The following is a 57671-nucleotide window of genomic DNA, read 5'->3' on the forward strand; positions in this document are numbered from 1 at the left end:
TATGGGTAAACTGATAAGTGGAGAAATCTATATCTCTATTGAAAGAGTTCTTGACAATTCAAATGATTTTGACACCACTTTTTTAAATGAATTGAACAGGGTAATTATTCATGGTATACTTCATTTTTGCGGGTATAAGGACAAGGACCGAGAGGCTCAACGACTTATGAGAGCAAAAGAAGATGAAGCGTTATTGAGATTAATCGATTAGCATAACTAAATTGTTTGGTTCCAACAAATTATTGTAATTTTGCCAACTTTTAATAAAGTTCAAATATTGAATGTTCCACGTGGAACAAAATTTATTATATGTTTTTAGAAGAATATGATGTAATTGTAGTAGGTGCTGGCCACGCGGGCTCCGAAGCGGCTGCGGCTGCGGCTAATCTAGGCTCTAAAACCTTACTGGCTACAATGAATCTTCAAAATATTGCCCAAATGTCTTGCAACCCAGCTATGGGCGGCATCGCAAAAGGTCAGATTGTGCGGGAAATAGATGCATTGGGTGGTTATAGTGGGATTGTCTCCGACAAAACCGCAATTCAGTTTAAGATGTTGAATGTTTCAAAAGGCCCCGCGATGTGGAGTCCTAGAGTCCAGAGTGACCGTATGCGTTTTGCCGAGTTCTGGAGGCTTAAACTTGAAAGCACTAAAAACCTGGATTTTTATCAAGAGATGATTTCTGGAATTTTAGTTGAAAATAATTGCATTAAAGGAGTCAAAACTTCTTTAGGTCTGGAAATTAAAGGCAAGAGCGTTGTTCTTACCAATGGAACTTTTTTGAATGGTTTAATTCATATAGGTGAAAAGCAATTTGGAGGTGGTAGAGCTGGCGAGAGAGCTTCGACAGGCATTACTCAGGATTTGGCAAATTTGGGATTTGAAGCAGGCCGAATGAAGACTGGCACCCCGCCACGTGTTGACGGTAGGTCTTTGGACTTTTCAAAAATGATAGAACAGCCTGGTGATGAAAAGCCACAAAAATTCTCTTTTTCAGATGAAACACAGCCGCTAAAATTTCAGCGTCCATGTCATATGAGTTACACGAGTTCTGACGTGCACGAAGCTTTGAAAGAAGGATTTGATAGATCCCCGATGTTTAACGGTGCCATTGAAAGCCTTGGCCCAAGATATTGCCCGTCCATTGAGGATAAAATCAATCGTTTTGCGGATAAGGATAGGCATCAATTGTTTGTTGAGCCAGAGGGGTGGAACACGGTTGAGTATTACATAAATGGTTTCTCTACATCTTTACCTGAAGATGTACAATTCAATGCACTCCGTAAAGTAACTGGATTTGAAAATGTAAAATTTTTTAGACCGGGTTATGCAATAGAATATGATTATTTTCCCCCTACACAATTGAAACATACACTTGAGACAAAGTTAGTGAGTGGTTTATACTTTGCAGGTCAAATCAATGGAACAACAGGTTATGAAGAGGCTGCATCGCAAGGGTTGATGGCTGGAATTAATGCACATCTAAAAGTTCAAGAGAAAGAGCCGTTCATCCTAAAAAGAAATGAAGCATACATTGGAGTTTTAATTGATGATTTAATTACAAAAGGTACGGAAGAACCTTATAGAATGTTTACCTCTCGAGCAGAATATAGAACTCTTCTAAGGCAAGACAATGCAGATTTTCGTTTAACCCCCCTTTCCCACAAAATTGGTTTGGCTTCCGATGAAAGATTGAAACGAATGGAAGCTAAACAGAATAAATCTAACGCTTTTATTGAATTTTTCAAAGAAAATAGTGTAACCCCGGAAATACTAAACCCAATTCTGGAATCTAAAAATTCAGCAATAGTTTCTCAAAGTGATAAAATGTTCAAGCCTTTTTCTAGACCTAACATCACTATGAGGGATATGCGGAAAATTGATGAGGTTGAAAAATATATAAAGGAAAATGATCTGGATATAGAAATGATTCAACAAGCGGAAATTCAAATAAAATATTCTGGATATATTGAAAAGGAAAAAAATAATGCAGACAAATTAAATAGGCTTGAGGGCTTAAAAATACCTGATGAATTTGATTATTCAAAATTGAAATCTTTGTCATTTGAAGCTCGAGAAAAATTATCTACAATAAAGCCAACAACGGTATCGCAAGCATCACGTATTAGTGGTGTTTCTCCAAACGATATTTCTGTCCTGCTAGTTTATATGGGTAGATAAACTAATGTTTCACGTGGAACATAAATTAAATTTCCAAATTCTTGAGCAAAAAATATATCTACATATCGACACGCGACTATTTAGTTTCAAAGGAAAAATTTGATTTGGAATTCGATCGGGATTTAGATATGTTAATAACCATTCCAAAGCCACATGTCGATCAACTTTCAAAATATTACGAAAGTGATGAATATATTTCCCACACTGATAATAATTCAGGATTAATTAATAAATTATATCAGTATGTGAAATCTATTTCAATCCGTCAAAAGGTAAATCTAATTAATTTAGAAAATAAGGGTGCTGGTAATTTGCTCGACATAGGTGCGGGGACTGGAGATTTCTTATATGGAGCAGAAGAAAAGGGTTGGAAGATTCATGGTGTTGAACCTAACAAGCGCGCATCTGATGTCGCTAGACAGAAGGGGATTAATTTAGAAAATTCTTTAGATAAATTCAATAATCAAACATTTGATGTAATTACACTTTGGCACGTATTGGAACATTTACCAAATTTAGATGATTCAATAAATAGAATTAATGGTCTATTAAAGAAAGATGGAACATTAATTATTGCTGTTCCAAATTACAAAAGTTTCGATGCCAAGTACTACAAAGAATATTGGGCAGCCTACGATGTTCCGCGCCATTTTTGGCATTTTTCTAAAAAATCAATTGAAAAGATTTTTTGCAACGAATATAAATTGAAAAAAATTAAACCTATGTATTTTGATTCATTTTACGTGAGCCTAATATCTGAAAAATACAAATCTGGATTAAAGTTTTCAATTAAGGCAATTTTCATAGGACTTCTCTCAAATATACGCGGAATATTTACTAGAGAATATTCTTCTCACATTTACATTCTTAAAAAACTATAATTTCTCAATTTTAAGACATTAGAAGCATTATTGTCTTAAAATGGACTATTGTACGAAAATTTTGAAATTATTCATTCAATCCTTTTTAAACAGCTAATTTTAAATAGCTAAAAACTATACAATCCTCTTTCGACATAGGGAATTTCTATATAATTTCTTTTTTGTGAATTAGTCTCGTTAGTTGGATTGACATATCAGAAAAAATAACTTTAGCATTTCCATTTCGCTCAATGTAATATGATGCATTTTCTAGTCTTTCTATAATATCAAAAATATTATTTTGATGAACAAATGGAGCAAATTTCTGTAGTGAAAAAGATTTATCATTGGCCTCAAAATATTTTAAGGATTCCGCTCCATAATTTGTGATTAGGGCTTGCCTAAAGATTTCGATGCAGTAAAAAAGAAATTTTTTTTGTGTTTCCCTTCCGTATCCCGCTAGCATTTCGCTCCACTCCAATAATTGATTTATAGAGCTTTTGTTGCCTTTCGCTTTAAAAGCTGTACGTACCCAATTAATGAACCATTCCTCAAAAACCTTATCTTCTCCAGAATTTTCAAGCAATTGAAGAGATTTATTATAATCCCCATGGGATCTTCTGGCAATTTGCATAGCAGTACTGAAATCAATATCATTATTTTTAACTAATTGATTAGCAATATCTTCGGCAGTTAATAAAGGTAGCTGTAATTTTTGGCAGCGTGATTTAATGGTGGTAAGAATTTGACCCTCATTTTCTGTTAAAAGCAATAAAACAGTTTTGTCCGTGGGTTCCTCAATAATTTTTAAAATTTTATTGGAGCATTCTGCATTCATATTTTCTGCCATCCATATTATCAATACTTTGTAGCCGCCTTCATAAGATTTTAATGCGATTTTTTTCCCGATAGACTCAGCTTCATATTTGCTGATATTTCCCTGTTTTTTTTCGATACCAATAGCCTGCAACCACTCAAAAAGAGATGCGTATGGGTTATTTAAAACAAACTCACGCCACGCTTCAGAATAGTGGTCTGAAACCGCATTCTTTTTAATGTCCTCACTCGTATTTACGGGATAAACAAAGTGAAGATCTGGATGGGTTAATTTGGAAACTTTATTCTTGCAGGCCTCATATTCCGGACTTTCCTTTTCATATTGCCAGCACAAAATGCTTTGCGCGTATGCAATTGCCGTAGGCAATAATCCACTACCATTTATTCCGCAAAAAAGCTGTGCGTGAGGAATTCGGCCATTTTTTACAGTTTGTTGTAAATGCGATTTTATATGATGATTTCCTATTATTTCTGAAAAATCCATTCGCAAAGCTAAATAATTTTATGCTGGAATTTTTTCAAAATAGATCGCTTGCAAAAATTTTCTCTTTCAAGATTTATCTATTCAAAAAACTATATTTGTAACCTATTAAATAAGCTATGAAAACTATAAACGACTTCAATTTTAAAGATAAAAAAGCACTGATTCGCGTTGATTTCAATGTCCCGTTGGATGAAAACTTAAACGTTACAGATGATACAAGAATCAGGGCAGCCAAGCCTACGATTTTAAAAATCCTTGAAGATGGCGGCAGTTGCATTTTGATGTCTCATTTAGGAAGACCAAAATCCCAAGAAGCCAAGTTTTCCCTAAAACATGTAGTAAAGCCACTTTCAGAAATATTGGGTATTCAAGTAAAATTTGTGGATGACTGCATTGGTCCCAAGGTTGATGAAGCAGCAGAAAAACTGGAATCTGGCGAAATTCTTCTTTTGGAAAATCTGCGTTTTTACGATCAAGAGATAGATGGCGATGTAGATTTTGCAAAGAAACTTTCAAAGCTGGGAGATATTTATGTAAATGACGCATTTGGTACCGCACATCGTGCCCACGCTTCCACAGCAATTATAGCAGAACTCTTTCCCGAAAATAAATGTTCGGGCTTGTTGCTAGCTTCAGAGATTGAAAATGTAAATAAAGTTTTGGAGAGCAATGAAAAGCCGGTAACAGCAATTATTGGTGGCGCTAAGGTCTCTTCTAAAATTACCATCATTGAAAACATTTTGGGTAAAATTGACAATTTGATTATTGGTGGAGGTATGGCTTTTACGTTTGTAAAAGCCCAAGGTGGAAAAATTGGAGGTTCCCTAGTTGAAGATGATAAATTGGACCTGGCACTGGATATTCTAAAGGTTGCAAAAGAAAAAAATGTAAAGGTCCATTTGCCTGTTGATTGTGTTATAGCCGATAGTTTTTCAGAGATGGCAAATACCAAATCATCGGCAATTGACGATATTCCAGATGGTTGGATGGGTCTTGATACAGGCCCTAAAACAAATGAGTTGTTTTCAGAAGTGATTAGGAATTCAAAAACCATACTTTGGAATGGTCCGGTAGGGGTTTTTGAAATGAAAAAATTCGCAGAGGGAACAAAAATTTTAGGCAAGAATATAGTTGAATCTACAAAAAATGGGGCTTTCTCATTAGTTGGAGGTGGTGATTCAGTAGCAGCGGCACAGCAATTCGGCATTACAGATAAAGTAAGTTACGTTTCCACAGGTGGTGGTGCCATGCTGGAAATGTTGGAAGGTAAAGTACTGCCGGGTATCAAAGCACTGGAAAATTAGAATTAACAATCAGCAGATTAGGGCCTTAAAAGTTAAAAATTTGGTCAATTTCCCACATTCGTTATATTTGACAAAATTTTATGAAAAAGATAACGTTACATTTCTTTACGTTATTCAAATTTTTGGCGTAGTGATTGTAGCATTTTGATAAAAAAAATTCACTTAAAGCAATAAATAGCTGATGAAATTAAAAAATCTCCCCCTCCTGCTGTTGTTGGCCTTCAGTATAACTTTTGCTCAACAGGGCAAAAAATCTTCAGACAAATTAAATACGAAGAAGATTCAAGTAGTAGATTCTATAAAAGTTACCAAAATATCCAAAGAATTGCCTAAAACAACGGTAGCCACTTCGGTCAAAGATACCACGATTTTCGATTTGAAAGATTTGGCTTTCGCGAGAAAAAAAGATAGCCTCTGGTTGAAGGAAATGTACAAATCTGACCTATTCGAGGATATTTACAACAGCGTAGCGAATCAAAACTACGAAATGGTGGATTATGATGAATTACCCACCGAAGTTTTAAAACAAAGACTTAAAGAGCTTGATGCGCGAACACCTTTTAAGGTTGAATACAATGAATCTTTGGAAAGTGTCATTAAGCAATATTTGAAAAATAGAAGAGGAACCCTGGAGCGTTTAATGGGGTTGAGTGAATACTATTTTCCAATGTTTGAGCAGGAATTAGATAAAAACAATCTTCCACTAGAGTTGAAATACTTGGCAGTAATTGAATCTGCCCTAAACCCACGAGCTCAATCTCGTGTAGGTGCTACAGGTTTGTGGCAATTTATGTTTACAACCGGTAAAATGTTTGGACTGGACGTAAGCTCTTACGTTGATGAAAGATCGGATCCAATTATGGCTACTGAAGCTGCCTGCAAATATCTTAAAAGCTTAAATAATAGTTTTAATGATTGGGATCTTGCCCTAGCGGCGTATAATTCTGGACCAGGTAACGTTTCTAAAGCAATTAGAAGATCCGGCGGAAAAACCAATTATTGGAATCTACGCAACTATTTACCGCGTGAAACTGCAGGGTATGTTCCCGCATTTTTGGCAACTATGTATATTTTTGAATATGCCAATGAGCACGGGTTTAAAAAGGGACGGACAACGATACCTTACGTTGCAACTGATACTATTCGTGTAAAACAACAAATTACTTTGGATCAAGTTTCTAAACTTACCAATGTGGATAAGGAAGAACTTGAATTTTTAAATCCATCATATAAATTGGGAATAATTCCTGTTGTAAAGAATGAAAATTACATGCTTCGCTTACCCTTGAAAGCTGCTGGAATGTTCGTAAATAATGAAGATGCCATCTATACTTTTGCTGAAGAGGCATTGGAAGAATCGAAGGAGGAAGCCCCAGAACTTTTTGATCAGCCTGAAAAAATCCGGCATAAGGTTCGGAGAGGTGAATATTTGGGCAGAATTGCTGAACATTACGGCGTGGGCATAAGCCAGATTAAGAATTGGAACGGTATGAGAAACAATAATGTTCAAGCTGGTCAAAACTTAATTATTTATCCGGCCAAGAGCTCCAAAGATATTGCCAGTGCAGCACCTGTTTCAGCAAAATCGGCATCAGAGAAGACTTATACTGTGAAGAATGGAGATTCGTTATGGAGCATTTCCCAAAAATTTCCGGGAGTTTCAGTAGAAAATATCCAAAAATGGAACGATATTAGTGGCACTAATCTCAAAGCAGGAACTAAACTGAAAATATACAAAGGATAGTTCCCGAAAACATCCTTTTAATGAAATCACTCTGCATTTTATTATTGTCATTTTTTATACTGACCTCGTGTAATAATAATGGCGAAAAAGACAATTCTTTACTACCAAAATCTGTAGGAAACATCAATGTTCTGCAAGTAATTACCCCTAATGAGCTTTGGAACGGTCAAGTAGGAGAAGCTATTAGGGAAAATTTTGCCGCGCCTACAGATGGGCTTCCGAGGGAGGAGCCTCTGTTTTCAATAAACCAAATGACTCCCGAAGGTTTCACGAGTTTTGCTAGAAGTAGTCGCCTTTTTTTATATGCCACCGTAGGAAGTAAGGATAATATTTCCATAGGCAATGACGAGTACGCAAAACCACAGGCAGGTGCTATAATTACTGCAACTTCAGAAGAAAAGCTTATAGCGTTTATCAATGAAAATGCGCAAAAAATTATCGAAAATTACCATAAAACAGAATTGGCCGAAAGACAGCGCAGAAGTTCAGTTTCACTAATGAAATCAGATTCGTTGGAAAATGTGATGGGAGTTTCACTCAAAATACCCTCTGCATACAGAATTGCAACTGCCACAGATGAATTCTTTTGGCTCAGAAAAGATTTGAAGGATGGTACTACAAACATTCTTGTTTACATGGCACCACTAAATCTAATTACTTCAGACAGTACAGCGATTGGCGAAATAATTAAAATTAGGGATTCCATCGGCAGCAAGCTTTTACCCGTGGAGGACGATGGTCAGTTTGTGACTGAAGAAGCCTACGCGCCCTATATTTTTACCACACAAATTGATGGAAAATTTGCGTATGAAACCAAAGGCACGTGGGAAGTAAAGAATGCGTGGATGGCCGGTCCGTTTTTAAATTATGCGGTTAGGGATGAGAAAAACAACAGGTATCTTATTCTAGAAGGATTTACCTACGCTCCATCAGTAGAACAGCGCGACCTTCAATTTGAATTGGAATCAATTTTGAAATCAGCTAAAATCAAATAGAATACAAATTCAGTAATAGTAAAAGCCCATTCAATAAAATTTGAATGGGCCTTTTTTAATTTTTTAAAGAGAAAATTCTATTTGTTCTCGTCAATTTTTTTTTCTGATGGAGGTGTAGATGTAGCGTTTGTAGCATTCTCATCTTTTGAAGCATCCTTAAATTCCTTTAATCCACTTCCCAATCCACGCATCAATTCCGGTATTTTCTTTCCACCAAAAAGCAAAAGAACCACAATTACTATTAAGGCAATTTGCCAAGGCCCAATGGCTAAAGGAATAAATAAAGCATTCATAGTTTCTATATTTTAATTCGAACAAAGGTAAAAAGAAAATAGTCAAATAGACCCATTTCAACAAAAGTTTAGCTTTTCCAGCCTACGTTTCTTTTATATTTGTACAAAGTAATTTTTGAAAATGGAAAAGAGGGAACGTAGATCCAAAAAAATTAAAAGGAAACTCCTTCATAAATACCGGATGGTAATACTGAATGAGGAAACGTTTGAGGAACGTTTTTCATTTAAGTTGAACAGGCTTAATGTGTTTGTTTTCAGTACTCTTTTTGCCCTGTTTCTTATACTTGCAACCACTTTCATTATTGCCTTTACACCACTGCGGGAATATATCCCCGGGTATTCATCTACCACACTCAAACGGAAAGCAACCCAGTTGGCCTATGAAACAGACTCGCTACAGCAGATTATCAACGTAAATGAACAATACCTCGCTTCCATTAAAAAAGTATTGACTGGAGACGTAAAAACAGTAGAATTCAATAAAGATTCCATTATTGAAGCCGCCAAGGTAGATCCCACTATCTTAGTTCGTACTTCTCCACGTGATTCCATATTACGGGAAGCAGTAGCAAAAGAAGATAAATACAATCCATTATTGGCGAATAGAAATCAACAATACGCGCTTTTTTCACCAGTAAAAGGAACTATTACCGAAAAATATGATTCAAAAGCAAAACATTATGCTGTGGATGTTGTGACAGTGAAAGACGCTCCCGTTAAAGCGGTGGCGGACGGAACGGTGATTTTTGCGGAATGGACCTCAGAAACCGGAAATGTTATCATTTTGAAACACAATAATAATTTAATATCAGCCTATAAGCACAACGCAAAGTTGACGAAGCAACAAGGTGAAATTGTAAAGGCTGGTGAAGTAATAGCGATTGTAGGCAATACCGGAGAATTCACCACTGGGCCGCATTTGCATTTTGAATTGTGGCGTGATGGCTATCCCATTGACCCCACTACTTTTATAGATTTTGATTAAAAATAAATGTCATTAAAATCCATTTCAGCAAAGCTTTTCGCAAAAATTGTTTCCGTCCAAATTAAAAAATGGGCGGCCAATCCTATTGAAACACAGCGCAAAGTTTTCTCGAAATTAATTGCTGAGGCCTCAAATACGGTGTTCGGAAAAGATCATAATTTTGATAGAATAAAATCTTTTGAAGATTTTGCGAGTCAGGTTCCAATAAGGGATTATGAAGAATTAAAACCCTATGTAGAACGGGCTGTTTTGGGTGAAACGGATATTCTCTGGCCTGGAAAGCCTCTCTATTTCGCAAAAACATCCGGAACTACTTCTGGGGCTAAATATATTCCATTGACAAAACAATCGCTGCCGCACCACATCCGTGCGGCGCGTAACGCAATTCTTTGCTATATAAATGAAACAGGAAAATCAGATTTTGTTGATGGAAAAATGATCTTTTTGCAGGGTAGTCCAGAAATGAATACCAAAAATGGAATAAAAACGGGCCGGCTTTCGGGTATTGTGGCGCATTATGTGCCCGCATACCTCCAAAAAAATAGATTGCCCAGTTGGGAAACCAACTGTATAGAAGATTGGGAAACCAAGGTGGATGCCATCGTTGAGGAAACAAAGAATGAAAACATGACCGTTATCAGCGGTATTCCATCCTGGGTGCAAATGTATTTTGAAAAGCTGCAAAAAAATACCGGGAAAAAAGTAGGCGACCTGTTTAAAAACTTCAATCTTTTCATTTATGGAGGTGTAAATTTTGAACCGTACCGCGCCAAGTTTGAAAATTTGATAGGAAGAAAAGTGGACAGCATCGAGCTGTTTCCGGCGAGCGAAGGCTTTTTTGCATTTCAGGATAAACAGCATGAAAAAGGAATGTTGTTGTTACTGAGTTCTGGAATTTTCTATGAATTTGTTGAAGCTTCAACTTTCTTTGATAAAAATCCCGTTCGCCTTACGATAGGCCAAGTAAAATTGAAAACAAATTATGTGATGATTGTTTCAACAGATGCTGGACTTTGGGGCTATAACGTGGGCGATACCGTTCAGTTTACATCGCTGAAACCGTATCGCGTTATAGTTTCTGGAAGGATCAAACATTTTATTTCAGCCTTTGGCGAGCACGTAATTGGAAAGGAAGTTGAACAGGCAATGAAGGAAGCCATTTCAAAATTTCACTTTACTATATCAGAATTTACGGTAGCACCCCAAACCGATACTCAAAATGGCGAATTACCTTACCACGAGTGGCTCATCGAATTTGAAAAGGCTCCGAAAAATCTGGCTGAAGTTGCCAAATATCTTGACGAAAATATGAGGAATCAAAATTCATATTATTTCGATTTAATTAAAGGGAAGGTGCTTCAACCCTTAAAAATTTTCAGTTTAAATAAAGATAGTTTTCAGCGCTATATGAAATCCCAAGGCAAATTGGGCGGCCAAAATAAAGTGCCCAGACTCTCCAACGACCGGAAAATTGCTGATGATTTGGTAAAACTTCAGCCTACAAATTAATAGTACCTTTGTTTTATGAATAAATTGAAATCGCACACACGCACGCGGGCGCAGGAAAGTACGCAAGCAATTGAAAGATTGTACATTACCATGCGCCATCTTTTTAACAGGGGTTTTTACAAGCCTATGGGTATTTCTGGAGAATCCCTGCGCGAATCCCTGCTCACGCTAAGGCCAGAAATATATGGTTCCATAAAGGAAGATAAAATAGAATTGCAGGGCCTACTTTACGTAATGGACCGCTTGCCGTACGGAATCGAAGAATGTAGATTTATAAACCTTACCAGCGATGAAGGCTACAAAAACTCACATTTTGAACCTATTATTCCGCTAAAGCGAAGGAGAAATTGCTATAGGATTGATGAAGAGCAAATGAATATTGAGATTACTCGTGGCCGTTCAGAAATATATGATATTTTGACGCATTTGACCTTTCTCTTCATTGAATCCCACAAAATTATGAGGCAGGTGGTCATTGATGAAAGTGGTGGAGTAATTCGCGACTGGAAAAAACTGGAGCAAGCAGTTCTCAAAAAAGGAAAACTTACAAAGGAAGAAAGGGAAGTAACATTAACCCACACCGCTAATTTTTTGGGCCGCACTTTTGAGGAAGTCAATAGCATCTACCCATTTTTTAGCAATAAAAAGAATGAAGATAGGTTTTTGAGCATCATCTATTTTCTCGGAAAAATTGCAATCGAGGAAGTTGTTGAGGAAAATCAGCGAATCATAACCTTCAGTCCCGTATTGCGGGAGCGTCTGGGCCACCACATCCACGGTGAACGCTGGGCTTACCGTATAAAGCAGACGCTTCAGCAAAATAATTTATTGGAGCGGCCTATTCATATTATCAGCGCGAATATGCACAGCGTGATGAATTCGCTGTATGCCCCAAAGGCATTGGCTTCAGAATTTTCAAAAAAGAAACCGGTTGAGGTATTTGAAGCATTAAGCAATCCCTTGAATGGTAAACTTCGTGATAAAGTAATTAAAACCGCACTGGAAAGCGGTATGGTTTTCATTCCCGATGAAAGCGGGACAAATATTGACGTCCAGATTATTGACACATCAAAAGTTGAAAATGATGCCTATATAAATTGGCCGGCGGAAATAGAAACTGATAAAAAACCAATTTTGATTGTCATGGATTATGCCTTTGGCGAACAGGCTTATGAAACGATGGATGAACTTTTGAAACCGTATACTGATGAAAAGAATCAGCGTTTTTTTATGAATATTGCTTCAGTTTCCATTATGGGGAAGGCGGGCATTCTTGAAGGCGGTAAAGGTGATATTATGATTCCGTCTGCCCACGTTTTTGAAGGTACGGCCGACAATTATCCTTTTAAAAATAAATTGAAAAAATCCCATTTTCAGGATGATAATATTAAGGTTTGTACGGGGTCTATGATTACCGTTTTGGGAACTTCACTTCAAAACCGTGATGTGCTAAAATTTTTCCACAACAGCACATGGAACGTAATTGGACTTGAAATGGAAGGTGCCCATTATCAAAAAGCGATTCAGGCTGCCTCAAAAATTAGAAGAAGTATTAGCCCAAAGGTCAAGGTGAGGTATGCATATTATGCTTCGGATAATCCTTTGGAAACAGGGAGCACATTGGCGAGCGGTGGCTTGGGTACGAGCGGTGTAAAACCTACATATTTAATAACGGAAAAAATGTTAAAACAGATTTTAGAGATTCCTAAAAATTAATTTTGAAGCACTATAATTATCTAAGGTTTAAAAATTTAATTTCGATTTACGAAATTTTTGTTGCTTACACAGAATGAGAAAAATATTTTATCTAAAAAATTGTTTTCATTGTAGGAGTTAAAGAACGCAACCATTTTCGGCAATTTTCATCTGCCCTACACACATTTGAATTCAATATAAAATTGAATTTGTGTTAAAAAAGAAATAAATAATTCAAAACTTGTAAAAACCAACCATTACCGTACTTTTGCCCAAAGTTTGGAATCGCATATTTGAGTTATAAATCAACAATTGATTGCTCTAAAGTTTTTAAAATTTAGCATATGGCGCAACAGAATTCAGAAGAAATAGATTTAGGGTATTTACTGAAAAAGTCAGGAGATTTTTTCAAAAGTTTGCTCCGCGCATTTTTCAAGGTGGTTGACTTTTTTGTAAAATTCTACATTTTTATTATAGCATTGATTATTGTAGGGTTTATTTATGGATACTACAAAGACAGTAATGCAGTAAAATCATATAATAATGAGCTCATTGTAATCCCAAATTTTGAGAGTGTAGATTATTTATATGATAAGGTTGAGGCAATAAATACTAAAATCTCTATGGGCGATAGTATTTATCTTAAGCGAATTTTAGATACCAATTTCAGAAAGTTGGGAAGTATTAAAATTGAGCCTATTGTTGATATCTATAATTTCGTTTCCAAATCTAGAGAAAACATTGATATCTTCCGGATAATTGCGGAAAAACAAGATTTCGCAGAATATGTTGACGATATGTCGAACAGTAGATATTATAAATATCATAAACTTAGTGTTTCTACAGTCGGAAAAACAAGTTCTGAAACCATTATAAACAAGCTGCTTTTTTATATTAATGAAAATGAACATTTAAAAAACTATAAAAAAATCTATCAAGAAACAAAGGATTTTGAAATTCAAGAACACTATGAAATGATTAATCAAATTGATTCTATTTTTAAAAATGATGATAGTAAGATTAATTCAGCTTCATCCATAGAGGTTGTAACCAATAATGATCAACACTTTTTGATCGAAAAAAAAGAAGAAATACTTGAAAAAATCGTAAATCTTAAAGTGGAACAATTGGATTATACTGAACCTGTCAAATTGGTTAACGCAGATTATAATCTCAAAAAGGAACGATTTTTAAATATCTCAAACAAAGTAAAATATCCATTCCTGCTTGTTTTCTTTTTCTCTCTAATTTTCTTTGTTATTTACGTTTTCAAAAAAATGCGTACTTATTCAAAAAAAAATTAAAATCTTCTAAAATTGACGAAAAACCTCATAGTTTTCGGCACCCGTCCCGAAGCCATTAAAATGGCGCCTCTGGTCAAGGAATTTTTAAAAAACGAAAATTTCGAAACGAAAGTCTGCGTTACCGCACAACATAGGGAAATGCTGGATCAAGTTTTGGATTTCTTCGAAATCATTCCAGATTTTGACCTTAATTTGATGCAGCCAAACCAAAATCTGTACACGCTTACCGCGACTATTATTGAGAATATGAAACCTGTGTTAGAAGAATACAAACCAGATTTTGTATACGTGCACGGCGACACCACCACATCAATGGCCGTAGGCATTGCAGCCTTTTACAGTGGTGCTAAAATATGTCATGTTGAAGCTGGACTTAGAACCTTTGATAGGCAATATCCTTTCCCCGAGGAATTCAACAGGCAACTTACCGGAAAGATTGCAGATTACCATTTTTCGCCAACCACCCTTTCAGAGAAAAATCTTTTGGCAGAAAACACCCAAAAAAAGAATATTTTGGTAACTGGCAACACGGTTATTGACGCGCTTCTTTACGGAATTGAAAAAGTAAATGCCGAAAATTTCAACGATTCAGAAATAGAAGAATTAAAGAAGATTTTAGATTTTCAGAAAAAAATAATCCTCGTCACGGGCCATCGCAGGGAGAATCACGGCGAAGGACTTGTAAATATTTGCAACGCGTTAAAAACCATCGCCAAGCAAAATACAGATACCCAAATTATTTATCCAGTTCATTTAAACCCAAATGTTTTGGGCCCGGTGCACAAACTTCTTTCTGGGATTGACAATGTTTTGTTAGCAGAACCTCTTGCCTATCCCGCTTTTATTTGGTTAATGGAAAAATCATATCTCATCATTACAGATAGTGGTGGGATTCAAGAAGAAGCGCCAAGTTTGGGGAAACCAGTTCTTGTTACGCGTGATACTACGGAACGTCCCGAGGCTGTTGAGGAGGGCACGGTTATTTTGGTGGGAACACATTCAGAAAAAATTATTGACCACGCAACAAAGCTTTTAAAAGATTCAGAATATTACAATTCCATGAGCATGCTTCACAATCCCTATGGCGATGGCAAAGCAACAAAGCGAATTGTAAACTTTATAAATAATTTATAAAATGGAACGAAAACCCACAGTAGTAATGATGGGGCTCGGTTATATAGGCCTGCCTACCGCTGCGCTCATTGCGAGCCGGGGAATTCAGGTAACCGGAGTAGATATACACCAGCACGTTGTTGATACTATAAACCAAGGAAAAATTCACATTGTGGAACCAGATTTGGATGGTCTTGTACACCACGTTGTGAAAGAAGGTTTTTTAAAAGCGGCTACAAAGCCAGTTACCGCAGATGTGTATTTAATAGCCGTGCCTACGCCCTTTAAAGGAAATCACGTTCCAGACCTATCGTATGTGGAAGCTGCGGTCAAAAATTTGATTCCTACTTTGGAAAAAGGCGCATTGGTTATTCTGGAATCCACAAGTCCGGTAGGTACAACTCAAAAAGTACAGGAAATCATTTTTGAGGCGCGCCCAGATTTAAAGGGTGATCTATTTATAGCCTATTGTCCAGAGCGCGTTTTGCCGGGTAATGTTATATATGAACTGGAACAGAACGACCGCGCCATTGGTGGTATAGATGATGTTTCCACCGAAAAGGCCGTTTGGTTTTACAAACATTTTGTAAAAGGCGAATTGCACAAAACAAATTCACAGACCGCTGAAATGTGCAAATTGGTTGAAAATTCATCACGTGATGTGCAGATTGCCTTTGCAAATGAACTTTCTATGATTTGCGACAAGGCCAATATAGATGTTTGGGAACTTATCCGTCTGGCAAATAAACATCCGCGTGTAAACATTCTCCAGCCGGGGACTGGCGTTGGCGGGCACTGCATTGCAGTGGATCCGTGGTTTATAGTTTCAGAATTTCCAGATGAAGCAAAAATAATCCGCGCTGCCCGCGAAATAAACAATTACAAGACCGAGTGGGCCATAGAAAAGGTAAAGAATGCTGCGCTTCAGTTTAAGATTGATAATGGAAAAGACGCAACCATAGCATGTATGGGCTTGGCATTCAAACCAAATATTGATGATTTGAGGGAATCTCCCGCGCTCCACGTAGCTGAGCAATTGGAAAAAGAAAATTTCAATGTTCTTTTTGTTGAGCCCAATTTAAGCACGCATCAAAAATATAATTTGACCTCAATAAAAGAAGCAAGGGAAAAAGCGGATATCATCGTTTTCCTGGTTGCGCATAAGGAATTCAAAAATTTGCAACTGGAAGCTATTAAGGTTATGGATTTTTGTGGGGTGGGGAAATAAATTCTTTAGATTTTTTAATGAATTAAATCTAATCTAAAATTAAAATCAGGATGACATTTTATAAATCTACATTATTTAAAAATATGTCATCCTTGGTACTTATCCAAATAGCCAACTTTGTAATTCCCTTGTTAATTGTGCCATATATTAGCAGAATTATAGGTATTGAAAACTATGGGAAGTTAGAATATGCAAGAACCTTGGTTTTATATTTTACTGTTTTAATTGATTACGGATTCAATTTAACAGCAACAAGGCAAATTTCAATACACAGAGAAGATAAAAGGAAAATAAACCAAATTGTAACAAACGTTTACATTTCAAAATTTATTCTGTTTTTATTATCAATCCTAATATTTTGCATCTTACTTTATTTCGATGAGGATTTAAACAAGATGTCAATTCTACTTTCTGTAACATTTCTTATAAATTTTGGGTTTTTTCTTTTTCCACTTTGGTTTTTTCAAGGCTTGGAGAAATTGGCCACTATAGCTTATATCAATTTAGCCATCAAACTTATTGTTGTAAGTGGTGTTATTTTTCTAATTAATGAGAGCAAAGATTTTTGGTTTTATAATTTATTTTTATCATTGGCACAAATAATCATTGGTCTTGTTTCAATATATATTCTATTTACAAAATATAATTATAGATTTTATAAAACTAACATTAAGCAGGTTAAGGCACAGTTTAAAGATGGGTTTAATGTTTTTTTGACAACAATTCTTGTAATGTTTTTTGTGAGTTACGCGTTTATACTACTTCAAAAATATGGCTCCGATTTGGAAATAGGGGCATATTCTACCGCCAATAAACTTGTGATGACAGTACAAGTGCTGGTTTTAATGCCATTTAGCCAAGCCTTTTTTCCATTTATAGCAAAAGCCGCTAATGAAAATTTAAATAAATTTAAAAAACACATTTTTAAAGCTTCAAAATATATATTTTTCATCACATTTATCATCGGGATTGTAACTTTTGTATTCGCCGAATTAATCATAAAAATAATCTTTGGGGCAGAATATCTTTATGCTACAGATACATTAAAGATTTTGGCATTTTTGCCAACATTCACCGTACTCACCAATTTGTTTAGCTATCAGGGATTGTTAAGCTTAAATAAGGACGGTCTTTTCCTTAAAATACATATTTTTTTCACAATTATAATATTCATTCTTAGTTATTTACTCGTACCGGTTTATGGACTGGAAGGAGTAGCTTTTCTTAGAATTTTTTCAGAAATAATATTAATGTCAGTTTCCTTACTGTATTTAATAAAAACTATAAAAAAGCGTGAAAATGCCTATTGATATATCTATAATTATTCCTGTTTACAATACGCAGGAATATATAATGCGCTGCATTAATAGTGTTTTAAAACAAGACCTGAAAAATATTGAAATAATTATTGTTGATGATGCGTCAACAGACACATCATATGAAACAATTTTAAAAATTCAAAGAACTGATAATAGAATAAAATTATTAAGATTAAAGGAAAATCGAGGGCAAGCATTTGCCAGAAATTTGGCACTGTCAAAAGCAGTAGGAGATTATATTTTATTTTTGGATAGTGACGATTTTTTAGAAGAGAATGTTCTAAAAAAACTTTATGATATTTCCAAGAAATATGATTTGGATATTCTTGAGGCAAGATATAATAAAATAACAGATAATAAAAGTGAAATTAAACCATCATACATTAAAGAATCGATGCATGATGTTCTTTCGGGTGAAGAATATGTGGCGAAATCTGGAGATATAGCTGTAGTTGTGTGGAATAAACTTTGGAAAAGATCTTTTCTGAATAGCAATAAAATTCAGTTTGAAGATAGGAAGTTTGAGGACGTAGATTTTGTGGTCCGCGCTCTTTTAATTTCACAAAGAGTAAAAAGCGAAAAGATCGTAATTTACAATTACATCGTTAGGAATAATTCCACAATGACATCGGGAATCACTTTGAAAAAAACCCAAGGCTATGTTTCTTTAATGATAACGCTCGACAAGCTTATACATAAAACCCAAAGTGTTAGTATGAAAAAGGCAATACACAAAATTTTGATATACACCTTTTTAAGCGCACCAGATTATTTTCATAAAAAAATGAAAAATGAGGAACTGGTTGAATACAAAAAATATAAAACTATTTATAAAAAAAACCGCCTAAGCATACTTGGTAATGAATATACAAATCTTCCCCTAAAAATTTTGGTGTCCATAAATCCTTTACTTGCCAATATGCTCTATAAAAAAATTAAAAAGATATAATGGATTTCAAAAAAAAAAACAAAATATATAAAATAGGTAATCTATTGCCTTATTTTGTTTTAATTATGTTATCATTTATTTCTTGCCAAAATTATACTCTTGAAAAATCATTGGAAAATGGACTTTCAGATTACAGAAAAACGCGTTACATAAATGAAAAAATGCTAGATGGGTATTTTATAAAAAAAATTGCTTTTTTTAAAAAAGATTCCTTGAATTATAGATTTATTTTTCAACTTAGTGATGATGCTGAAAAAAGCGTTATTGAAAAATATGGGCTGGGATTGGTTTATTTTGCCGACAAAAAAACATTAAAAGACACTAATGGGTATATCATTCATCAAATGAAACCAAACCTAAAAAATTACGGCAAGCATAAATACATTATTGAAACAGTATTGCCACCAGCCCAATACTTGGATAGTATCCACATCTATCTTTCTGGAAGAAACAATTATACTGGGGTTATTGGTAATATGGTCTATATCAAAAATATAGATTTAAGATAAAATAATAAATTATATGGATTTCAGATATAAAAATCTCAGGCTTATAATATTTATTTGTCTATCATTTCTTTCTTGTAAAAAAAATGAGGCCGAACCAGAATTAGACAATACCGCCATAATCCCATCAAAAGATTCAATACCCGAATTAAACAATAAATTCACCCAAGTAACTAATCTCGAAAAACTTGATCTTGAAGCGGACTATAAAATTGAAATAAAAAAAGAACAAACAAAATTTTTCTTTGAGAGTGATAATATTGAAATGATCAAAAAGGTGCAGTTGGATGAAAATGGAGTGGTTTCTCAACCCGATGGAAGTTATTTTCCAACGGCGATTGCCCAAATGGGAATGCGCGCTATTAACAAGTATCACAATACAGGTTCTGAAGAAGCAAAGCAAATTTTGTTAAACCAGGCAAAATGGGCAAAAGATAATTTTGAAGATCACGGTAATTATGGCTTTTGGGTTTTTACCCAACCACAGCCAGCTTACCATATCAATAAACCGTGGACTTCTGCAATGGGTCAGGGAGAAATGTTGAGTCTTTGTCTTGCAGGATATGAAATTACAAAAGATAAGGTATATTTAGAAATAATAGAAAAAGGACTTAAAGGCTTTTTAATTCCCATAGAAAAGGGCGGTTTTCTTAGGAATTGGGATACCGACGAGGCTTGGTTTGAGGAATATGCTACACCAAGACCTTCACGCGTACTCAATGGGGCTGTTTTTGGACTTGCCGGTGTATATCAAGTTTACGAAGCATCTGGGAGTCAGCTAGCATTACAAATATTCAATGCTGGGGTCAGGACTATAAAGAACCATCTGCATAGCTATGATGCAGGTTATACTTCCCGCTATAACCTTGCAGACTGGAAAAATGAGGTTGTAAAAGAATACTATCACGAAATACACATTTTACAATTGTTGTGGCTCTATAAAATAACCCAAGATCCCATTTTTAAAAATTATGCAAAAATCTTTTTAGAAAATGATAAAGGAGATTTTTTCCCCAAAATGAATGGATATAGATTAAAGTCTAAAATTGATACTATTATTTCAAGTAACTGTATTGATTGTGAACAACACGGACCTAATAATTTGACTGATGAGTTATGGGCGTATGGAAATTTTTGGAGTTCCTATCAAAACTCAGAACTTATAATTGATTTTGGAGATGTAAAAGAAGAGTTTTATGCCATTTCCCTTTTCCATGTAAATAAAGTGAGTTCGGAAATAGATTTCGATTTATATGCTCTCAATGAAAATACAGAAAAATGGGATTTGAAACAGCGCTTTTTAACGAAGGAAATTAAGGACAGAGTTGCTGGATATAACATTACATCAAACTATGAAACGTTTATTGAGCATTACAAAATTTTTGAAAGTATAAAAACTTCAAAAATTAAATTGGTTTTTCATACAGATTCAGCACACGTTATCGCACTTAGGGAAATTAATTTTTTGTATGATAGGGAAAAGGATATTGAATATATTTTAGAAACAGTAGATAAAAAACTGTTAAGTATTTACGAATAGAGTTTTATATTGCTTTTAAATAAAATTAAATTTTGTGAAATAAACAAAAGATGTATAAAAGATAGCAGTAAATTATGTTTACAATAAAACATCTCGACAGTTTAATAATAATTTTAATGTTTGGGCTTATTCCCGTTGATACCCTGCATGGATTTGTTCTTCAAAAGGGCATCGTTTTACCTATAAGCATTGGGCAGTTCTATAAACTAATTGTAATTTTAATTTTGATTTTCCGGTTTTTATTAAGGCCAAAAGCGCTATTCGTTTCTGTTTTTTTCTTTGCATTGCTCATTTTGCCCACGTTGTATCAAATCATTAAACAAAGTGATGTATCTTTTTTTTTTACAGATGTTATAAAAATTTCAAAATACCTTACACCGCTATTTGCATTTTTGTTTTTTGTGGATTATTTAAAAAGGGAAGGGCAGAGAGGTATAGACATTGCTTTAAAGCTTGTTAAGTTTTCCTACATTGTGCTAATTGGTAATGTTTTCCTTAAATATGTAGGATTGGGATACCCAATGTATGAATATGGAAATATAGGCAGCAAAGGCTACATATATGCTGGAAATGAAATTTCAGCACTTTTGGTAATTTTAAGTGCAATCATAGCTTTTGAGTTATGGAGGAAAGGAGAAAAGCTAAAGTATTTTTTATTTTGGGCACTTACTTTTTTTGCCGGTTTGACAATTGGCTCAAAAACTGGATCTTTTGGAGTTCTGTTAATTTTTCTATTAATTCCGTTGAAAAGACCTTCATTTAAATTGAATTTCAAAAGGGTTTTTTTCTTCGTAATATCCTTGTTTGCGCTAATTCCCGCAGCAATATATTTTGCTTGGGTTTTTATAAGAGATACAGATTTATTTATAAGGTTACAGTATTTTTATGGTAAGAAAGATTTTTTAACATTCTTACTTTCAAACCGGAATGTATTTTTTAAACACGCATATGATAATTACTTACAGCATTATAACTTTATTGAAAAAATAATTGGTATTGGGCAAGCCAATTATGAGCTTTTAAATAATGGTGAAATTGTGGAAATTGATATGGCGGATATCCTATTTTCTTTGGGAATAATGGGATTAATTTATTTAGCTCTGGTAAATACATATTTAGTAATACAGGCCATTCGCTTTTCCAAAAATAATAGATTTATATATTCAAAATTCGTTTTGTTAATGATATTAGCTCTATTCGGAATATCTGCTACTGCAGGACACGTTTATAGTTCTGGAATGATAGCTGTTTTTATGGGACTTCTTTTTTCATTAATGTATTTTAAAAAATCTGAAAACTTAGGAATTGAAAATATTATGAAATGAAAATATTTTTAATCTCAAATATGTTTCCTTCACAAAAAGATCCACTTTTTGGGGTTTTTGTGAAAAACTTTAAAACCCATTTAGAAGGAAGAGATGTGGTATTTTCCGCAGTTTCTGTTATAAATGGAAAACGATCAAACAAGGTCAGAAAGTTAATTTCCTATTCCAAATATTATCTTTCCATATCAAAAAATTATTTAATCAAAGAGTTCGATTTGCTTTATGTTCATTTTTTAAGTCACAACGCTCCCATACTCACGCTACTACTGTTTTTCTTTGGGAAGAAAAAACCCTTGGTAGTAAATGTTCATGGGGACGATATTATAAAATCGAAAGGAAAAAAAATAGATAAACTTAATAAATTTGTATTGAAAAAAACAGATTTGATTGTAGTTCCGTCTTCATATTTTCAAAATATAATGCTGTCAAACTACCCATTTTTAAATGCTCAAAAAATTTTTACATCACCCTCAGGCGGTATTGACGGCAACAAATTCTATAACATTCCTAGACCTGAAAATACAGTACCTATATTTGGAATGATTTCCCGAATAGATGCTGGAAAAGGCTGGGACGATTTTTTAAAAGCCTTACACATTTTAAAACTAAAAGGCATAAACTTCAAGGCTATAATTGCTGGGCAGGGACTCGAGGAGAACAAAATGCAGCAACTAATAGCTGATTTAGACCTAACAGATAATGTTAATTTTCTCGGGCTGGTAAAACAAGATCAATTGGTCAATCTTTACAACCAAATGGACATAATGGTTTTTCCAACAAGAAGAGAGGCAGAAAGTCTTGGATTAGTTGGTTTAGAAGCAATGAGCTGTAAAACTCCAGTTATAGGGAGCAATATTGCAGGACTTAAAACCTATATTGATAACACTAAAAATGGATTGTTATTTGAGCCTGGAAATACGCAAGAACTGGCAAAAAGTATAGAAAAGTATTTGAATTTTTCAAAAGAAGAGAAAAACGAATTGCGGGAAGCAGCATTTAAAACCGCACAAAAATATGAGGCAAACTACGTAATAGCGCAGTTAAATGCTAAATTAGAGCAATTATGTACCAAAAACTGAAACTCGCAATTTATTACACCATTTTTTACAATCTGCCACATTCCAGATTTTTGTCATTTTCAAATACTTTAAGGGTTTGGTACGTTTCAAAGGTGCTAAAATTAATGCCTTACAGCAAACTAAGTAAGATTGAGCACAATGTTTACCTTTCAACCGGAAAGAATATAAAAATGGGGCACAATTGCAGGATTAATGAAAATGTTTTTATTCAAGGAGCATATATTGGCAATAATGTTCTTATTGCGCCAAATGTTTCCATTTTAAGCGTTTCCCATAACCACGAAAATATAGAGATTCCTATTGTTGATCAAGGCGATACGCTACCCAATCCGCCTACTATAAAGGACAATGTTTGGCTGGGCAGAAACGTTGTGGTAATGCCGGGAATTGTTATAGGCGAAGGCGCGATTGTGGGAGCAGGAGCCGTTGTTACCAAAAATGTTGACCCCTATATCATAGTTGGGGGCGTTCCCGCAAAATTTATAAAAAACAGAAAATAATAGTCATTGGAAAATATTATGAATGCCAAAATAATGAAGTTTCTTAACGCAACAGCTTTTTTGATGGCATTTTTTCTTCCTTTAAAAATTGAGGCAAGCAATTTTTTTTTAATACTATTCTTCCTTGGGTCGGCATATTATCTATTTATCAAGAAACAATGGGTTTTGAGGGATCCAAAAACATTATTGTTTACAACCCTGCCAATTTTTTTGCTCAATTGCATTGGCCTATTCTATTCATCGCCCGCTTTTGAAGGCACAAAAATACTTGGCCGGAATATAGCTTTTTTACTCTGCCCTTTGCTGCTTTTTTTTTATGCTGCCCCCACTTTAAAGGGTTTCAAAAAAAATCTTTTCAATGGATTGGTTGTTGGTTGTGTAACCTCTTTGGTAATCCTTTTAACCAACAATTTCCTCAATTATTTTGCTACACGGCCACTGTTGAGGTTTGATGATGAAATTTTCAATTACTATTATACATATTATTATTTCACACATTTATTTGAAATTCACCCAACGTATTTGGGCGCTTACGTAGTTTTGGCAATTGGGATTTTATTCGAAAAAATTTTCAGTCCGCAAAAAAGAAAGCTCCTGTTTTTTTTGGGAGTTTTGATACTTTCAATAGGAATTGTTTTTATCAATTCCCGGATAATCTTTCTTTTATATACGTCTCTTTTAACTTTCTTTATTTTGAAAGCGATACTTCTTTTTTATAGAAGAAAAAAAATGCGCTACTTAATTATGACTATTGGAGCTTGTGTAATAATTTCAGTTTTCACCGTTTTTGCGCTTTCCAATACATTTATTATATCAAGAATTACCGATGAATTAAGTTGGGAACTTACGGACCAAGTAGGTACCGCTTATAATGAAAAGGTTGATTCAGATTCCCGAATAGCCAGATGGAAGTCAGGCTTGGAAGCTTTTAATGAAAAACCTGTTTTCGGTTATGGAACCCATTCAGAAAAGGACCTTCTTGCGCGTTATTATAAAAAAAACGGATTGCTTACGGCTTTAAAAAACCGTTACGACTCTCACAACATTTATCTGTCTTTTGCACTGGAATTTGGGATGTTTGGCTTGTTGATATTGCTTTTCTATCTGTTTTCAAATTTATTTTTTGCGTTAAAAAGCAAAAATTTTATTTATTTCCTATTGTTTTCGATGGTTGTGACCATATGTTGTTTTGAAAGCTATTTAAAAAACAACGCCGCAATAACATTTGTGGCAATGTTTGGTACGGTTCTATTTTTTTTAAATTTTGAGGCATTTTTAAATAAACCCCAAGATGAATCTCGCTAAAACAAAAAAAATTATCCAGCAGTATTTGACAGCCTTATTGCTATTAGTGTTTTTCGTTTCAGAAGCGTTCAGCAAATACTTTATTTATTTTGATGGTGGCAAATCGGATATTCCAAGAATGATTAAAACAGCTGTTTTTGTTTTTTTGGGTGTGGCGCTTTTAAAAAACACTAAAATTATACTGTACACAGTTGTGCTTTTTGTTTCCTTTTCAATTGGGCAATTTTTTTTGAACAATGGATTTCAAACTGAGATTTTAGTATCCTTCAGCAAATACTTGTTCCCAGTTTTTCTTTTTGCCTATTTCAGCAAATACAGCGTTTCCAGGGCCGGAGTTCAGTTTCTTTTCAAAACATTTGAGCACATACTAGTTTTTAATGGTATTCTAATATTTTTAGGGCTTTTGTTTGAAATATATTTTTTCAAATCATACGTGGGCGCAAGGTTTGGCTATAACGGCATATTTATTAATACCTCCACCAGCTCCTATATTTATGCCATTGCCATATTTTATTTTTTACTGAAATACAAAGACCAGTTTTTAAAAAACTGGAAGTCATTGCTTATCATCATTTGCAGTTTACTTACGGGTACTAAAATTTTATACCTATTCATTCTCGGGGCTTTGATAATGTATGTTTATTCATTTTTAAAAATTAGCAAACAACAAAGAAATGTCCTTTTTACATTCATCGGGATTATTGCAGTATCGCTTCTCTATTTTTTCTTTTTTCATTGGGGAAAATTCAATGATATTAGAACTGAAAAAGGCATTGTTTCTTCAATACTTTCTTTCCGTGATGAATTACTTATTAACAATACAATCCCTTTCATAACAAACAATTGGCAATGGCCAAACTATTTGTTCGGTGGAATTTCAGATTTGGCAACACGCTCCCAATTGGGCTTTATAGATATTTTTTTATTTTGGGGTATTCTTGGTGGTTTGCTTTATCTATTTGTTTATTGTAAAGCTTTCATCCCCAAATCAATGGTTAAAAATGGATACATAATTGTTATTGTCCTCGGAGTTATGGTATTTTTGGCCGGAAATTTTTTCGAAAATGCTTCCGTGGCAATCTATCTCCTCATTTTAAAAGAAATTTTGACAGAACGCCCGCCGTATTGCAATAATATCCAACTGAATGAACAGAATCAAAATCCTTAACACCACCATAGACAATCTCTCCATGGCCGAGACCCTTGCGCTGGTAGAGGAAAAGATTTCTAAGAAGGAACAATTGCACCACGTTGTGGTTAATGCCGGGAAAGTGGTCTCCATGCAGAAGGATATGCAGCTTAGGGAAAGCGTGAACCAAAGCCACATCATAAATGCAGATGGGCAGGCCGTAGTTTGGGCATCAAAATTTCTGAAACAACCCCTAAAGGAACGGGTTGCAGGCATCGACCTAATGGCAAATCTTGTGGAAATGGCTCATAGGCACAAAAACAAAATATTTCTTTTTGGCGCTACGGAAGATGTTGTTAAGTCTGTTGCCGAAAAGTATGCATCCCATTACTCACCAGAACTTATCGCAGGGTACAGAAACGGCTATTTTTCAGCTTCCGATGAAGAGGAAATAGCAAAACAAATTGCCAATAGCGGAACGCAGATGCTTTTCGTAGCCATTTCTTCCCCTATAAAAGAGAATTTTCTTTACCGCCATCGCGATATTCTCAAAAACGTAAACCTTATTATGGGTGTTGGCGGTAGTTTTGATGTTGTTGCGGGAAAAACAAAACGCGCTCCAAAATGGATGCAAGATGCTGGACTGGAGTGGTTTTACCGTTTTCTTCAGGAACCACGGCGCATGTGGAAGCGTTATCTGGTTGGGAATTCCAAATTCGTCTGGCTCGTGCTCAGGGAGCGTTTCAGAAAAAAATAAGCTGACTACATAAACTTAGGATTCACCTACACATACTCCCCAGATAAAGTATAGATGATGTATGGATAATGTATGGGTTCTCTGTAATTAGGTTGCGGTATTAATTTTTTATTAGTGATATAGTTTTTATCTTCCCCTAAAATTTAAAGCGCACCATTATTTATGAGGATTCTTTTGGCAGCCATTTATCCGTATGCGTTTTTATTGCTCTATTTCATTATTCCGTTTGACGATCACGGACGCATTTTTCCAAACATTCTTTTGGCGTTATTGGTAGTTGCCTTTCCATTTATAGTTAAGAAAAACGATTTCAAAAAGTTAAAATCTTGGTCCGTAGCCATTCTTTTTCTTCTTTGTGCCTATCTATTGATTAATTCCACGCTTGCGGGTAGAATAGATTCAGATTTTAAAATCATCAGTAAGGTCCTGCTTTCCTTCGGTTTGGTCATTCTCTACATTCCCATTGCAGATGTCAGGAAACTAAACAGCGCCATTATATTTTCATCCTTGGTTGCCATTATCTATTCCGTTTACAATTTTGTTTTGATCACGCACGAAACGGGTAGTTTCGCGCTGGGTGAATCGCCACAGGTGGTGGAGTCATTGTTGGTTGATAGGTTGTATTTGGGCTTGCTGAGCACCTTCAGTATATTGATTTCTTTTCTGGCAATTAAGAAAAAATTTCACCCCAACAACAATTATTATTTGGCGAACATTATAATCAATCTGGTTTTTATAATTCTTATCGCATCAAAAATTTCTATCATAGTATTAACTGTTTTATTTTTGATTCGCCAATTTTACGGAAAGAAAAAAGTCTGGAAAATGGTCGCAGCATCCTTAGCCCTCGCAGCCCTAGTGGGTTTTTTTGGGGTTATGAAATATGAAAAACAAGCTTTCAATAAATTGAAACCCGGTGAAGGAGCCCCTAATTTCATAGAAAATTCCATAACCTGGGAAATAAGAACGGTAGTATGGCAATGCGCCGAAGAAATAATCAGAAACGAAGGCTTTACCTTAACAGGTGCAGGTTTTTACGAAACAAAAGACAAACTGGTAAGCTGTTATGACACCCAAATCATTGATAAAGCAACCGAACAAAAGTTCATCAGCCAGCGCTACAATACGCACAGCCAATTCATAGATTTTTATCTTAGCGCCGGTTTCATCGCATTTTTTCTATTTGTTTTATTCATTATTCTGAATTTCATTCAAGTACATAACTACTTTTTGCCCACTGCAATGCTCGCCATTTTGGTTATGTATTGTTCGGTGGAAAATGTTTTTCAAAGGCAAATTGGGGCATATTATATGGGTTTCATTTTAATTGTACTTGCCACAAGCATAACAGCGGGGACAAACAACGAAATAAAAAAAAGCTAAAAGAAAATTGCAAATTGTACTTTTGCCCAATTAAATTAAATCTGAAACACTTTTTGTAAAGACTCTAAGTGAAGCAAAACAACAAATGAAAATAGCAGTAATAGGAACAGGTTACGTAGGTCTCGTTACCGGTACGTGCCTCGCCGAAACGGGAAACGAAGTTATTTGCGTGGACATTGACGCCGCAAAGGTTGAAAAAATGCGCAATGGCGAAGTGCCCATCTACGAACCGCACCTCGATGTTCTTTTTGAACGCAATATAAATGCCAAGCGGCTCTCCTTTACCACATCTTTGGAAGAGGGATTGAACCACGGTGAAATTATTTTTCTTGCGCTTCCCACGCCGGAAGATGAAGATGGATCCGCAGATCTTTCCTATGTTTTAAATGTTTCTGAAGAAATCGGGAAACTCATAAAAGAGTACAAAGTGATTGTTGACAAAAGCACAGTGCCCGTGGGTACTGCTGAAAAAGTGCAGCAAATAATCGCAAAAAATGCGCAATGCGATTTTGATGTGGTATCAAATCCAGAATTTCTTCGTGAAGGTTTCGCTGTGGACGATTTTCTGAAACCCGAAAGGATTGTAATCGGCTCCAGCAGTGAACGCGCCACGGCATTGATGAAAAAACTTTACAACCCATTTGTGCGTTCCGGAAATCCCATAATTATTATGGACGAAAAATCTGCCGAGCTTACCAAATATGCGGCAAATTCATTTCTCGCCACCAAAATTACTTTTATGAACGAGATTGCCAATTATTGTGAAAAAGTGGGTGCAGATGTAGACATGGTTCGCGCCGGGATGGGTACGGATAGCCGCATTGGCAAGCGCTTTCTCTTTCCGGGTATCGGTTACGGTGGGTCTTGTTTTCCAAAAGATGTAAAAGCGCTTCAGAAGGCAGGAAAAAATGAAGGGTATGATTTTAAGATTTTGAATAGTGTAATCGAAATAAACGCTGCCCAAAAAACCGTTTTGCTTCCCAAGATTGAATCCTATTTTGAAAATAATTTAAAGGGAAAAACAATCGCAGTTTGGGGGTTGGCCTTCAAACCCGAAACGGACGATATTCGCGAAGCACCATCCATAGATTTAATGGAAGCCTTGCTTGAAAAAGGAGCGACACTTCAAGTTTTTGATCCTGAAGCGATGCCAAATATTGAAAAACGTTTTGGAGATAAATTGAAATATTCCAAATCTATGTACGATGCCGTTGAAAATGCCGACGCGCTATTAATCTGTACCGAATGGAGCATTTTCAGAACGCCGGACTTCAAAAAGTTGAAAGATTCATTAAGTAGGCAAGTTATTTTTGACGGAAGAAATCTATATAATACCACCGATATTGAAGCAGAAGGATTTTCCTATTTTTCCATAGGAAGACGGGATGTGAAATTATGAGAAAAACAGTCTTAATAACGGGTGCCGCAGGGTTTTTGGGATCGCATTTGTGCGATAAATTTATTAGTGAGGAGTATCGCGTTATTGCTATGGATAACCTAATAACCGGCGACCTTAAAAATATTTCACACCTCTTTCAGTTAGAGAATTTTGAATTCTACCATCACGATGTCACAAAGTTCGTGCATGTGCCGGGCAATGTGGATTACATTCTACATTTCGCATCGCCCGCAAGCCCTATCGATTATTTGAAAATCCCAATCCAAACCTTAAAAGTAGGGTCTTTGGGTACACATAACCTCTTGGGATTGGCAAAAGAAAAAAACGCTCGTATTTTAATTGCCTCTACTTCTGAAGTTTACGGAGATCCATTAATACATCCACAAAATGAGGAATACTATGGGAACGTAAATACCATAGGCCCGCGTGGAGTGTATGATGAAGCCAAACGTTTTCAGGAATCAATAACAATGGCGTATCACCGTTTTCACGGTCTGGAAACTCGTATCGCTCGTATTTTCAATACGTATGGGCCAAGAATGCGCCTGAATGATGGACGTGTAATACCGGCATTTATTGGGCAAGCGCTTCGTGGGGAAAATTTGACCGTTTTTGGTGACGGCTCGCAAACGCGTTCATTTTGTTATGTGGACGATGAGGTTGAAGGCATTTATCGGCTTTTACTGAGTGATTACGCGTTGCCCATGAACATAGGCAATCCTGAGGAAATTACCATTTTGGATTTTGCCAATGAAATAATAAAACTTACGGGAACAGAGCAGAAAATAGTTTTTGAACCCCTACCGCAAGATGATCCGCTACAGCGGGAGCCAGATATCACCAAGGCGAAACAGATACTGGAATGGGAACCAAAAGTTTCCAGAAGAGAAGGGATGCAGAAAACATTTGAATATTTTAAAAATCTTTCAAAAGAAGAACTCTTTAAAAGTGAGCATAAGGATTTTTCAAAACATAATAGAGGATAATGTTTAAAAGTGGAAGATACTCGGGATTATTGCGGCCTATTTCTTACGGAATAGACCTTTTCCTTATTCATTTTCTGGCATTTAAGTTTTTTGGCTTTGGATTTCCCTTTTTCAATTTTGTGGTTTTTGTTACCATCGCGTGGATTTTAACTTCCTTGCGGAGTGGTTTTTATGAAATTTATCGTTTTACACATATTACAAGAATAATAACGCTTTCTGCTAGGCAGGGAACCATTTTTATATTGGTCGTTTTTGCCTTCTTTGGTTTCTACAAAGAGTTTGCGATACTCAATAAAACAGTTTTTTATTACTCGATTACGGTTATGCTCTGTATAACCGTTATAAAACTGACTATTTTTCTTCTTCTGAAAAAATACCGACTTATTTTGGGCGGGAATGTGCGTAAGGTAGTAATAATTGGTTTGAACCAAAAAACCGATCAGCTGAGAAAATTTTTCAATAACAATCCGGTTTACGGATACAAACTTTATAAAACATTTGATCTTCGCGGGAGTGATAAAACAACGCTGGACGAATGTTTTGATTACATTGTACAGGAAGGCATTGATGAGATTTATTCATCCGTTGCTGAGCTCAATAATAAAGAATTATTAAAGTTGGTGGATTTTGTGGATAATAACCTTAAAATCCTCAAATTCTTACCGGACAATAAAGAAATTTATAGCAAAAGATTGGATTTTACCTATTATGGCGTCCTTCCCATATTGTCAATGCGCAAAATTCCAATGGATGAGCCGTTCAATAAATTCATAAAACGAAGTTTTGATATTCTATTGTCCGTAATTGTAATTGTAGGCATACTTTCTTGGCTCACGCCGTTATTAGGACTAATTATCAAATTGGAATCGAAAGGTCCAGTTTTCTTCAAACAAAAAAGAAATGGTTTGGATTATAAAGAATTTTATTGTTATAAATTCAGATCCATGAAACCTAATCCCAGTGCACATATTTATCAAGCTACCAAAGGAGACGAACGTATAACGCGCGTAGGTAGAATTATTAGAAAAACCAGTATGGACGAGCTTCCACAATTTATAAATGTGCTTAAGGGAGATATGTCTGTGGTGGGCCCACGGCCACACATGGTAAGCCATACGCATATGTACGCGGAACGCATCGACAAGTTTATGGTGCGGCACTTTATAAAACCTGGGATTACAGGCTTGGCACAAGTAAGTGGTTTTCGTGGTGAGGTGGAAACAGATAATGACATCATTAATCGAGTAAAGTTTGATATTTTTTATCTTGAAAATTGGAGCTTATTTCTAGATATAAAAATCGTTTTTCAGACCATTTACAATGCCCTCCGCGGAGAGGAAAAAGCGTATTAAAATATGTCTGGCATAGTTTCCATAATTACGCCAGTTTTTAATTCTTCGCAGTTTATTGCTAAAGCTATTGAAAGTGTTGTCAATCAAACTTACAAAGATTGGGAGCTTATAATTGTGGACGATGCTTCTTGGGACGCTTCCATAGAAATTATTGAGGAATTTAAACAAAAGGATTCCAGAATTCGTTTTTTTAGACTTGATGAAAACCAAGGTGCAGCCTTCTGCCGAAACCTCGCCACCGAAAAAGCAAACGGAAAATACATTGCTTTTTTGGACTCTGATGATCTGTGGAAACCTGAAAAATTGCAAATCCAAACGGATTTTATGGAACAGAATAATTGCGACGTCTGCTTCAGCAATTATCTTCATATAGATGAAAATGGAAATCCACTTCATAAAAGGGTTATTGCAAAATCTTCACTTTCCTATAAAAAACAACGTTTAAACAATTACATTGGCAACCTCACGGGAATTTATAATGCCGAAAGTCTGGGAAAAATTCTGGCTCCCAAAATTCGAAAACGGCAAGATTGGGCCGTGTGGCTGGAAGCTATTCACCGGAGCGGTAAACCAGCCTTAGGAATCCAGCAGGATTTGGCATTTTATCGTGTGCGCAAAGGCTCGGTGAGTGCAAATAAATGGAAACTTATAAACTATAATTTCCTGTTTTATAGGGACTATTTGAAATATTCCTATCCAAAATCATTCTATTTTTTGCTACTTTTTTTCTGGGAATATTTCATGCAAAGACCGAAATATATCGAAAAACTAAAGTGAGGAAACAAACTGTTTCAACTTTCCGCGGTTGTTTCGTATTAAAATAGCGACTCGTTCAAAAGTAATTTTTAAGCCGTTTTCAAGATAGCTAAAAAGTGCATTTTCAATTTTGGCGATTTCCTCAGCAACCAATTCTTTTTCCGAAACATACGTTATCTTAAAAGCGTCCAAAGCGGTTTGTTCCACCACAAATTCCTTCACATTTCCATCGTCCTCGATAATGCTTTTGGTCACGTAATAAAAGCTAAGCCCAGGAACTGTTTTTCCGCTGGGAAGCTTAGCCAAATCATTGGTGCGGCCAACTAATCGTTTTAAAATCGGTTTTTTAAAAGTGCTTTCCTCGGCCAAAATTCCGGTATCGCCAATCTCGTAACGAATCATTGGATGCGCTTTATTGTAGAGTGACGTTATAATAACACGTCCGGACTTTCCGTGTTTTACGGGAATGTTGTTTTCATCAAGAATTTCAACAAAAAGCGTTTCGCTGTTTAGGATAAATTCACCACGTTTATTTGTGAATGCAATTAAATCCAGTTCCGAAGCGCCATATTCATTAACAACGGGAACGCCAAAAGCATTTTCCAAAACTATTTTATCTTCTTCAAAAAGCATTTCGCTGGTGACAATGCAATAGTTCAAAGAAGGGCAAATTTCATTTAAAACGATGTTTTTTCGCTTCAGAAATTTTGCGAAGTACACAATTGCGCTCGTATAACCATTGATATATTGAAATTTTTTTCTTCGGAAAATGTTGAGAAAATGCTCCATTTTTTCTTCGGAAAGATCAAAAACCGGAAATCGATATCGCTTCGCCAAAAAATCCTTCAACCGCTCTTTCCGGTAACCAAAAAAATCCAACGGTATACCATAGAAACGTGCTTGCAGATGCGTGTTAAAATCAATACCGTACCAGCCAACCCTATCCATATTTTCGGCCCAAGTGAGTGCGTGGCTAAACCTATCTTTTGCAAAGATAAAAGGTGTCCCGCTGGAACCTGATGTTTTGTTTATGTAAACATTCTTTTCAGAAAAACCATTGGAAAGTCGCTGTGCGAGTGGCTTTTGGAGATCAGATTTTTTAAGGATTGGAATATTTTCCCACTTTTCGAAATCAATATTTCCAATGAAATTTTTGTAAAAATCATTGTTTTTTATATGAAATTCAACAATCTTCTTTCGAGCCTCAGAAATGTAATTTTGATATGCAACTTCAGGAATTTGCTGGATTCCAGCCAATTTACGTTTAGCTTCCGAAATAGGAAATCCCTGGGTTTGCAGCGTAAAGTCGAAAAGATTCAATGCAATATAAATTAGGGTTTCAATTTACAAACAATTATTTTTGAAGCTGAAATAAAAACCAATCGACCCATGAATATTTTGATCCTCGGTTCCGGTGGCCGCGAGCACGCATTTGCTTTTAAGATTTCAGAAAGTAAGCATTGCGACACCCTCTTTGTAGCGCCTGGAAATGCGGGAACTGCTGCCATTGCGACCAACTTAAATTTGAATATATCCAATTTTGAGGAAGTGAAAAAGTGTGTGCTGGAAAATAATATCAAAATGGTGGTGGTAGGGCCGGAAGATCCGTTGGTCGCGGGAATCGCCGATTATTTTTTGGAGAGCGAAAAACTTGCAAATGTGCAAATAATTGGTCCCACAAAACGTGGTGCTTTACTGGAAGGAAGCAAGGAACGCGCTAAGGAATTTATGATGCAACACAACATTCCCACCGCTGCCTATGCCAGTTTCAGCAAAAAATCCCTGGATGCCGGTAAGGAATTTCTATCTACCCTAAAACCACCCTATGTTTTAAAAGCAGATGGACTTGCGGCGGGTAAGGGGGTGCTTATTCTTCAATCGTTGGAAGAAGCCCAAAACGAACTGGAAAATATGCTGAACCACGGCAAATTTGGCGCAGCCAGCGAAAAAGTGGTCATCGAGGAATTTTTGGACGGTATTGAACTGAGCGTATTCGTACTTACCGATGGAAAAAACTATAAAATTTTGCCCACGGCAAAAGATTATAAACGAATTGGCGAAGGCGATAAAGGTTTGAATACCGGCGGAATGGGAGCTGTTTCTCCAGTCCCGTTCGTTGATGAAATACTGATGAAGAAAATTGAGGATAGGGTAGTAAAACCTACTATAAACGGTATTTCAGAAGAAAAAATCGATTACAGAGGTTTTGTGTTTATCGGGCTGATAAAAGTTGGTGACGAACCGTATGTTATTGAATACAACGTGCGTATGGGCGATCCGGAAACGGAAGTGGTTTTGCCACGCATCAAAACAGATTTGGTAGAAATTTTTGAGGCTACATTTCAAAAGAAATTGAATGAAATAACTATTGAAATTGATGAAAGAGCCGCCGCCACGGTGATGATTGTTTCTGATGGTTACCCTGAAAATTATGAGAAGGGAAAGGAAATTTCGGGTTTAAATGGCGTAGAGGATTCCATAATTTTTCACGCCGGAACAAAATTGGAAGATGGAAAAGTGATGACCAACGGAGGGCGGGTCCTCGCAATAACATCAATGGATGGGGATTTCAAAAAGGCGCTAAAAAAATCCTATCAAAACATAGAAAAACTAAATTTTGATAGGATGAATTATCGTAAGGATATTGGTTTCGACCTTTAATCCCGAAGCGTCCAGCGGCTTTCTGCAGATTGCACCTCGTCTTCATTGTTGTCATGAAATACTTTGAGCACGCGCAACCAATAAATGAAAAGATAGGCAAAAATCAAGATAAAAATCCAAGAAATTATATTTGCCAGCCACCAGCTGTCAACGGTCATTCTGAAAAAATCCAATGGTAAAAAAAGTGTATTCTCAAAAAGGGAAGCTATTCCTTCCCAGATATCTTGCCAAGTCATATATTTAATCTTTAAAAAGCAAAAATATAAAAATACCCTTTATGCTTACAAGTTTTTTCGGCAAATCTAATCCCGTAAATTATTTGATTTTAGGCATATTTATAGCGCTTGGTTATTTGTTTACGTGCTTTTTTAAAAATCCCGTTGAAATCTCCGTAACCTCAATAGTCATCAATATTACTTTGATGGCCGTTGCGGTGCTTTCCATGCTGCTTTTGGATTTCATTATCAGGAAGAATGACATTACCCGCACCAACACATACGCTATTTTATTTTTCACTTTCTTTCTGCTTGTGCTTCCGCAGGTGTTTTTGGCACCAAAAATATTGCTCGCAACTGGCTTTTTGCTCTTGGCTTTGCGTAGAATCATAAGCTTACGGACGGACAAAAATGCGGCAAAAAAAATTCTGGACGCCAGTATTTGGATTACGGTAGCTTCTTTTTTTCAGTTTTACACATTGCTTTTTTTTATCCCACTTTGGATCGCCATCATCCAAAAACCGAATTCAGATTATAAGCAAATGTTGATGCCCATTACGGGTTTTGTTGGCACTTTTCTTATCTGCACTGCGTATCATTTTCTCGTGGAAGATTCATTTCAATGGTTTTTTAATTGGAAAGAAAAAATAAGTTTTGATTTTTCAGCGTATAATTCACTTGGGCTTTTACTGCCGGCAGCCATAATCTTCGCTTTTGTAATATGGACCGGCGTCAATCGAGGATTTAGGTTTTCAACCCTTTCAACCAAAGAAAAACCCACCTATTTGTTGCTATTCTATTGTCTGCTCGTCAGCATATTTGTGGCACTGGCAGGACCGGAAAAAACGGGAGCTGAACTTCTTTTTTTATTGCCCTTTGCATCCATAATCTGTGCAAATTACATTGAGGCGCGTGAAAACCCAAAATCTTCTGAAAAGGATATCAGTGAATTTTGGTTCAAGGAAATACAGTTGTGGTTGGTTGTTTTGCTTCCGGTTTTGATGCTTTTTATATGAAATTGGATTTGGAAAAAATTGAAAATGAGTTGAAAAATCGCTGTCACTATCACTACGAATGGGGTCAAAAGCAAAATGATATTTGGGACGCCCGGACCAATTTTATTTACGAAACCACGGACTGGGAAATGTTGATTGAAAAAATAAAGAATTTGATTACTTCTGAAAATTTAGATAAAAAAAGAGCCTTTAATTACGCCGCCAACCGCTGGTTTAACTTTTGGAGCGCCATGGCCGTGGAACAGATTTTTTCTGAAATGCCACAAATTGAAAAAGTACCTCAAAGCAAAGACCATAAAAAAGATTTCTATTTCTGCGGAATTCCATTTGACCATAAAACATCGGTTTTTCCGAAGCATTTGAAGTGTACTTTTGAAGAGGCAAAAAATTCAAAAAGAACGCTCATAGATTGGTTCTACAAAAATCAAAGCAATCAAAAAAGAAATCATTTTCACAATAGGCTTTTTGTCGTGGTTTTTGATAAAAATGGCGCTCACTGGAAGCTAAAAGCGGAAATAGGCTTGTTAAAAAATGCCATTGAAGCATACGTTTCCAATTTCAAAATGGAACAATTGGAACAATTCAATTTCACCGAAGAAACGCAAACGGTAAGTGATGTAATATTTGTAAATAAAAATAATTAACTATCTTTGGACATATTCTGTCTAAAATAGATTTGTCTAAACATATTTGGTCTTTTGAAATCACTTGGGGAAAAATTAAAGGATTATAGAAAATCCAAGGGCTTAATTCTTCGGAAAGCTGCTGCACTGCTAGATATCGATCAATCGTTAATTAGTAAGTTTGAGAAAAATGAAAGAAAGCCAACTGAAGAACAAATCCAGCGTATGGCAGACTTTTACAAAATCCCATTAAATGAATTAATGATAGATTGGCTCTCGGAAAAACTTGCTGAAAATTTAGCACCTTATGATGTTTCTTCTCAAGTGTTTCAGTTTGCAGAAGAAAAAATGAATTTTTATAAAACTCAAGCAAATGGAAAATAAGAAAATGAAAGTTGCAGAATTATTTGCAGGAGTTGGAGGGTTTCGTCTTGGACTTGAAAAATGCAATTTCGAAGTTGTTTGGAGCAATCAGTGGGAGCCTTCGACTAAAACCCAACACGCTTCAATAGTTTATGAAGCTCGTTTTGGATGTGAAAATCATTCGAATGAGGATATAAACGAAATAGTGACAAGGAATGTAGAAGAAATTCCTGACCACGATTTGTTAGTTGGAGGATTTCCTTGTCAAGATTATTCTGTTGCGACAACATTACATAACTCAAAAGGCTTAAAAGGTAAAAAAGGTGTTCTTTGGTGGTCTATTCACCGAATTTTGGAAGAAAAAAAGAACAAACCAAAATACCTTTTTCTAGAAAATGTAGACCGACTTTTAAAATCGCCAGCAAAACAAAGAGGTCGTGATTTTGCAGTAATGTTACAAAGTTTAAATGAACTTGGATATGCAGTAGAATGGCGTGTAATTAATGCAGCAGAATACGGAATGCCACAAAGAAGGAGAAGAATTTTCTTTATTGGTTATCACAAATCAACGGAAATATATAAAAGACTTGAAAAAGCAGACAAAATTGATTGGTTAACAAAAGAAGGAACTATTGCAAATGCTTTTCCTGTTAACAATACTAAATCAATTCAAGAAATTGAACTAAAAGGAGATTTATTAGAAATTACCAACAACTTTAACAAAACAGGTAAATTATCACCTTTCCAAAATACAGGATTGCTTTTAAACGGCAAAGTTTATACAACTAAAACAGAAGCTAGTTACGAAGGTAACTTCACAGTTTTAGGAGACATTTTGCAAAATGGAGAAGTTACGAAAGAGTTTTTCATAGATGATAAAGACAAGGACAAATGGGAATATTTAAAAGGTTCAAAAACCATTGAAAGAATTTCAAGCGAAGGGCATAAGTACAAATATTCAGAAGGCGGAATGATTTATCCAGACGCTTTAGATAATGCTTCAAGAACAATAATAACGGGAGAAGGTGGAAAATCGCCTTCAAGATTCAAACACGTAGTTGTTTCGGACAGAGGATTGCGAAGACTAACACCAGTTGAATTAGAAAGATTAAATATGTTCCCAGACAATCATACCAAAATTGAAGGAATTACAGATACAAAACGTGCGTTTTTTATGGGGAATGCTCTAGTTGTTGGTGTAATCGAAAAAATAGGAAAAGAACTTTACAAACAAATAAACCAATTTGAATATGCTTGATATTACTTCAGCAGATTCAATAATTGAGTTTGCGAAAAAATTAAAAAATCAAACTTTACGAGAAGTTTGTGGCGAAGAAATTGAAAAACACGGTTACAAAGGAAAAGGAAATTTTGGTCAGATTTTAGAAAAATTCTTTTTCGGTTACGAACCAAATTCAGACGCAGAACCAGACTTCAAAGAAGTAGGAATTGAACTTAAATCAAGTCCATTAAAAGCATTAAGAAATGGAGAATTTCGTTCAAAAGAAAGGCTTGTCTTAAATATTATCAACTATTTAGAAGTACATAATGAAGACTTTGAAAATAGCTCGTTTTGGAAGAAAAATGCTCATTTGCTTTTAGTATTTTATCTGCACGATAAAGATTTAGACTTACTCGATTACCTAATTAAATTAGTTGGCGGTTGGCAATATCCAAACGAAGATTTGAAAATTATCAAACACGATTGGGAAACTATAAACCAAAAAATAAAAGACGGTAAGGCACACGAATTATCGGAAGGAGATACATTTTATCTTGGAGCTTGCACAAAAGGTTCAACAGCTTTAAAGTCCTATCGCAACCAACCTTTTAATGATGAAAAAGCAAAACAAAGAGCATATTCGCTTAAACAAGGTTATGTAAATCACATAATAGCAAATATCGCTCAAGAAGAAACTGCGGTTTACGGAAAGATAATTGAGCAACCTGAAATCCTTGATTTAGTTCAATCAATTGAGGAGATTGTAATTTCAAAATTTCAACCGTTTTATGGAAAATCAGCAGAACAAATTGAACAAGAATTAGGCTTAGAATTAAATCAAAAAGCTAAAAGTTATTTTGCCAATTTGACTAACGCAATACTCGGACTTGAACTCGGACAAAAAATTGAAGAGTTTGAAAAAGCTGATATTCAAGTAAAAACTATTCGTTTGAAAGAAAACAATTTACCAAAAGAAGATATTTCATTTCCAACTTTTGAGTACCAAGAACTAATCGAAACTGATTGGGAAGATTCGGATTTTAAAAACATTTTGGAAAGCAAATTTTTCTTTGTTTTTTACCAATTTGAGGGAGAAAATTTAATCTTAAGAAAGGTTAAGTTTTGGAATATGTCACATTCAGATATTATAGAAGCTAAATCTGTTTGGCACAAAATGAGAACAACTGTTTCTAAAGGAGAAATTGTAAAAGAAGTAACGAATAAAGGTGTTAGAAAGACTTATTTCCCAAAGAAAACGGAAAATAGAATTAGTCACGTTAGACCACACGCAAGAAATGCATATGACACTTATGAATTACCTATTGCAGACAAACTAACAGGATTGAGTGAATTTACAAAACATTGTTTTTGGCTGAATGCAAATTATGTAAGAGACGAAATTTATTTGAAAAATTATTAAATGGGCTTAGGTTATATAGGCAGCAAACACAAGCTTTCAAGCTTCATTTTTGAAGCTATTTCAGAAACCGTTGGCGATATTTCAAATAAAACATTTTGCGATCTTTTTGCGGGAACCGGCGTTGTGGGCAGAACGTTCAAACCCTTCGTAAAACAAGTAATTGCAAATGATGTTGAATTTTACAGTTTTGTGCTAAACCGCAATTATATTGGGAACACCAAGGATTTTGAATTCGAAAGTTTATTGGTTGAATTGAATTCTCTGAAAGGAAAAAAAGGCTTTGTGTTCGAAAATTATTCCGAAGGCGGAAAGGAAGGAAGAAACTATTTCACTTCAGAAAATGGGATGAAAATTGATGCCATCCGCCTTCATATTGAAACCTTAAAAAATAATGCGGAAATTGATGATGACCAATATTACTTTCTATTGGCTTCACTTTTGGAAAGCGCGGATAAAGTGGCGAATACGGCTTCGGTTTATGGCGCATATTTAAAACATATAAAAACTTCGGCTTCAAAAAAATTGGTGCTAAAGCCTGCGCTTTTTCAACAAACAAAGGGAAACCATCACGTTTTTCAGCAAGATGCGAATACGCTAATCAAAAATATAATTGGCGATATACTTTATTTGGATCCACCGTATAATGCACGGCAATACGGTGCCAATTATCATTTACTGAATACTATCGCAAAATATGATACCTTTGTTCCCAAGGGAAAAACGGGGCTTCGTGATTATTATAAAAGCGATTGGTGCCGAAGTGGAGAAGCACTTCAACGTTTTGAAGATTTGATTGAGAGTGCCCAATTCCCATATATTTTCCTGAGTTACAATAACGAAGGTTTAATGAGCCGGAGTGATGTGGAAAATGTGATGAAACGCTTCGGAAAATACAGTCTCAAAACGAAGGAATATCAACGTTTTAAGGCAGATAAAACAGAAAGCCGAAACCACAAAGCCTCAAAAACTATTGAATATTTGCATATTTTAGAAAAGAAATATATTAAGAAATCCTGCAAGGTCTCTAAGACCTTGTAGGTATAAACACAAAATAGAAATAAACCTACAAGGTTTTGAAAATCTTGCAGGAGCGAATAAAATCTCGCAGGAGCAAGTAGAATCTTGCGCTTGCCAATAAAAACAAACCCTATGTTTTCAGACAAAGCCAATAAAATTTTTGCCGAAGTAATCAATAAATATCACGAAGCAAATACGGTTGATCAAGATTTTGCCAATCCCTACAATAAGGACAACCAGTTGCTGGAACATCTTCTTTATAGAAAATGCTGGATAGACACCGTGCAATGGCATTACGAGGATATTATCCGCGACCCCAATATTGATCCCGTTGCGGCACTTAAATTGAAAAGGCAGATTGATGCTTCCAACCAAGACCGCACAGATATGGTAGAATACATTGATAGTTACTTTTTGGCAAAATACAAGGATATAACGCCCAAGAAAAACGCCACCATAAATACGGAAAGCCCGGCGTGGGGAATAGACCGTCTTTCAATCTTGGCGCTTAAGATTTTTCATATGAACGAGGAGGCAAACCGGACTGAGGCTTCGCAAGAACACCAAATGGCGTGCAAGGCAAAACTGAATATTTTACTGGAGCAGCGCGTAGACCTTAGCACGGCAATCAACCAACTGCTGGAGGATATTGAGAATGGGGACAAATATATGAAGGTTTACAAACAGATGAAGATGTATAACGATGAAGAATTGAACCCAGTGCTGCGCGGAAAAAAGACTTCCTAATTTCCAAAGGGGAATCCTGATGCAGAAAATCAAACACATATCGGTAATACGTCTTTCTGCCATGGGCGATGTGGCTATGATTGTGCCTATGTTGACCATTTTGGCGAAAACCTATCCAGATTTGAAAATCACCATGGTTTCCAGACCATTTTTCAAACCTTTTTTTGAAGGAATTGAAAATGTACAGTTTTTAGAGGCAGATGTAAAGGTCAGGCATAAACGTTTTGGATTGTTGAAACTTGCCAATGAAATACATCATTTGGGCGTGGATGCCGTTGCAGACCTCCACGGTGTAATCCGTTCTAAAATTATTACTGAATATCTAAAGTTGAAGGGACTGAAAACCGCTTCCATAGATAAGGGAAGAAGGGAAAAGAAGGCTTTGGTTTCTTCTGAAAATAAGAAATTTGTTCAGCTTAAAAGTACACATCAGCGCTACGCGGAAGTATTTGCAAAACTAGGTTTTCCCATTAATTTGAAGCAACCCGTTTTCTTGATGAAAAAAAGGTTGACCCCCAAGTTAAACGCAATGCTCGGCGTTGAAATGAAAAAAGCCGTGGGCATTGCCCCATTTGCGGCACACCAGAGCAAAATGTACCCGCTTGATATGATGGCAAAAGTGGTGGCGCAACTGGATGCTTCGGATAAGTATCAGGTTTTCCTTTTTGGCGGCGGAAATAAGGAAGGGGAAATTCTGAAAAAAATGGCTGCTCCTTTTGGGAATGTTATAAATGTTGCCGGTAAATTTTCATTTGAAGAAGAGCTCGTACTAATTTCAAATTTAGATGTAATGGTTTCTATGGACAGCGGCAATGGCCATTTGGCGGCTATGTACGGCGTACCGGTACTTACAATTTGGGGCGTTACGCACCCTTTTGCCGGTTTTACGCCTTTCAATCAGCCTATGGAAAATCAGCTAGTCGCGGACCGCCAAGCTTTTCCGAAGATTCCTACTTCCGTGTATGGCAATAAATTTCCGGCGGGCTATGAGAAGGCTGCTGGCAGTATTTCAGTGGAGGCCGTAGTGGCTAAAATTAAAAATCTTCTGTATTAAAATCTTTTTCTAAACATCATCATAATCCACAAGTATTGTAGGTGTTGTGGGGTGCGCTTGGCAGGTAAGTATCAATCCTTCGGCAATTTCTGAATCCGTTAGTATCTGGTTTTTCCGCATTTCGGCTTTCCCTTCCTTAATTCTGGCAATGCAGGTACTACAAATACCGCCCTGACAGCTATATGGAGGATCCAAGCCTTGGTCCAGCGCAGCCTCCAGGATGGATTTAGTCTGCGGCATCACAAAAATTTCTTCCTCATCATCCAAGGTTATGGTGATGTTCGTGTTGCCATCGTGGCTTTCCACGAGCAGGCCTTTTTCGGCAGTCGAGAAAAGTTCGTGATGTATCTGTTTTTCGTTGATGCCGTTATGCTTCAGGGTGGCGGAAACTTCATCTATCATTTCCTCTGGGCCGCAGAGGTAGAAAGATTCAAAATTGGTTTCGGCATATTTATTTTTCAGAAAAAGATTGACAATGGACCGGTCAATCCTACCAAATCGTGCATTTTCCTCTTCCTTCCTGCTGAAAACAAATTCCACGTGAAATCTACCGATATATTTTTTCTGAAGTTCCAAAATTTCGTTGTAAAACATGGTTTCATCCACGTTTTGGTTGCCATACACCAGAAGGAAGTTGGCTTCCGGCCTTTCTTCCAGTGTGCTCTTTATGAGTGAGATTACGGGCGTAATGCCGCTACCTGCTGCGAAAGCCACATAATTTTTAAGGTTTTCCTCGAGAATAAATTTACCCGTGGGCGGCATTACCTCCAGCAAATCGCCAGCTTTTAGCTGGGTATTGGCAAAAATGGAAAACGCGCCGTTGGCTACCTTTTTTACGCCTATTTTCAGAATTCCACTTTTTGGCGACGAGCAGATGGAATACGCGCGGCGCAGCTCCTCGCCCAAATGTTTATGCTTTATGGTTACGTACTGGCCCGCCTTAAATTTGAATTTATCCGCAAGCCCGGGAGGAACGGTAAAACTTATGGAAACGGAATTTGGTGTTTCTTTTTTTACTTCGGAAACGGTAAGCGTATGAAACTCGCTCATATCAAAATATTTTTTGGCAAAAGTACAAATGAAATCAACTATTCAAAGAAACACTATGGGTTTATGTGAAGCAATTTTTAACTTGCGGCACCGACATATTTCTAAAAGAAATGTATTTTTACCGCTCTTTTTCGGTTCTATATACTAAAAACGAACCTTTTAAGTTAGAATACCATATAAATCCAAGCATATTTTGAAAGGCATATATAAAATTACTTTTTTTTTACTGGCTGTTGTTTTGTTGGCAGCCTGCTCACGCAAAAAAAATACGTTTCTCTCCAGAAATTCGCACGCGCTCTCAACGGAGTATAACATTCTCTATAACGGAGGCTTAGCGTATGAAAATGGAAAAAGCCAACTGGCTCTGGGCTATCGCGATAATTTTTGGGATATTCTTCCCATTGAGCGGATAGACCTAGATCTTGAAGAGGATACGGACGTAAAGGCACCCGGAGCGAACAAGAACCCAGATTTCAATCGCGCCGAGGAAAAAGCGACAAAAGCGATCCAGAAACATTCCATGTATATAAATGGCCGCGAGTACAATCCCCAGATTGATGAGGCGTATATGCTTTTGGGGAAGGCGCGGTATTATGACCGCAGGTTTATTCCAGCCATGGATGCATTTAATTTTATTTTGGATAGATACCCAACCAGCAATAACATAAATGTTGCCAAGGTCTGGAAAGCAAAGACCAATATTAGATTAAGTAATGAAGAAGTTGCCCTTGAAAATCTGAAGAAAATGCTTGAAGAGGCTGAACTGAGCGACGACGAACTTGCGGATGCAACAGCCATAATGGCGCAGGCTTACATAAATTTGGATTCTCTGGAAAAGGCGCTACCATACATTGTGATTGCTTCAGATAAGGTTAGGGATAAGGAGCTTGAAGGAAGATATACATTTATTAAAGGACAAATCTTCAACCGTTTGGGCGAAAAGGACAGTGCAAACTTGGCTTTTGATGAGGTGATAGATCTCAACAGAAAAACGTCCCGCACTTACATGATCAATGCGTATTTGGAGAAAGCAAAGAATTTTGATTATGATAAGGAAGACAGGGTAGCATTCCTGGAATTGCTGGAAGATTTGGAACAAGACCGCGAAAACCGTCCATTTCTGGATAAAATATACAACCAGTTAGGAGATTATTATCGTTTTACGGACAGTATTGATGCTTCAGTGGAATTTTACAACAAATCCATCAAGGCGTTCAAGCAGGATCGCGTATTGCAATCCGTGAACTACCAGACTCTTGCCGAGATTCGATTCAACGATGCACGGTATAGGGAAGCCGGGGCTTATTACGATAGTACGCTTACCTTTTTAACGGAAAATAGCCGGCAGTGGAGACGCGTAAAAAAGAAGCGTGAAAATCTGGATGACGTAATAAAATATGAAGAAATTGCCGTTAAGAATGACAGCATTCTTCGCATTGCGAGAATGAGTGAAAGTGAGCAATTGGCTTATTTCACTGAATATACGGATGGGCTGAAGGCGCAAGCCATTAAAGATTCCATTGCCGCCGTGAAGAGTGAGGGCAGGATTGCAAATAATGAATTTTATAAAAAAAATGGGGCCAGTGGTCCTAATCCGTCCGGAGGAGGGGCGTTCTATTTCTACAATCCATCAACAGTGGCTTTTGGGAAGCAAGAATTCAGGAAAGTGTGGGGAGACCGCCAGTTGGGCGACAACTGGAGGCTTTCAAGCATAAAGAAACAATTGGATGATGTGGAAGAAGTAGCCGTGCAGCAAACTTCAATTATGGATAATGAAATGTTCAAACCTGAAAGTTATCTTTCAACCATTCCAACGGATGAAGTGGTTTTGGATAGTTTGGCCTCTGATCGAAATTTTGCATATTATCAGCTCGGTCTCATCTACAAAGAAAAATTTAAGGAATACGAACTTGCCGCAAACAGGCTTGAAACCTTGTTGGGCTACAGTCCAGAGGAACGGTTAATTGTGCCTTCAAAATATAATTTGGTCAAGATTTATGAGATATTGGAAAATCCATCCCAGGCAGATCGTTATCGTAACGATATTCTGAGCCACCACGCAGATTCCCGTTACGCAGAAATTCTTCGGAATCCAAATTCGCAATTGGCTACCGATGAATCCAGCCCAGAATTCAAATACAAGCAGCTTTATAAGGAATTTGAAGTCGCGAAATATGATGATGTAATCCAAAAAAGCGATGAGTATATTCTTCTTTACAATGGAAATGATATTGTGCCAAAGTTTGAATTGCTAAAGGCCACCGCCATTGGGAAGCAACAAGGTTTTGAAGCATATAAAAAAGCCTTGAATTTTGTTTCGTTGAATTATCCGAATAGTGATGAAGGCAAACAAGCGCAACAAATTTACAGTGCTGTTTTGCCACAATTGGCAGTAACCAAATTTGTCCCGGATGAAGAAAGCGATAGTTGGAAGTTGGTGTACCAATTCAACAATAATGAAGCGGAGGCAGAACAAAAGTTGAGAGAGCAATTGGACAAAGCCATCACAGAATTGAATTATACAAACATGTCTACATCCATAGATTACTACAATCCATCCACCAGACTCGTAATTGTCCATGGGCTTAATACCAAACTGGGGGCGCGTGGTTTTGCTGAGGTTTTAAAGGAAAATAAAAAGTATAAAATTCAACGGCCGTCCTTTGAAATTTCCACACCAAATTATAAAATCATTCAAATCCATAAAAACCTGAATGATTATATTCAGGAACCCGTAACGGAAGAACAGACCGAATAACAGAATAGTAACCTCAAAAACCAACTGCTATGTTTTCAGAAAAAAAGCAACGAACCGCTACCGTGGAACCCGGAACCGCACAGAATAGAATAAATGAAGGAACCAAAATAAACGGGGATGTAAGCTCAACGGGATTTTTTAGGATTGATGGGGAAATTAGAGGAGACGTAACAACACCTTCCAAAATTGTACTTGGAAAAACCGGAGTTATTATTGGTACACTTACCTGCGAGAACGCAGACATTGAAGGCAAAATAAAAGGGAATCTAAAAATTGCGGGAACCCTTTCACTTAAATCCACCGCTTACATTGAAGGTGATGTTGAGGTTGGAAAATTAGCTGTAGAACCAGGTGCAACCTTGAATGCTAGTTGTATTATGAAGGGAAAACAACCCAAGAATATTTCAGCATCTCAAAATGTAAATCCAGAAGCTGAAAAGACGCACCCATTTGACCGACAGCAGCGTTTAAAAAAAGTTCCTGAATCTTCACAAAACGGTTAACAGACTAATGTCAGATAATAACAATAACCTTAGAAAATGGGCTATTTTCTCTGGTATTGCAATACAAATGGGCGTAACTATTGGTATCGGGGTTTTTGTAGGTTTAAAACTTGATGAAAACTTTCCAAACAACTATTCAGCATATACAATAATATTTTCGCTTTTGGGTGTTTTTATTTCGCTATATGCGGTTATAAAACAACTTCAGAATTTGAATAAAAAAGATTGAATCTTTTGAAAATAGAAAAGCCATTTTTTGGACCAGTATTATTGATTTTTGTCACGGCCGTACTTTTTTTCGTCCATAGACAAATAGTTTTAGGTATTTCTGAAGAATACACATTTTTTTATGATGTTTGGAAGATTTACCTTTTTCATTTCATAGTTACTTCACTTATTCTTTTGGTGCTTTATTTTGTTGGTAAAAAAGTCCCCGATTACGTTGGTTTCACTTTTTTGGGATTTATTCTGCTCAAGATGGTCGCTGCGATTGCATTTTTAATTCCATTAATCAAAATGGAAAACGTTTCAAAAATTCCGGATTTTATTTCATTTTTCGCACCGTATTTTATTTATCTTTTTATAGAGATTATACTCACATTGAGGCTTTTAAGGCAATCCTTAAAATAAAATACACACTTTAACTTTATAAAATTTAAACATTCGTACCTGCCCCCTTTTTTTTATGGGTAAAAGTTGTACTTTTGCACAAATTTTAACGAGCACACTTTTTTATAGTTATTAACATATGAGGCTTACTCAAACATTTATTGGCACCTTGGCATTCATCGCCGTTTTGTTGATGCCCTTTAAAGGTACCGCATCAGACCCACATCAGGAAGAAGGTGGTGGAAAATTTGATCCCAAGGAATTGATTGACAGCCACGTTTGGGATTCCCACGAATTTCATATTGCAGATTGGTCCGGTCACCCAATAACGCTGGCTCTTCCAGTGATACTATGGACAGATAATGGGCTCACTATATTTTCTTCAGCAGAATTTCATCACGATAATTCTGGTACGCACGTAGTTGAGGCAAACGGTCAGGAGTTTGTAAGATACCGTGAGCATATATTTTATGCAGATCGCTTCAGCCAAGAAAAATTTCAGGAAACTAGTACTATGGGTCGTCCATTTCTTTATGAGGACAGACCACTGGATTTTTCCATTACCAAAACTGTTTTCTCCATGATTTTGGTTTCGTTGATACTTTTATTGCTTTTCAGCGTTGCCGCAAGACATTACAAAAAGAACAAAATGGCACCAAAGGGTGTTTCAGGATTTTTGGAGCCGGTAATTATTTTTGTTCGTGATGAGATAGCTGTTCCAAATATTGGAAGCAAATATGTAAAATATATGCCCTTTTTGCTGACTACTTTTTTCTTCATCTGGGTAAACAATTTGGTAGGCCTTATCCCATTTTTCCCTTTCAGCGGGAACGTAACCGGAAACATCATTTTCACATTGATTATGGCATTGATTGTTTTCATCATTACAGTTTTCAGCGGAAACAAATATTACTGGAAACACATTCTCACGCCAGATGTGCCAAAAGCATTATATCCTATTATGATCCCAATTGAAATTATTGGGATGTTCACAAAACCCTTCGCACTTATGGTTCGTCTTTTTGCGAACATTACTGCTGGGCATATTATAATTTTGAGCCTTGTTGGTTTGATTTTTATTTTCGAAACCGCCGCCATTTCGCCGGTGTCCATAGTATTCGTTCTTTTCATGAGCGTGCTGGAACTTTTGGTTGCCGCACTTCAAGCTTATGTATTTACGTTGCTTGCGGCGCTGTTCATTGGTCAAGCGGTGGAGGAGCATCATTAATTTTTGTTTAATTTATTTTTTAAAAAGTTTCAGTTATGACAGGAACATTAGCAGCAGTAGGAGCAGGATTGGCCGTAATAGGCGCAGGTCTTGGTATTGGTAGAATTGGTGGTTCAGCAATGGACGCGATCGCAAGACAGCCAGAAGCTACAGCAAAAATTCAAACCGCAATGATTATTGCAGCAGCTCTTGTAGAGGGTGTTGCTCTTTTCGCAGTGGTTGTGGCATTGATTGCCTAATTTTAAAAACGCAACATTCCGTAGCGGTTGGCTGCGGGATGTTGTTTTAAACAAAAAGTTTTTCAAAAAAATATAAAATGAATATAGTAGCACCAGAGAGTTTAATATTTTGGACCACCATCATATTTTTATTGCTTTTGTTTCTTTTGCGAAAATTTGCTTGGAAACCCATTTTAGGAGCAGTTAGAACTCGTGAAACTTCCATCAACGATGCATTGGCAGCTGCCGAAAAAGCAAGGCTGGAAATGCAGAACCTTCACGCAGACAATGAAAAATTGTTGCAGGAAGCACGTGCCGAGCGCGAATTGATGCTCAAGGAAGCCAGAGAGCTAAAAACAAAAATGATCTCAGAAGCAAAAGATGAGGCAAAGGCCGAAGCAGATAAAATGGTTGCACAAGCACAGGCAGCTATTGAAAGCGAAAAGAAATCTGCCATTGCCGAAATGAAACAGCAAGTTGCAAGCCTTTCACTGGAAATTGCCGAGAAAGTGATGAAAAAGGAACTTTCCGATAAGGAAAAGCAATTGAAGCTTGTTGACGAAATGTTGGGCCAAGCCAAATTAAACTAACAAACTATGAGTAGCAGAGCAGCTATTAGATACGCTAAAGCAATATTGCATACCGCAAATGAAAACAACACACAATCGGTTGTCTTTGAGGATATGCAATCTGTTCAAAATACCATTGAGGCTAGTCGCGAATTGCAAGCTGTGCTGCAAAGCCCAGTTATTAAAGCCCACGATAAAAAAGAAGCTTTGCTGAAAATTTTCAGTGGGCAATCGGCCGCAACGCATTCATTAATCAAAATATTGGTGGATAATAAACGTACTTCTTTGCTAGCCAATGTTGCAAAGAGCTATATAGATCTTTATAATGAAGAACAAGGCGTAAAGGTAGCGACGGTTATCACGGCAGTTCCACTTTCCTCAGAACTTGAATCAAGGGTAATGGCAAAAGTGAAGCAATTGACCAATAGTGAAAAAGTAACGCTTCAAAATGAAATTGACCCAGAAATCATAGGAGGATTTATCCTTCGCGTGGGCGATATTCAATACAACGCAAGCATTGCGAACCAATTAGGAAATTTAAAAAGAGAATTCAGTAAATCAATATAATGTTGAAAGATTTTGAATTTAGGCTTAAATCTAAAATCACAAATCGAAAATCGTAAATCAAAATGGCAGAAGTAAAACCAGCTGAAGTATCAGCAATATTAAAGCAACAACTTACAGGCTTTGAAGCATCTGCTTCCCTGGATGAAGTAGGAACTGTACTTACCGTAGGTGACGGGATTGCCCGTGTTTACGGCCTCTCAAACGCGCAATACGGTGAATTGGTTGCCTTTGAAAGCGGTCTGGAAGGTATTGTACTTAACCTTGAAGAGGATAATGTAGGTATTGTACTTTTAGGCCCATCAAAAGGGATTAAAGAAGGTTCTACAGTTAAACGTACGCAACGTATTGCTTCACTTAAAGTTGGTGAAGGTATTGTGGGGCGCGTAGTAAATACATTAGGTCAGCCAATTGACGGTAAAGGACCTATTACCGGCGAAACTTACGAAATGCCCCTAGAGCGTAAAGCTCCTGGAGTTATCTACCGTCAGCCGGTAACTGAGCCGCTTCAAACTGGAATTAAGTCAATCGATGCGATGATTCCCGTAGGCCGTGGACAGCGTGAGCTTGTAATTGGTGACCGTCAAACAGGTAAATCTACCGTTTGTATCGATACCATTTTGAACCAAAAAGAATTTTACGACGCAGGTCAACCTGTGTATTGTATCTATGTGGCGGTTGGGCAAAAAGCCTCAACGGTTGCAAACATTGCTCAAGTTCTTGAGGATAAAGGTGCTATGGCATACACTACTATTGTAGCGGCAAATGCATCAGATCCTGCGCCTATGCAGGTATATGCTCCATTTGCAGGTGCTGCAATCGGGGAATATTTCCGTGATACGGGCCGTCCAGCATTGATTATTTATGATGATCTTTCAAAACAAGCGGTAGCATACCGTGAGGTGTCTCTTTTGCTTCGTCGTCCACCGGGACGTGAGGCGTATCCTGGAGACGTTTTCTTCCTTCACTCAAGATTGCTGGAGCGTGCCGCAAAGGTAATTGCTGATGATAATATTGCGAAGGAGATGAACGACCTTCCGGAAAACCTAAAACCAATAGTTAAAGGTGGAGGTTCGTTGACTGCCCTTCCTATTATTGAAACACAGGCAGGTGACGTTTCGGCGTATATTCCTACAAACGTAATTTCCATTACGGACGGACAGATTTTCTTGGATGGGGATTTGTTCAACGCGGGTGTTCGTCCAGCTATCAACGTAGGTATTTCGGTATCGCGTGTGGGTGGTAACGCGCAGATTAAGTCAATGAAAAAAGTAGCGGGTACCTTGAAACTGGATCAGGCAGCTTTCCGTGAACTGGAAGCATTTGCAAAATTCGGTTCAGATTTGGATGCCGCAACATTAAATGTTATTGAAAAAGGAAAGCGTAACGTTGAAATCCTTAAGCAGGCGCAGAATGATCCATATACCGTGGAAGACCAAATTGCGGTTATCTATGCAGGTTCAAAAAATTTGATGCGTAACGTTCCTGTTGAAAAAATCAAGGAATTTGAAAGAGATTATCTTGAAATGCTTAACCTAAAGCACAGAGATACGTTGAACGATTTAAAGGCCGGTAAACTAACGGACGACGCAATAGATGTATTGACGCAAACGGCAAACGAGCTTTCAGCGAAATATAAAAAGTAGTTAGGAGTTCAGAGTTATGAGTTATGAGCGATTTGCACAAAAGTCCAATTCGAATAAAAAGTTTTGAATTTGCTTGTGAAATTGTTCATTTCTCTAGAATTCTAAAAGAAATGCGAGAGTTTGAAATCGCAAGCCAGCTACTTAGAAGTGGAACAAGTATTGGAGCCAATGTTCGTGAGGCGCAACGTGGCGTTAGTACCAAAGATTTTAAAAATAAATTTTCAATAGCTTTATAAGAAGCTGACGAAACGGAATATTGGTTAGAACTTATTGAGGCGACAACTATGGGTATTCCGAATAATTTGAAAAGTAAGTGTGACGAGTTAATTCGAATTTTGGTTTCAATAATCAAAAACTCATAACTCATAACTCATAACTCATAACTCGTAACTCATAACTTGAGAAATGGCAAACCTTAAAGAAATACGTAACAGAATATCATCCGTAGGTTCAACGATGCAGATTACCAGCGCCATGAAAATGGTTTCTGCCGCAAAGTTGAAAAAAGCCCAGGATGCGATTACGGCAATGCGCCCCTATTCTGAAAAACTTACCGAGCTTTTGCAAAATTTAAGTGCTACGCTAGATGCAGACAGCGGCGGAAAATATTCAGAAGTGCGCGAAATCAATAGAGTTTTGGTAGTTGCTATTACCAGCAACCGTGGTTTGGCAGGAGCATTCAATACAAATGTTATCAAAGAATCCCGTAACCTTGCATCAAATGTTTATTCTGGAAAGCAGGTAGATTTTTTAACGCTCGGTAAAAAGGGAAATGACATTTTGAAGAAATCAGGTACCGTTTTTGAAAATAACAATGCCATTTTTGATGACCTTTCATTCGAAAACACTTCAGAAATTGCTGAAAAACTAATGAAACTGTACACAGACTGGAAGTACGACAAAATCATATTAGTATACAATAACTTCAAAAATGCTGCAACGCAAGTTGTGATGACGGAACAGTTTCTTCCCATTTTGCCTCCAAAACAAATAGAAGGTCAAGAAGTAAAAAAGACCGAAACGTTCTACATTTTTGAACCTTCCAAAGAAGAAATTATTGAAGCATTGATCCCAAAAAGCCTAAAAACCCAGCTTTTTAAGGCTTTGCGTGATAGCGCCGCCAGCGAGCACGGTGCCCGTATGACGGCGATGCACAAAGCTACGGATAACGCAAAGGAGCTTCGCGATTCATTAAAACTTCAATATAACAAAGCACGTCAAGCCGCAATTACGAATGAGATTCTTGAAATCGTTGGTGGTGCTGAAGCTTTAGCGGGATAGGTAATAGAAATCTTTTATGAAAAAATCTTTTTTAATAATATTAAATATTTTACTTATCATTTCTTGTGATAAAAATAATGATGATAGTGAAAATAATAATGAACCCGATATTATTCAGGAATTAGCTATTTTAAATACAAATACACCTACAAATATTACTGAAAGCTCTGCAACATTCGTAGGTAATATTATTAATGATGGCAATAGCAACATTTCTTCAAGAGGTTTCTGCTGGAGCGTGAATACAAATCCTACTGTTAATGATAATTTGGTAAATGCTACTGGTAGTGGATTGGGAATATATCAAGCAGATATTTCCTTATTATTACCTGAGACCAGCTATAATGTAAGAGCTTTTGCAGTAAATGATATAGGTATTGCATACGGTAATAATATAAATTTTACAACAGAATCCGCAGATATACCCCCACCACCTTTACCCACTATTGAATCACTTGTGCCCAAAAAAATATTGACTAGCAGGGTTGAATTAACCGCTATTGTTAATGATGTTCCAGGAAATATTGGTAACAAAGGATTTGTTATAGCAACCTTTGAAAATCCTACTTTAAATGATATAGTAATTAATGAAGGGGACAGTGGAATAGGCCAATATATTGTTACAGCTACAGAATTAAGTCCAAATACTATTTACTATGCACGTCCGTACGTTAGAATAAATTCCAATCCTGTGTATGGTAATCAAGTAACTTTTAGGACTACAGGCTATTTTGGGTCTTCCGGAGGATATGTAGTTTTTGATAATGGAGAAATAGTAGATGGTTGGAGATTTTTAGAAGCATCTCCTGAAACTTTTGAAAATAAATGGGGATGTAATGGAACATTTATATCTGGCACTTCTTCGCAATTAGGTAAGGGTTTAGAAAATACCCTCAAAATAATTAATAATTGTAATATTTCAGACTGTGCTGCTAAAAGATGCTCAAATTATGTTTTTGGGGGTTATTCTGATTGGTTCTTAGGATCTACTCAAGAATTGGAGGTCACATTGATTTCTTTGGCAGATATTAATGCTCTTATAGACTATAATCAATATTGGACTTCGACACAGGCCAATGCTTTACAATCTTACTATGTTTCACCTTCATCAAACGGAGGTAATCCTTATACTGAAATTGACGATAAGGGGTATTCATTTTTGGTTATACCTATTAGAAGGTATTAATTTTAGATTTTATAAAACCTTCAACTTTAATTAAAGCATTGGTGGATTTTTTTCTTAATCCTTTTAGCTATCTTAATTAAAAATAACTAACCAATGAAAAATACATTGCTCATTCTATTGATTTTATGCGGCCTAACTGTAAGTTCCCAAAACCAAAAAGGAGCCATGGAAATTTCGATTTCAGTCTCACCATACCCGACCACAACAAACGGAGAAGACGATTTTGGCGCCATTGGCTTGGCGAGTTTTGAATATTTCATATCAAATAAAGTTTCGTTTTCCGCTAGTTTTTTTTCATCAAATAACACATTGATAAGCAACAATAGCAAAACTACCATCCACGGTTACGGCTTTGTACCTTCCATTCACTATTATTTCATAAATAAAGAAAAATGGAATGTGCACGGGCAATTGGGGTATGGTTATGGTTTTGAAGACAGAACGCTGGGGAATATTCAGAATAGCGCCTTGTCCATTGTAAATGTTGGGCCGGGCGCGCAGTATAGAATTAGCGATAAACTTTATGCGAAAGTTTTTTTACCATATTTCAGTGCAAAAAACTTAACCCTTAATGTTGAAAGTGCTCGTGGTGTGGCTGTTTTCTTGGGTCTTACTTTTAAACTGTGATAGTTTAATATTCAAAAGAGGTTGTATTTCGCCGTTCTTCAAAAATATTCGTAAATTTCCGGAATGAGATTAAATATGAAATTTCTTTCGGTTGTGGCTTTATTACCAATCCTATTTGTTGGATTTGCCAATTGCGGCGGATCAAAAGCAAATTCTGAAGCCATAAATTTTCAAAAAAATCCACCTTTTAAAATTGCTGAAGTATATTACCAAAATTGGGTAGCCGGTGTTGAAGAAGGTGGTTCTGGAAAAAATGTCCACATCACCTTTTCTGAAATGGAAACTGGCGTAAAGATTCAAAGTATTTATTTCAACAATAAAATACTTGAATTAAAGAATAATTCAGCAAAACCGATGGAATATATTGGTTTTCATAGAAATGAAATGCGAAGCGATGTTATTATGGACAGCGACCCAATGAAAGAGGCACAAAATACTCCTTCAGAAAAGAATATTTTCAGCCTTCAAAAAAATGAAGCGGTACTTTCCTATACATTTAAAGGCAAAACGGAATATTTCAAAATTTCAAACCTCCCTGAAAAAGAAATGATGGCATATCCGCAATCAAACCCCAATTCCCACGAATAGATTTATAAACTTCTTACAGGTTCTCAAAACCTTGTTGGTCTTCTTCCGTAATCATGAAAATTCTTCACCTAGACAGCAATCATCCGTTATTAATGAAAAAGTTGCGGGAAGCAGGATTTAGCAATGATGAAAATTATACCTCAACAAAAACTGAAATTGAGCAAATTATTTCAGCGTATGACGGGATTGTAATCCGCAGCCGTTTTGATATTGATAGGCAATTTCTAGATGCCGCAGAAAACTTGAAATTTATTGCACGTGTGGGCGCGGGTATTGAAAGTATAGATGCTGATTATGCGCTAAAGCGTAAAGTGAAACTTATCGCCGCGCCAGAGGGCAATAGAAATGCCGTGGGCGAGCACGCGCTGGGAATGTTACTTTCACTGTTCAACAAACTGAATAAAGCGGACAGCGAGGTTAAAAATGGCCAATGGAACCGCGAAGCGAACCGAGGAGTGGAACTGGACGGAAAAACTGTGGGAATTATCGGCTACGGAAATATGGGAAAAGCTTTCGCCAAGAAATTGCGGGGCTTTGACTGTAAAGTACTTTGCTACGATATAAAAGAGAACGTGGGTAATGAAAATGCGAAGCAAGTTTCGCTTGCCGAATTTCAGCAGACGGTTGATGTGGTAAGTCTGCACACGCCATGGACGCCACAAACGGACAAAATGGTTGATGCTGAATTTATCCAATCCTTTTCAAAACCATTTTGGCTCATTAACACTGCCCGCGGGAAAAGCGTGGTTACCTCGGCTTTGGTTTCGGCATTAAAATCTGGGAAAGTTTTGGGTGCCGGACTCGATGTTTTGGAATATGAAAAGCTTTCGTTTGAGAATTTATTTGTCTCAGACCAATTTCCAGAATCATTGCAGGAATTATTTCAAATGGAAAATGTAATATTGAGCCCTCACATTGCCGGCTGGACAGTTGAAAGCAAAGAAAAATTGGCAACTGTGATAGCTGAAAAAATTATCAAAAATTTTAAAAATCAGGAAATATGAAAAAGCGGGTTACAGGTATTGGCGGTATTTTTTTCAAATCAACAAATCCGGACGCTACAAAAGATTGGTATAAAAATCATTTGGGATTGAATACGGACAGTTATGGATGCACATTTTGGTGGCAAAATGAAAATGGCGAAAAATGTTCTACACAGTGGAGTCCCTTTAAAGCCGATACCCAATATTTTGCGCCCAGCGAAAAGGAATTTATGATCAACTATAGGGTTGAAGATTTGAAGGGACTTTTGAAAGTTTTAGCGGAAGAAGGCGTAACCGTGGTAGGCGAAATGGAAGAATATGAGTATGGAAAATTTGGGTGGATACTTGATCCGGATGGAAATAAAATTGAACTTTGGGAACCAATTGATAGCAAGCTCACCTAAAATTTTATAAATTTATTTCACATTAAAAACCAATCAAATACTATGGAAAACCAACAAAACTCAGGATACGACAGCAGCAAAAATCGTATTAATCGTGATGCTGAAGATTTTGAAAGACAATCCCGCAATACCGGCAACGAAACTTGGAACCAGACCCCGCCACCGTATAATCAAGAAAATAAAAAGATTTTGGCAGGAATTCTTGGGATAGTTCTCGGCGGATTTGGAGTCCATAAATTTATTTTAGGATACACACAGGAAGGGATTATCCAAATAGTAATTACGGTAGTCACCTGCGGGAT

General features: G+C 36.5%; 56 protein-coding genes and 2 pseudogenes (2 of these 58 cut by a window edge). 53 read left to right on the forward strand and 5 right to left on the reverse strand.

What is annotated here, in order from left to right; genetic code table 11:
* The 3 genes from ybeY to KIV10_RS03020 all read left to right on the forward strand — a co-directional run.
* Positions 1 to 211: the 3' portion of an rRNA maturation RNase YbeY gene (gene ybeY, locus KIV10_RS03010; RefSeq protein WP_214112000.1), read on the forward strand. Its footprint begins 203 nt before the window's first position; the window shows 211 of its 414 coding nt (coding positions 204–414); its start codon lies beyond the left edge, outside the window; it ends in the stop codon at positions 209 to 211.
* A gap of 98 nt (positions 212 to 309) precedes the next feature.
* Positions 310 to 2181, forward strand: coding sequence for a tRNA uridine-5-carboxymethylaminomethyl(34) synthesis enzyme MnmG (gene mnmG / locus KIV10_RS03015; RefSeq protein ID WP_214112001.1), 1872 nt, complete (start codon positions 310 to 312; stop codon positions 2179 to 2181).
* Positions 2182 to 2222: 41 nt separating this feature from the next.
* Positions 2223 to 3062: a class I SAM-dependent methyltransferase gene (locus tag KIV10_RS03020; protein WP_246516163.1), complete on the forward strand. Its 840-nt coding sequence runs from the start codon at positions 2223 to 2225 to the stop codon at positions 3060 to 3062.
* 145 nt (positions 3063 to 3207) lie between these two features.
* On the opposite strand, the gene KIV10_RS03025 is transcribed toward KIV10_RS03020, so the two are convergent.
* Positions 3208 to 4362, reverse strand: a complete 1155-nt coding sequence (locus tag KIV10_RS03025) for a DNA polymerase III subunit (protein ID WP_214112002.1) — start codon at positions 4360 to 4362, stop codon at positions 3208 to 3210.
* A gap of 116 nt (positions 4363 to 4478) precedes the next feature.
* Here KIV10_RS03025 and KIV10_RS03030 point away from each other — a divergent pair, with 116 nt between their 5' ends.
* The 3 genes from KIV10_RS03030 (at position 4479) to KIV10_RS03040 (ending at position 8405) form a co-directional block, all read left to right on the forward strand.
* Positions 4479 to 5666: a phosphoglycerate kinase gene (locus KIV10_RS03030; protein WP_214112003.1), complete on the forward strand. Its 1188-nt coding sequence runs from the start codon at positions 4479 to 4481 to the stop codon at positions 5664 to 5666.
* A gap of 181 nt (positions 5667 to 5847) precedes the next feature.
* On the forward strand, positions 5848 to 7410 hold the full coding sequence (locus KIV10_RS03035; protein WP_214112004.1) for a lytic transglycosylase domain-containing protein: 1563 nt from the start codon (positions 5848 to 5850) through the stop codon (positions 7408 to 7410).
* Positions 7411 to 7430: 20 nt separating this feature from the next.
* Positions 7431 to 8405 carry a DUF4837 family protein gene (locus KIV10_RS03040; RefSeq protein WP_214112005.1) on the forward strand — a complete coding sequence of 325 codons (975 nt, stop codon included), beginning with the start codon at positions 7431 to 7433 and terminating at the stop codon, positions 8403 to 8405.
* Between the two features lie 77 nt (positions 8406 to 8482).
* On the opposite strand, the gene KIV10_RS03045 is transcribed toward KIV10_RS03040, so the two are convergent.
* Positions 8483 to 8698 carry a Sec-independent protein translocase subunit TatA/TatB gene (locus tag KIV10_RS03045; RefSeq protein WP_214112006.1) on the reverse strand — a complete coding sequence of 72 codons (216 nt, stop codon included), beginning with the start codon at positions 8696 to 8698 and terminating at the stop codon, positions 8483 to 8485.
* Positions 8699 to 8819: 121 nt separating this feature from the next.
* Between KIV10_RS03045 and KIV10_RS03050 the strand changes: the two genes are divergently transcribed.
* The 21 genes and pseudogenes from KIV10_RS03050 to KIV10_RS03150 all read left to right on the forward strand — a co-directional run bounded on the left by KIV10_RS03050 (position 8820) and on the right by KIV10_RS03150 (position 32838).
* Positions 8820 to 9683: a M23 family metallopeptidase gene (locus tag KIV10_RS03050; RefSeq protein WP_214112007.1), complete on the forward strand. Its 864-nt coding sequence runs from the start codon at positions 8820 to 8822 to the stop codon at positions 9681 to 9683.
* A gap of 6 nt (positions 9684 to 9689) precedes the next feature.
* The gene (locus KIV10_RS03055) at positions 9690 to 11192 is read left to right on the forward strand and encodes a GH3 auxin-responsive promoter family protein (protein WP_214112008.1); all 1503 of its coding nucleotides are present in this window, start codon (positions 9690 to 9692) and stop codon (positions 11190 to 11192) included.
* A gap of 15 nt (positions 11193 to 11207) precedes the next feature.
* A complete protein-coding gene (locus tag KIV10_RS03060; RefSeq protein ID WP_214112009.1) occupies positions 11208 to 12908 on the forward strand; it encodes a DUF6909 family protein in 1701 nt (566 codons plus the stop codon).
* A 323-nt stretch (positions 12909 to 13231) separates the two neighbouring features.
* The gene (locus KIV10_RS03065) at positions 13232 to 14191 is read left to right on the forward strand and encodes a hypothetical protein (RefSeq protein ID WP_214112010.1); all 960 of its coding nucleotides are present in this window, start codon (positions 13232 to 13234) and stop codon (positions 14189 to 14191) included.
* Between the two features lie 12 nt (positions 14192 to 14203).
* Complete coding sequence (wecB, locus tag KIV10_RS03070; protein ID WP_214112011.1) at positions 14204 to 15325, forward strand: non-hydrolyzing UDP-N-acetylglucosamine 2-epimerase; 1122 nt, start codon at positions 14204 to 14206, stop codon at positions 15323 to 15325.
* A gap of 1 nt (position 15326) precedes the next feature.
* Complete coding sequence (gene wecC / locus KIV10_RS03075) at positions 15327 to 16532, forward strand: UDP-N-acetyl-D-mannosamine dehydrogenase (RefSeq protein WP_214112012.1); 1206 nt, start codon at positions 15327 to 15329, stop codon at positions 16530 to 16532.
* A gap of 50 nt (positions 16533 to 16582) precedes the next feature.
* Positions 16583 to 17842: an oligosaccharide flippase family protein gene (locus tag KIV10_RS03080; protein WP_214112013.1), complete on the forward strand. Its 1260-nt coding sequence runs from the start codon at positions 16583 to 16585 to the stop codon at positions 17840 to 17842.
* Positions 17832 to 18800, forward strand: a complete 969-nt coding sequence (locus tag KIV10_RS03085; protein WP_214112014.1) for a glycosyltransferase family 2 protein — start codon at positions 17832 to 17834, stop codon at positions 18798 to 18800. Before KIV10_RS03080 ends, KIV10_RS03085 begins: the two co-directional genes overlap by 11 nt.
* Positions 18800 to 19309: a hypothetical protein gene (locus KIV10_RS03090; RefSeq protein ID WP_214112015.1), complete on the forward strand. Its 510-nt coding sequence runs from the start codon at positions 18800 to 18802 to the stop codon at positions 19307 to 19309. The genes KIV10_RS03085 and KIV10_RS03090 overlap by 1 nt, the downstream gene beginning before the upstream one ends.
* Positions 19310 to 19322: 13 nt before the next feature.
* Positions 19323 to 20846: a D-glucuronyl C5-epimerase family protein gene (locus tag KIV10_RS03095; RefSeq protein ID WP_214112016.1), complete on the forward strand. Its 1524-nt coding sequence runs from the start codon at positions 19323 to 19325 to the stop codon at positions 20844 to 20846.
* A 302-nt stretch (positions 20847 to 21148) separates the two neighbouring features.
* Positions 21149 to 22171: an O-antigen ligase family protein gene (locus KIV10_RS03100; RefSeq protein WP_407650143.1), complete on the forward strand. Its 1023-nt coding sequence runs from the start codon at positions 21149 to 21151 to the stop codon at positions 22169 to 22171.
* Positions 22172 to 22230: 59 nt separating this feature from the next.
* Complete coding sequence (locus KIV10_RS14020; protein WP_214112018.1) at positions 22231 to 23250, forward strand: glycosyltransferase family 4 protein; 1020 nt, start codon at positions 22231 to 22233, stop codon at positions 23248 to 23250.
* Between the two features lie 338 nt (positions 23251 to 23588).
* Positions 23589 to 23744 (forward strand): annotated as a pseudogene (locus tag KIV10_RS14060) (DapH/DapD/GlmU-related protein); the annotation flags it as partial.
* Positions 23745 to 23813: 69 nt separating this feature from the next.
* Positions 23814 to 25055, forward strand: coding sequence for an O-antigen ligase family protein (locus KIV10_RS03115; RefSeq protein ID WP_246516177.1), 1242 nt, complete (start codon positions 23814 to 23816; stop codon positions 25053 to 25055).
* Positions 25042 to 26223 (forward strand): hypothetical protein, encoded by a 1182-nt coding sequence (locus KIV10_RS03120; protein WP_214112020.1) that lies wholly within the window; start codon positions 25042 to 25044, stop codon positions 26221 to 26223. The genes KIV10_RS03115 and KIV10_RS03120 overlap by 14 nt, the downstream gene beginning before the upstream one ends.
* Positions 26201 to 26941, forward strand: a complete 741-nt coding sequence (locus KIV10_RS03125) for a WecB/TagA/CpsF family glycosyltransferase (RefSeq protein WP_214112021.1) — start codon at positions 26201 to 26203, stop codon at positions 26939 to 26941. Before KIV10_RS03120 ends, KIV10_RS03125 begins: the two co-directional genes overlap by 23 nt.
* A gap of 162 nt (positions 26942 to 27103) precedes the next feature.
* The gene (locus KIV10_RS03130) at positions 27104 to 28324 is read left to right on the forward strand and encodes an O-antigen ligase family protein (RefSeq protein ID WP_214112022.1); all 1221 of its coding nucleotides are present in this window, start codon (positions 27104 to 27106) and stop codon (positions 28322 to 28324) included.
* An 85-nt stretch (positions 28325 to 28409) separates the two neighbouring features.
* The gene (locus KIV10_RS03135; RefSeq protein ID WP_214112023.1) at positions 28410 to 29723 is read left to right on the forward strand and encodes a UDP-glucose dehydrogenase family protein; all 1314 of its coding nucleotides are present in this window, start codon (positions 28410 to 28412) and stop codon (positions 29721 to 29723) included.
* A complete protein-coding gene (locus KIV10_RS03140; RefSeq protein WP_214112024.1) occupies positions 29720 to 30709 on the forward strand; it encodes a UDP-glucuronic acid decarboxylase family protein in 990 nt (329 codons plus the stop codon). Before KIV10_RS03135 ends, KIV10_RS03140 begins: the two co-directional genes overlap by 4 nt.
* A complete protein-coding gene (locus KIV10_RS03145) occupies positions 30709 to 32061 on the forward strand; it encodes an exopolysaccharide biosynthesis polyprenyl glycosylphosphotransferase (RefSeq protein WP_214112025.1) in 1353 nt (450 codons plus the stop codon). Before KIV10_RS03140 ends, KIV10_RS03145 begins: the two co-directional genes overlap by 1 nt.
* 3 nt (positions 32062 to 32064) lie before the next feature.
* Complete coding sequence (locus KIV10_RS03150; protein ID WP_214112026.1) at positions 32065 to 32838, forward strand: glycosyltransferase family 2 protein; 774 nt, start codon at positions 32065 to 32067, stop codon at positions 32836 to 32838.
* On the opposite strand, the gene KIV10_RS03155 is transcribed toward KIV10_RS03150, so the two are convergent.
* The gene (locus KIV10_RS03155) at positions 32830 to 34137 is read right to left on the reverse strand and encodes a phenylacetate--CoA ligase family protein (RefSeq protein ID WP_214112027.1); all 1308 of its coding nucleotides are present in this window, start codon (positions 34135 to 34137) and stop codon (positions 32830 to 32832) included. The genes KIV10_RS03150 and KIV10_RS03155 overlap by 9 nt on opposite strands.
* 69 nt (positions 34138 to 34206) lie before the next feature.
* Between KIV10_RS03155 and purD the strand changes: the two genes are divergently transcribed.
* Positions 34207 to 35478: a phosphoribosylamine--glycine ligase gene (gene purD, locus KIV10_RS03160; protein WP_214112028.1), complete on the forward strand. Its 1272-nt coding sequence runs from the start codon at positions 34207 to 34209 to the stop codon at positions 35476 to 35478.
* On the opposite strand, the gene KIV10_RS03165 is transcribed toward purD, so the two are convergent.
* Positions 35475 to 35714: a DUF6341 family protein gene (locus KIV10_RS03165; RefSeq protein WP_214112029.1), complete on the reverse strand. Its 240-nt coding sequence runs from the start codon at positions 35712 to 35714 to the stop codon at positions 35475 to 35477. The genes purD and KIV10_RS03165 overlap by 4 nt on opposite strands.
* A gap of 41 nt (positions 35715 to 35755) precedes the next feature.
* Here KIV10_RS03165 and KIV10_RS03170 point away from each other — a divergent pair, with 41 nt between their 5' ends.
* The 8 genes from KIV10_RS03170 to KIV10_RS03205 all read left to right on the forward strand — a co-directional run bounded on the left by KIV10_RS03170 (position 35756) and on the right by KIV10_RS03205 (position 43155).
* Positions 35756 to 36709, forward strand: coding sequence for a DUF6427 family protein (locus tag KIV10_RS03170; RefSeq protein WP_214112030.1), 954 nt, complete (start codon positions 35756 to 35758; stop codon positions 36707 to 36709).
* Positions 36706 to 37353: a hypothetical protein gene (locus KIV10_RS03175; RefSeq protein WP_214112031.1), complete on the forward strand. Its 648-nt coding sequence runs from the start codon at positions 36706 to 36708 to the stop codon at positions 37351 to 37353. The genes KIV10_RS03170 and KIV10_RS03175 overlap by 4 nt, the downstream gene beginning before the upstream one ends.
* A 54-nt stretch (positions 37354 to 37407) precedes the next feature.
* Complete coding sequence (locus KIV10_RS03180; RefSeq protein ID WP_214112032.1) at positions 37408 to 37716, forward strand: helix-turn-helix domain-containing protein; 309 nt, start codon at positions 37408 to 37410, stop codon at positions 37714 to 37716.
* Positions 37706 to 38953, forward strand: a complete 1248-nt coding sequence (gene dcm / locus KIV10_RS03185; RefSeq protein WP_214112033.1) for a DNA (cytosine-5-)-methyltransferase — start codon at positions 37706 to 37708, stop codon at positions 38951 to 38953. The genes KIV10_RS03180 and dcm overlap by 11 nt, the downstream gene beginning before the upstream one ends.
* Positions 38946 to 40337: a Sau3AI family type II restriction endonuclease gene (locus KIV10_RS03190; protein ID WP_214112034.1), complete on the forward strand. Its 1392-nt coding sequence runs from the start codon at positions 38946 to 38948 to the stop codon at positions 40335 to 40337. The genes dcm and KIV10_RS03190 overlap by 8 nt, the downstream gene beginning before the upstream one ends.
* On the forward strand, positions 40338 to 41375 hold the full coding sequence (locus KIV10_RS03195) for a DNA adenine methylase (protein WP_214112035.1): 1038 nt from the start codon (positions 40338 to 40340) through the stop codon (positions 41373 to 41375).
* Positions 41376 to 41486: 111 nt separating this feature from the next.
* Positions 41487 to 42101 carry a DUF4254 domain-containing protein gene (locus KIV10_RS03200; protein WP_214112036.1) on the forward strand — a complete coding sequence of 205 codons (615 nt, stop codon included), beginning with the start codon at positions 41487 to 41489 and terminating at the stop codon, positions 42099 to 42101.
* Between the two features lie 19 nt (positions 42102 to 42120).
* Entirely contained in the window at positions 42121 to 43155 is a 1035-nt protein-coding gene (locus KIV10_RS03205; RefSeq protein WP_214112037.1) for a glycosyltransferase family 9 protein, read from the forward strand.
* A gap of 9 nt (positions 43156 to 43164) precedes the next feature.
* Here the strand turns inward: KIV10_RS03205 and KIV10_RS03210 are convergent, their stop codons facing one another.
* Positions 43165 to 44205: a ferredoxin--NADP reductase gene (locus KIV10_RS03210; RefSeq protein ID WP_214112038.1), complete on the reverse strand. Its 1041-nt coding sequence runs from the start codon at positions 44203 to 44205 to the stop codon at positions 43165 to 43167.
* A 193-nt stretch (positions 44206 to 44398) separates the two neighbouring features.
* Between KIV10_RS03210 and porW the strand changes: the two genes are divergently transcribed.
* From porW to KIV10_RS03295, 17 genes and pseudogenes are all read left to right on the forward strand, one after another.
* Positions 44399 to 46963, forward strand: a complete 2565-nt coding sequence (porW, locus tag KIV10_RS03215) for a type IX secretion system periplasmic lipoprotein PorW/SprE (RefSeq protein WP_214112039.1) — start codon at positions 44399 to 44401, stop codon at positions 46961 to 46963.
* 29 nt (positions 46964 to 46992) lie between these two features.
* The gene (locus tag KIV10_RS03220; protein WP_214112040.1) at positions 46993 to 47466 is read left to right on the forward strand and encodes a bactofilin family protein; all 474 of its coding nucleotides are present in this window, start codon (positions 46993 to 46995) and stop codon (positions 47464 to 47466) included.
* Positions 47467 to 47473: 7 nt separating this feature from the next.
* On the forward strand, positions 47474 to 47695 hold the full coding sequence (locus tag KIV10_RS03225) for an AtpZ/AtpI family protein (protein ID WP_214112041.1): 222 nt from the start codon (positions 47474 to 47476) through the stop codon (positions 47693 to 47695).
* A gap of 5 nt (positions 47696 to 47700) precedes the next feature.
* Complete coding sequence (locus KIV10_RS03230; RefSeq protein ID WP_214112042.1) at positions 47701 to 48096, forward strand: DUF6168 family protein; 396 nt, start codon at positions 47701 to 47703, stop codon at positions 48094 to 48096.
* 118 nt (positions 48097 to 48214) lie between these two features.
* Positions 48215 to 49303, forward strand: a complete 1089-nt coding sequence (atpB, locus tag KIV10_RS03235) for a F0F1 ATP synthase subunit A (RefSeq protein ID WP_246516165.1) — start codon at positions 48215 to 48217, stop codon at positions 49301 to 49303.
* A 35-nt stretch (positions 49304 to 49338) separates the two neighbouring features.
* A complete protein-coding gene (gene atpE, locus KIV10_RS03240; protein ID WP_214112043.1) occupies positions 49339 to 49542 on the forward strand; it encodes an ATP synthase F0 subunit C in 204 nt (67 codons plus the stop codon).
* A gap of 77 nt (positions 49543 to 49619) precedes the next feature.
* A complete protein-coding gene (locus tag KIV10_RS03245) occupies positions 49620 to 50111 on the forward strand; it encodes a F0F1 ATP synthase subunit B (RefSeq protein WP_214112044.1) in 492 nt (163 codons plus the stop codon).
* Positions 50112 to 50117: 6 nt separating this feature from the next.
* Complete coding sequence (gene atpH, locus KIV10_RS03250; RefSeq protein WP_214112045.1) at positions 50118 to 50657, forward strand: ATP synthase F1 subunit delta; 540 nt, start codon at positions 50118 to 50120, stop codon at positions 50655 to 50657.
* 62 nt (positions 50658 to 50719) lie between these two features.
* Complete coding sequence (atpA, locus tag KIV10_RS03255) at positions 50720 to 52300, forward strand: F0F1 ATP synthase subunit alpha (protein WP_214112046.1); 1581 nt, start codon at positions 50720 to 50722, stop codon at positions 52298 to 52300.
* Positions 52301 to 52323: 23 nt separating this feature from the next.
* Positions 52324 to 52662: pseudogene (locus KIV10_RS03260) on the forward strand (four helix bundle protein).
* A 43-nt stretch (positions 52663 to 52705) separates the two neighbouring features.
* Positions 52706 to 53581 (forward strand): ATP synthase F1 subunit gamma, encoded by an 876-nt coding sequence (gene atpG, locus KIV10_RS03265; protein ID WP_214112047.1) that lies wholly within the window; start codon positions 52706 to 52708, stop codon positions 53579 to 53581.
* A gap of 16 nt (positions 53582 to 53597) precedes the next feature.
* Positions 53598 to 54767, forward strand: a complete 1170-nt coding sequence (locus tag KIV10_RS03270) for a hypothetical protein (RefSeq protein ID WP_214112048.1) — start codon at positions 53598 to 53600, stop codon at positions 54765 to 54767.
* A gap of 93 nt (positions 54768 to 54860) precedes the next feature.
* A complete protein-coding gene (locus KIV10_RS03275) occupies positions 54861 to 55394 on the forward strand; it encodes an outer membrane beta-barrel protein (RefSeq protein WP_214112049.1) in 534 nt (177 codons plus the stop codon).
* 75 nt (positions 55395 to 55469) lie between these two features.
* A complete protein-coding gene (locus KIV10_RS03280; protein WP_214112050.1) occupies positions 55470 to 55982 on the forward strand; it encodes a hypothetical protein in 513 nt (170 codons plus the stop codon).
* Positions 55983 to 56035: 53 nt separating this feature from the next.
* Complete coding sequence (locus tag KIV10_RS03285; RefSeq protein ID WP_214112051.1) at positions 56036 to 56986, forward strand: 2-hydroxyacid dehydrogenase; 951 nt, start codon at positions 56036 to 56038, stop codon at positions 56984 to 56986.
* Positions 56983 to 57369 (forward strand): VOC family protein, encoded by a 387-nt coding sequence (locus KIV10_RS03290; protein ID WP_214112052.1) that lies wholly within the window; start codon positions 56983 to 56985, stop codon positions 57367 to 57369. Before KIV10_RS03285 ends, KIV10_RS03290 begins: the two co-directional genes overlap by 4 nt.
* Before the next feature lie 42 nt (positions 57370 to 57411).
* Positions 57412 to 57671: the 5' portion of a TM2 domain-containing protein gene (locus KIV10_RS03295; RefSeq protein WP_214112053.1), read on the forward strand. It continues 100 nt past the right edge of the window; the window shows 260 of its 360 coding nt (coding positions 1–260); its start codon is at positions 57412 to 57414; the stop codon falls past the right edge of the window.

This window comes from Aequorivita echinoideorum (genome assembly GCF_018476645.1).
Taxonomy (GTDB): Bacteria; Bacteroidota; Bacteroidia; order Flavobacteriales; family Flavobacteriaceae; genus Aequorivita; species Aequorivita echinoideorum.

What these genes read in the sequence shown, in the direction of transcription:
- mnmG (WP_214112001.1), top strand. Translation starts at nt 310, where the DNA reads ATGTTTTTAGAAGAATATGATGTAATTGTAGTAGGTGCTGGCCACGCG.
- KIV10_RS03025 (WP_214112002.1), bottom strand. Translation starts at nt 4,362, where the DNA reads ATGGATTTTTCAGAAATAATAGGAAATCATCATATAAAATCGCATTTA.
- KIV10_RS03030 (WP_214112003.1), top strand. Translation starts at nt 4,479, where the DNA reads ATGAAAACTATAAACGACTTCAATTTTAAAGATAAAAAAGCACTGATT.
- KIV10_RS03035 (WP_214112004.1), top strand. Translation starts at nt 5,848, where the DNA reads ATGAAATTAAAAAATCTCCCCCTCCTGCTGTTGTTGGCCTTCAGTATA.
- KIV10_RS03040 (WP_214112005.1), top strand. Translation starts at nt 7,431, where the DNA reads ATGAAATCACTCTGCATTTTATTATTGTCATTTTTTATACTGACCTCG.
- KIV10_RS03045 (WP_214112006.1), bottom strand. Translation starts at nt 8,698, where the DNA reads ATGAATGCTTTATTTATTCCTTTAGCCATTGGGCCTTGGCAAATTGCC.
- KIV10_RS03050 (WP_214112007.1), top strand. Translation starts at nt 8,820, where the DNA reads ATGGAAAAGAGGGAACGTAGATCCAAAAAAATTAAAAGGAAACTCCTT.
- KIV10_RS03055 (WP_214112008.1), top strand. Translation starts at nt 9,690, where the DNA reads ATGTCATTAAAATCCATTTCAGCAAAGCTTTTCGCAAAAATTGTTTCC.
- KIV10_RS03060 (WP_214112009.1), top strand. Translation starts at nt 11,208, where the DNA reads ATGAATAAATTGAAATCGCACACACGCACGCGGGCGCAGGAAAGTACG.
- KIV10_RS03065 (WP_214112010.1), top strand. Translation starts at nt 13,232, where the DNA reads ATGGCGCAACAGAATTCAGAAGAAATAGATTTAGGGTATTTACTGAAA.
- wecC (WP_214112012.1), top strand. Translation starts at nt 15,327, where the DNA reads ATGGAACGAAAACCCACAGTAGTAATGATGGGGCTCGGTTATATAGGC.
- KIV10_RS03080 (WP_214112013.1), top strand. Translation starts at nt 16,583, where the DNA reads ATGACATTTTATAAATCTACATTATTTAAAAATATGTCATCCTTGGTA.
- KIV10_RS03085 (WP_214112014.1), top strand. Translation starts at nt 17,832, where the DNA reads ATGCCTATTGATATATCTATAATTATTCCTGTTTACAATACGCAGGAA.
- KIV10_RS03090 (WP_214112015.1), top strand. Translation starts at nt 18,800, where the DNA reads ATGGATTTCAAAAAAAAAAACAAAATATATAAAATAGGTAATCTATTG.
- KIV10_RS03095 (WP_214112016.1), top strand. Translation starts at nt 19,323, where the DNA reads ATGGATTTCAGATATAAAAATCTCAGGCTTATAATATTTATTTGTCTA.
- KIV10_RS03115 (WP_246516177.1), top strand. Translation starts at nt 23,814, where the DNA reads ATGGCATTTTTTCTTCCTTTAAAAATTGAGGCAAGCAATTTTTTTTTA.
- KIV10_RS03120 (WP_214112020.1), top strand. Translation starts at nt 25,042, where the DNA reads ATGAATCTCGCTAAAACAAAAAAAATTATCCAGCAGTATTTGACAGCC.
- KIV10_RS03125 (WP_214112021.1), top strand. Translation starts at nt 26,201, where the DNA reads ATGAACAGAATCAAAATCCTTAACACCACCATAGACAATCTCTCCATG.
- KIV10_RS03130 (WP_214112022.1), top strand. Translation starts at nt 27,104, where the DNA reads ATGAGGATTCTTTTGGCAGCCATTTATCCGTATGCGTTTTTATTGCTC.
- KIV10_RS03135 (WP_214112023.1), top strand. Translation starts at nt 28,410, where the DNA reads ATGAAAATAGCAGTAATAGGAACAGGTTACGTAGGTCTCGTTACCGGT.
- KIV10_RS03140 (WP_214112024.1), top strand. Translation starts at nt 29,720, where the DNA reads ATGAGAAAAACAGTCTTAATAACGGGTGCCGCAGGGTTTTTGGGATCG.
- KIV10_RS03145 (WP_214112025.1), top strand. Translation starts at nt 30,709, where the DNA reads ATGTTTAAAAGTGGAAGATACTCGGGATTATTGCGGCCTATTTCTTAC.
- KIV10_RS03150 (WP_214112026.1), top strand. Translation starts at nt 32,065, where the DNA reads ATGTCTGGCATAGTTTCCATAATTACGCCAGTTTTTAATTCTTCGCAG.
- purD (WP_214112028.1), top strand. Translation starts at nt 34,207, where the DNA reads ATGAATATTTTGATCCTCGGTTCCGGTGGCCGCGAGCACGCATTTGCT.
- KIV10_RS03165 (WP_214112029.1), bottom strand. Translation starts at nt 35,714, where the DNA reads ATGACTTGGCAAGATATCTGGGAAGGAATAGCTTCCCTTTTTGAGAAT.
- KIV10_RS03170 (WP_214112030.1), top strand. Translation starts at nt 35,756, where the DNA reads ATGCTTACAAGTTTTTTCGGCAAATCTAATCCCGTAAATTATTTGATT.
- KIV10_RS03175 (WP_214112031.1), top strand. Translation starts at nt 36,706, where the DNA reads ATGAAATTGGATTTGGAAAAAATTGAAAATGAGTTGAAAAATCGCTGT.
- dcm (WP_214112033.1), top strand. Translation starts at nt 37,706, where the DNA reads ATGGAAAATAAGAAAATGAAAGTTGCAGAATTATTTGCAGGAGTTGGA.
- KIV10_RS03190 (WP_214112034.1), top strand. Translation starts at nt 38,946, where the DNA reads ATGCTTGATATTACTTCAGCAGATTCAATAATTGAGTTTGCGAAAAAA.
- KIV10_RS03195 (WP_214112035.1), top strand. Translation starts at nt 40,338, where the DNA reads ATGGGCTTAGGTTATATAGGCAGCAAACACAAGCTTTCAAGCTTCATT.
- KIV10_RS03200 (WP_214112036.1), top strand. Translation starts at nt 41,487, where the DNA reads ATGTTTTCAGACAAAGCCAATAAAATTTTTGCCGAAGTAATCAATAAA.
- KIV10_RS03205 (WP_214112037.1), top strand. Translation starts at nt 42,121, where the DNA reads ATGCAGAAAATCAAACACATATCGGTAATACGTCTTTCTGCCATGGGC.
- KIV10_RS03210 (WP_214112038.1), bottom strand. Translation starts at nt 44,205, where the DNA reads ATGAGCGAGTTTCATACGCTTACCGTTTCCGAAGTAAAAAAAGAAACA.
- KIV10_RS03220 (WP_214112040.1), top strand. Translation starts at nt 46,993, where the DNA reads ATGTTTTCAGAAAAAAAGCAACGAACCGCTACCGTGGAACCCGGAACC.
- KIV10_RS03225 (WP_214112041.1), top strand. Translation starts at nt 47,474, where the DNA reads ATGTCAGATAATAACAATAACCTTAGAAAATGGGCTATTTTCTCTGGT.
- atpB (WP_246516165.1), top strand. Translation starts at nt 48,215, where the DNA reads ATGAGGCTTACTCAAACATTTATTGGCACCTTGGCATTCATCGCCGTT.
- atpE (WP_214112043.1), top strand. Translation starts at nt 49,339, where the DNA reads ATGACAGGAACATTAGCAGCAGTAGGAGCAGGATTGGCCGTAATAGGC.
- KIV10_RS03245 (WP_214112044.1), top strand. Translation starts at nt 49,620, where the DNA reads ATGAATATAGTAGCACCAGAGAGTTTAATATTTTGGACCACCATCATA.
- atpH (WP_214112045.1), top strand. Translation starts at nt 50,118, where the DNA reads ATGAGTAGCAGAGCAGCTATTAGATACGCTAAAGCAATATTGCATACC.
- atpA (WP_214112046.1), top strand. Translation starts at nt 50,720, where the DNA reads ATGGCAGAAGTAAAACCAGCTGAAGTATCAGCAATATTAAAGCAACAA.
- atpG (WP_214112047.1), top strand. Translation starts at nt 52,706, where the DNA reads ATGGCAAACCTTAAAGAAATACGTAACAGAATATCATCCGTAGGTTCA.
- KIV10_RS03270 (WP_214112048.1), top strand. Translation starts at nt 53,598, where the DNA reads ATGAAAAAATCTTTTTTAATAATATTAAATATTTTACTTATCATTTCT.
- KIV10_RS03275 (WP_214112049.1), top strand. Translation starts at nt 54,861, where the DNA reads ATGAAAAATACATTGCTCATTCTATTGATTTTATGCGGCCTAACTGTA.
- KIV10_RS03280 (WP_214112050.1), top strand. Translation starts at nt 55,470, where the DNA reads ATGAAATTTCTTTCGGTTGTGGCTTTATTACCAATCCTATTTGTTGGA.
- KIV10_RS03285 (WP_214112051.1), top strand. Translation starts at nt 56,036, where the DNA reads ATGAAAATTCTTCACCTAGACAGCAATCATCCGTTATTAATGAAAAAG.
- KIV10_RS03290 (WP_214112052.1), top strand. Translation starts at nt 56,983, where the DNA reads ATGAAAAAGCGGGTTACAGGTATTGGCGGTATTTTTTTCAAATCAACA.